General features: G+C 72.9%; 41 protein-coding genes and 1 pseudogene. 19 read left to right on the plus strand and 23 right to left on the minus strand.

The window, feature by feature from the left end:
• Window positions 1–197: 197 nt before the first annotated feature.
• From AB0P17_RS33350 to AB0P17_RS33370, 5 genes and pseudogenes are all read right to left on the minus strand, one after another.
• Window positions 198–1,574 (minus strand): annotated as a pseudogene (locus AB0P17_RS33350) (sigma-70 family RNA polymerase sigma factor).
• Between the two features lie 243 nt (window positions 1,575–1,817).
• Window positions 1,818–3,722 carry a DNA primase gene (gene dnaG / locus AB0P17_RS33355; RefSeq protein ID WP_365816892.1) on the minus strand — a complete coding sequence of 635 codons (1,905 nt, stop codon included), beginning with the start codon at window positions 3,720–3,722 and terminating at the stop codon, window positions 1,818–1,820.
• Window positions 3,723–3,818: 96 nt separating this feature from the next.
• Window positions 3,819–5,096 carry an FAD-dependent oxidoreductase gene (locus tag AB0P17_RS33360; RefSeq protein ID WP_365816894.1) on the minus strand — a complete coding sequence of 426 codons (1,278 nt, stop codon included), beginning with the start codon at window positions 5,094–5,096 and terminating at the stop codon, window positions 3,819–3,821.
• A gap of 304 nt (window positions 5,097–5,400) precedes the next feature.
• The gene (locus tag AB0P17_RS33365; protein WP_365816896.1) at window positions 5,401–6,732 is read right to left on the minus strand and encodes a deoxyguanosinetriphosphate triphosphohydrolase; all 1,332 of its coding nucleotides are present in this window, start codon (window positions 6,730–6,732) and stop codon (window positions 5,401–5,403) included.
• A gap of 143 nt (window positions 6,733–6,875) precedes the next feature.
• A complete protein-coding gene (locus AB0P17_RS33370) occupies window positions 6,876–7,685 on the minus strand; it encodes a sirohydrochlorin chelatase (protein ID WP_365816898.1) in 810 nt (269 codons plus the stop codon).
• 152 nt (window positions 7,686–7,837) lie between these two features.
• Here AB0P17_RS33370 and AB0P17_RS33375 point away from each other — a divergent pair, with 152 nt between their 5' ends.
• The 6 genes from AB0P17_RS33375 to AB0P17_RS33400 all read left to right on the plus strand — a co-directional run bounded on the left by AB0P17_RS33375 (window position 7,838) and on the right by AB0P17_RS33400 (window position 21,800).
• The gene (locus AB0P17_RS33375) at window positions 7,838–8,803 is read left to right on the plus strand and encodes a DUF4132 domain-containing protein (RefSeq protein WP_365816900.1); all 966 of its coding nucleotides are present in this window, start codon (window positions 7,838–7,840) and stop codon (window positions 8,801–8,803) included.
• Window positions 8,800–13,860, plus strand: a complete 5,061-nt coding sequence (locus AB0P17_RS33380) for a hypothetical protein (RefSeq protein WP_365816902.1) — start codon at window positions 8,800–8,802, stop codon at window positions 13,858–13,860. Before AB0P17_RS33375 ends, AB0P17_RS33380 begins: the two co-directional genes overlap by 4 nt.
• A gap of 134 nt (window positions 13,861–13,994) precedes the next feature.
• On the plus strand, window positions 13,995–15,149 hold the full coding sequence (locus AB0P17_RS33385) for an AAA family ATPase (RefSeq protein WP_365816904.1): 1,155 nt from the start codon (window positions 13,995–13,997) through the stop codon (window positions 15,147–15,149).
• Window positions 15,136–18,930: a DUF5682 family protein gene (locus AB0P17_RS33390; RefSeq protein WP_365816906.1), complete on the plus strand. Its 3,795-nt coding sequence runs from the start codon at window positions 15,136–15,138 to the stop codon at window positions 18,928–18,930. Before AB0P17_RS33385 ends, AB0P17_RS33390 begins: the two co-directional genes overlap by 14 nt.
• Window positions 18,927–20,846 (plus strand): hypothetical protein, encoded by a 1,920-nt coding sequence (locus AB0P17_RS33395; protein WP_365816908.1) that lies wholly within the window; start codon window positions 18,927–18,929, stop codon window positions 20,844–20,846. The genes AB0P17_RS33390 and AB0P17_RS33395 overlap by 4 nt, the downstream gene beginning before the upstream one ends.
• A gap of 294 nt (window positions 20,847–21,140) precedes the next feature.
• Complete coding sequence (locus AB0P17_RS33400) at window positions 21,141–21,800, plus strand: ElyC/SanA/YdcF family protein (RefSeq protein ID WP_365816981.1); 660 nt, start codon at window positions 21,141–21,143, stop codon at window positions 21,798–21,800.
• On the opposite strand, the gene AB0P17_RS33405 is transcribed toward AB0P17_RS33400, so the two are convergent.
• From AB0P17_RS33405 to AB0P17_RS33415, 3 genes are all read right to left on the minus strand, one after another.
• Window positions 21,784–22,296: a gamma-glutamylcyclotransferase family protein gene (locus tag AB0P17_RS33405; protein WP_365816910.1), complete on the minus strand. Its 513-nt coding sequence runs from the start codon at window positions 22,294–22,296 to the stop codon at window positions 21,784–21,786. The two genes, AB0P17_RS33400 and AB0P17_RS33405, sit on opposite strands and share 17 nt — an antisense overlap.
• Window positions 22,293–22,649, minus strand: a complete 357-nt coding sequence (gene cutA / locus AB0P17_RS33410) for a divalent-cation tolerance protein CutA (protein ID WP_365816912.1) — start codon at window positions 22,647–22,649, stop codon at window positions 22,293–22,295. The genes AB0P17_RS33405 and cutA overlap by 4 nt, the downstream gene beginning before the upstream one ends.
• Before the next feature lie 87 nt (window positions 22,650–22,736).
• Complete coding sequence (locus AB0P17_RS33415) at window positions 22,737–23,429, minus strand: NAD(P)H-dependent oxidoreductase (protein ID WP_365816914.1); 693 nt, start codon at window positions 23,427–23,429, stop codon at window positions 22,737–22,739.
• Window positions 23,430–23,508: 79 nt separating this feature from the next.
• Here AB0P17_RS33415 and AB0P17_RS33420 point away from each other — a divergent pair, with 79 nt between their 5' ends.
• Complete coding sequence (locus AB0P17_RS33420) at window positions 23,509–24,297, plus strand: aminotransferase class IV (protein ID WP_365816916.1); 789 nt, start codon at window positions 23,509–23,511, stop codon at window positions 24,295–24,297.
• A 479-nt stretch (window positions 24,298–24,776) separates the two neighbouring features.
• Here AB0P17_RS33420 and AB0P17_RS33425 read toward each other — a convergent pair whose 3' ends face one another.
• Window positions 24,777–25,556: a TSUP family transporter gene (locus tag AB0P17_RS33425; RefSeq protein ID WP_365816918.1), complete on the minus strand. Its 780-nt coding sequence runs from the start codon at window positions 25,554–25,556 to the stop codon at window positions 24,777–24,779.
• A gap of 412 nt (window positions 25,557–25,968) precedes the next feature.
• Here AB0P17_RS33425 and nirB point away from each other — a divergent pair, with 412 nt between their 5' ends.
• The 3 genes from nirB to AB0P17_RS33440 all read left to right on the plus strand — a co-directional run bounded on the left by nirB (window position 25,969) and on the right by AB0P17_RS33440 (window position 30,211).
• Entirely contained in the window at window positions 25,969–28,518 is a 2,550-nt protein-coding gene (gene nirB / locus AB0P17_RS33430) for a nitrite reductase large subunit NirB (protein ID WP_365816920.1), read from the plus strand.
• A 26-nt stretch (window positions 28,519–28,544) separates the two neighbouring features.
• The gene (nirD, locus tag AB0P17_RS33435; protein WP_365816983.1) at window positions 28,545–28,919 is read left to right on the plus strand and encodes a nitrite reductase small subunit NirD; all 375 of its coding nucleotides are present in this window, start codon (window positions 28,545–28,547) and stop codon (window positions 28,917–28,919) included.
• 134 nt (window positions 28,920–29,053) lie between these two features.
• Window positions 29,054–30,211, plus strand: a complete 1,158-nt coding sequence (locus AB0P17_RS33440; protein ID WP_365816922.1) for an alkaline phosphatase PhoX — start codon at window positions 29,054–29,056, stop codon at window positions 30,209–30,211.
• Here AB0P17_RS33440 and AB0P17_RS33445 read toward each other — a convergent pair.
• The 5 genes from AB0P17_RS33445 to dusB form a co-directional block, all read right to left on the minus strand.
• Window positions 30,181–31,203, minus strand: coding sequence for a winged helix-turn-helix domain-containing protein (locus AB0P17_RS33445; RefSeq protein ID WP_365816925.1), 1,023 nt, complete (start codon window positions 31,201–31,203; stop codon window positions 30,181–30,183). The two genes, AB0P17_RS33440 and AB0P17_RS33445, sit on opposite strands and share 31 nt — an antisense overlap.
• A 396-nt stretch (window positions 31,204–31,599) precedes the next feature.
• Window positions 31,600–32,292 carry a hypothetical protein gene (locus tag AB0P17_RS33450; protein ID WP_365816927.1) on the minus strand — a complete coding sequence of 231 codons (693 nt, stop codon included), beginning with the start codon at window positions 32,290–32,292 and terminating at the stop codon, window positions 31,600–31,602.
• Between the two features lie 466 nt (window positions 32,293–32,758).
• Window positions 32,759–35,506, minus strand: a complete 2,748-nt coding sequence (gene ppdK / locus AB0P17_RS33455) for a pyruvate, phosphate dikinase (protein WP_365816929.1) — start codon at window positions 35,504–35,506, stop codon at window positions 32,759–32,761.
• A 439-nt stretch (window positions 35,507–35,945) separates the two neighbouring features.
• Window positions 35,946–39,302 carry a S8 family serine peptidase gene (locus tag AB0P17_RS33460; protein WP_365816931.1) on the minus strand — a complete coding sequence of 1,119 codons (3,357 nt, stop codon included), beginning with the start codon at window positions 39,300–39,302 and terminating at the stop codon, window positions 35,946–35,948.
• Window positions 39,303–39,469: 167 nt separating this feature from the next.
• Window positions 39,470–40,600: a tRNA dihydrouridine synthase DusB gene (gene dusB / locus AB0P17_RS33465; protein ID WP_365816933.1), complete on the minus strand. Its 1,131-nt coding sequence runs from the start codon at window positions 40,598–40,600 to the stop codon at window positions 39,470–39,472.
• Between the two features lie 65 nt (window positions 40,601–40,665).
• Here dusB and AB0P17_RS33470 point away from each other — a divergent pair, with 65 nt between their 5' ends.
• A complete protein-coding gene (locus AB0P17_RS33470; protein ID WP_365816935.1) occupies window positions 40,666–42,195 on the plus strand; it encodes an MFS transporter in 1,530 nt (509 codons plus the stop codon).
• On the opposite strand, the gene AB0P17_RS33475 is transcribed toward AB0P17_RS33470, so the two are convergent.
• Entirely contained in the window at window positions 42,153–42,458 is a 306-nt protein-coding gene (locus AB0P17_RS33475) for a hypothetical protein (RefSeq protein WP_365816937.1), read from the minus strand. The genes AB0P17_RS33470 and AB0P17_RS33475 overlap by 43 nt on opposite strands.
• A gap of 111 nt (window positions 42,459–42,569) precedes the next feature.
• Window positions 42,570–42,821, minus strand: coding sequence for a DUF6243 family protein (locus tag AB0P17_RS33480; RefSeq protein ID WP_365816939.1), 252 nt, complete (start codon window positions 42,819–42,821; stop codon window positions 42,570–42,572).
• A gap of 343 nt (window positions 42,822–43,164) precedes the next feature.
• Here AB0P17_RS33480 and AB0P17_RS33485 point away from each other — a divergent pair, with 343 nt between their 5' ends.
• Both AB0P17_RS33485 and AB0P17_RS33490 read left to right on the plus strand, forming a co-directional pair.
• The gene (locus AB0P17_RS33485; protein ID WP_365816941.1) at window positions 43,165–44,184 is read left to right on the plus strand and encodes an aldo/keto reductase; all 1,020 of its coding nucleotides are present in this window, start codon (window positions 43,165–43,167) and stop codon (window positions 44,182–44,184) included.
• Window positions 44,185–44,355: 171 nt separating this feature from the next.
• Complete coding sequence (locus tag AB0P17_RS33490) at window positions 44,356–44,940, plus strand: TetR family transcriptional regulator (protein ID WP_365816943.1); 585 nt, start codon at window positions 44,356–44,358, stop codon at window positions 44,938–44,940.
• Between the two features lie 64 nt (window positions 44,941–45,004).
• On the opposite strand, the gene AB0P17_RS33495 is transcribed toward AB0P17_RS33490, so the two are convergent.
• Both AB0P17_RS33495 and AB0P17_RS33500 read right to left on the minus strand, forming a co-directional pair.
• Window positions 45,005–45,229: a hypothetical protein gene (locus AB0P17_RS33495; protein ID WP_365816945.1), complete on the minus strand. Its 225-nt coding sequence runs from the start codon at window positions 45,227–45,229 to the stop codon at window positions 45,005–45,007.
• Between the two features lie 142 nt (window positions 45,230–45,371).
• Window positions 45,372–46,751, minus strand: coding sequence for a glycine--tRNA ligase (locus tag AB0P17_RS33500; protein WP_365816947.1), 1,380 nt, complete (start codon window positions 46,749–46,751; stop codon window positions 45,372–45,374).
• A 155-nt stretch (window positions 46,752–46,906) separates the two neighbouring features.
• Between AB0P17_RS33500 and AB0P17_RS33505 the strand changes: the two genes are divergently transcribed.
• From AB0P17_RS33505 to AB0P17_RS33520, 4 genes are all read left to right on the plus strand, one after another.
• The gene (locus AB0P17_RS33505; RefSeq protein WP_365816949.1) at window positions 46,907–47,929 is read left to right on the plus strand and encodes a metal ABC transporter substrate-binding protein; all 1,023 of its coding nucleotides are present in this window, start codon (window positions 46,907–46,909) and stop codon (window positions 47,927–47,929) included.
• 81 nt (window positions 47,930–48,010) lie between these two features.
• Window positions 48,011–48,874: a metal ABC transporter ATP-binding protein gene (locus tag AB0P17_RS33510; protein WP_365816951.1), complete on the plus strand. Its 864-nt coding sequence runs from the start codon at window positions 48,011–48,013 to the stop codon at window positions 48,872–48,874.
• Window positions 48,875–48,876: 2 nt separating this feature from the next.
• A complete protein-coding gene (locus AB0P17_RS33515; protein ID WP_365816953.1) occupies window positions 48,877–49,806 on the plus strand; it encodes a metal ABC transporter permease in 930 nt (309 codons plus the stop codon).
• Window positions 49,807–49,893: 87 nt separating this feature from the next.
• Complete coding sequence (locus AB0P17_RS33520; protein WP_365816955.1) at window positions 49,894–50,334, plus strand: transcriptional repressor; 441 nt, start codon at window positions 49,894–49,896, stop codon at window positions 50,332–50,334.
• A 73-nt stretch (window positions 50,335–50,407) separates the two neighbouring features.
• Here the strand turns inward: AB0P17_RS33520 and AB0P17_RS33525 are convergent, their stop codons facing one another.
• The 4 genes from AB0P17_RS33525 to leuA form a co-directional block, all read right to left on the minus strand.
• Window positions 50,408–51,259, minus strand: coding sequence for an isoprenyl transferase (locus AB0P17_RS33525; RefSeq protein WP_365816957.1), 852 nt, complete (start codon window positions 51,257–51,259; stop codon window positions 50,408–50,410).
• Between the two features lie 77 nt (window positions 51,260–51,336).
• The gene (recO, locus tag AB0P17_RS33530) at window positions 51,337–52,086 is read right to left on the minus strand and encodes a DNA repair protein RecO (RefSeq protein ID WP_365816959.1); all 750 of its coding nucleotides are present in this window, start codon (window positions 52,084–52,086) and stop codon (window positions 51,337–51,339) included.
• Window positions 52,087–52,194: 108 nt separating this feature from the next.
• Window positions 52,195–52,890: a TerB family tellurite resistance protein gene (locus AB0P17_RS33535; RefSeq protein WP_365816961.1), complete on the minus strand. Its 696-nt coding sequence runs from the start codon at window positions 52,888–52,890 to the stop codon at window positions 52,195–52,197.
• Between the two features lie 257 nt (window positions 52,891–53,147).
• Window positions 53,148–54,908, minus strand: coding sequence for a 2-isopropylmalate synthase (gene leuA / locus AB0P17_RS33540; protein WP_365816963.1), 1,761 nt, complete (start codon window positions 54,906–54,908; stop codon window positions 53,148–53,150).
• Between the two features lie 293 nt (window positions 54,909–55,201).
• Here leuA and AB0P17_RS33545 point away from each other — a divergent pair, with 293 nt between their 5' ends.
• On the plus strand, window positions 55,202–56,260 hold the full coding sequence (locus tag AB0P17_RS33545; protein ID WP_365816965.1) for a M4 family metallopeptidase: 1,059 nt from the start codon (window positions 55,202–55,204) through the stop codon (window positions 56,258–56,260).
• A gap of 65 nt (window positions 56,261–56,325) precedes the next feature.
• Window positions 56,326–56,592 (plus strand): protealysin inhibitor emfourin, encoded by a 267-nt coding sequence (locus AB0P17_RS33550; protein ID WP_365816967.1) that lies wholly within the window; start codon window positions 56,326–56,328, stop codon window positions 56,590–56,592.
• Window positions 56,593–56,640: 48 nt separating this feature from the next.
• On the opposite strand, the gene era is transcribed toward AB0P17_RS33550, so the two are convergent.
• Window positions 56,641–57,612, minus strand: coding sequence for a GTPase Era (gene era, locus AB0P17_RS33555; RefSeq protein ID WP_365816969.1), 972 nt, complete (start codon window positions 57,610–57,612; stop codon window positions 56,641–56,643).
• Window positions 57,613–57,671: the final 59 nt, after the last annotated feature.

A 57,671-nucleotide genomic window follows, 5' to 3' on the forward strand; every position in this document is an offset into this window, starting at 1 on the left:
GGACCTATCGGCCGAAGCGAAGGAGCCGCCGCCCTAATCGCTCGATCGACGCTTTCAACAGACCTGACCCCTCACAACTTCGGATTCGGTGGCCGGTCTCTGCCGGTTCCCGGCGGTTCCTGCCGGTCTCACGCGCCGGCCGCGGCCGTGGTGGGTGGCGGGGGGCTGCCCGGGCCAGTACGTACCGGCCGTACGGATCAGTCCAGGTAGCCCCGGAGCTGGTCGGCGTAGGCGTGGTCGCGGAGTTTGCTGAGGGTCTTCGACTCGATCTGGCGGATGCGTTCGCGGGTCACGCCGAAGATCCGGCCGATCTCCTCCAGGGTGCGGGGCCGGCCGTCGTCCAGGCCGTAGCGCAACTGCACGACCTTGCGTTCGCGCTCGCCGAGCGTGGAGAGCACGGCCTCCAGATGCTCGCGCAGCAGCAGGAAGGCAGCCGACTCGACGGGGGACGCGGCGTCGCCGTCCTCTATCAGGTCCCCGAGCGCGACATCGTCCTCCTCCCCCACCGGGGCGTGCAGCGAGACGGGCTCCTGGGCGAGCCGCAGTACCTCCCTGACCCGGTCGGGGGTGAGTTCGAGATGGGCGGCGACCTCCTCGGGGGCCGGTTCGTAGCCGCGCTCCTGGAGCATCCTGCGCTGGACCCGTACGACCCGGTTGATCAGCTCGACCACATGGACGGGCACCCGGATGGTACGGGCCTGGTCGGCGAGGGCGCGGGACATCGCCTGGCGGATCCACCAGGTCGCGTACGTGGAGAACTTGTAGCCGCGCGCGTAGTCGAACTTCTCGACGGCCCTGATCAGGCCCAGGTTTCCCTCCTGGACGAGGTCGAGCATGGTCAGCCCGCGGCCGACGTAGCGCTTGGCGACGGAGACGACGAGGCGCAGATTGGCCTCAATGAGCCGGCGCTTGGCCATCCGGCCGAGGACGACCAGCCGGTCGAGGTCCAGGGCGAGTTCCGAGTCCAGCTCCGTGTCGAGGTCGCTGGCGGCACCCAGCTTCTCCTCGGCGAAGAGACCGGCCTCCACGCGGCGGGCCAGCTCGACCTCGTCGGCGGCCGTGAGCAGCGGGATACGGCCGATCTCCCGCAGGTACTGCCGGAAGAGGTCCGACGAGGGCCCGCCGGTGTCGGCGCGGCTGCCCCGCCGTGCCGCGGGCTCGGGCACGAGGGGGACCTCCACGGGATGTTCGGTGAGCGGCTCCGGGGAGTTCGGGGACGCCGGGCCGGCCTCGGGGGCCATGGGTTCACCGGTCGGGTCGACGGGGACCCCCTCGGAGTGGTGCGCCGCACGGCTCTGCGCCGGTACGGCGCCGGCGCGTCCGGCGGTGGGCGCGTCCGGCGACTCGGTCGGTGCCATGGGCGGCACCGCGGTCGTCGTCTCGGTCGGCGACTCGGTCAGGGTCTGGGTCTGCACGGGGGGCGACCTCCAGGGTGATCGCTGCCGGTTCGGGGGGCGTACGGCAGCGGGACGGGGACGGCCGGGCCGCCTTCCGTCCCGTACACGATGAGCGGATCCGCGGGGGTGGGATGCCCACCTGCCGGTGGACGGGCCGCGCTCCGAGGACTCAGGCACCGCACCCCAGTGTGGGGTAAGAGATATCGCCGCCACGAGGGGCGTGCGGCGACTTTCTGAGTCCGGTCCGTAACCGGGCCGTTACAACGAAGGCGGCGCGGCGTCCCCGTGCCGTCACCCGGCGCGGCGCTCCGGCGCCGGGGCGGGCACGTCGGGGCAGGCCCGGGAACCGCCGTCGGAGGGGTCAGGCGGGGCGGCGACGCTGGAGGGGGTCCGGCGGGGCGGCGGCGCCGGGAGAGGCCGTCAGAGCGCTTCCGCGCCGCGGGCGCGCAGCGCCTGGCCGTACTGCTGGAGCACCCACAGCTCCTTCTGGACGGCCTCGTAACGCTCCGGGTCGCCCTGGCTGCCGAGCCGGGTCAGCGTGCCCGTGACGTCCTGGATACGGCGGTCGACGGCACGCAGCCTGACATGGACGAGCTGCTGTCCCGCGTAGACCTCGTCGATGGTCTTGCCGCGGAAGACCTCCACCGCGAGCTCCGTGACCATGGCGCGCACCGCGTCGTTCGGCGCGGCCTCGCGGACCCGGGCCAGATACTCGGGGGCGGACTGGAGGCCCGACTCGGCGCCGCCCGCGTCCTCTATCGCGCGGCGTACGGCGGCGTACGGCGGGGCGGTGAACTCGTCCTCCCCGTAGGCGTCGAAGGCCGGGGAGACCAGCTCGGGCCGCTGGAGGGCGAGCTTGAGCAGCTCGCGCTCGGTGCGGTGGGCGGGGCTGCGGAGGGTGAGCGCGGGGCCGGAGGGGGCCTGGCGCGCCTCGGTCTCGTACGGCTGCCGCGCGCGCTGCTCGGGTCCGGCCGACGGGGCCCGGCCGCCGCGGTCGCGCGCCCAGCGGGCCATCTGCGCGACGCGCTTGACGACGAACTGGGTGTCGAGGATGCCGAGGATGCCGGCGAGCTGGACGGCGACCTCGTGCTGCGAGGAGCCGTTCTTGATCCGGGCGACGATCGGCGCGGCCTCGTCGAGCGCGGCGGCGCGGCCCGCCGGGGTCTCCAGGTCGTACCGGGAGACGATCTGGCGGATGGCGAACTCGAAGAGCGGGGTCCGCGGTTCGGCCAGGTCCTGGACGGCGGCGTCGCCCTTGGCGAGCCGCAGGTCGCACGGGTCCATGCCGTCGGGGGCGATGGCGATGTAGGTCTCGGCGGCGAATTTCTGGTCGTCCTCGAAGGCGCGCAGCGCGGCCTTCTGGCCGGCCGCGTCCCCGTCGAAGGTGAAGATCACCCGGGCGCTGCCGTTGTCCATGAGGAGGCGCCGGAGGATCTTGATGTGGTCGCCGCCGAAGGCCGTGCCACAGGTGGCGATGGCGGTGGTGACCCCGGCGAGATGGCAGGCCATCACGTCCGTGTACCCCTCGACGACGACGGCTCGGCTGGCCTTGGCGATGTCCTTCTTGGCCAGGTCGACGCCGTACAGGACCTGGGACTTCTTGTAGATCGCCGTCTCGGGGGTGTTGAGGTACTTCGGCCCGTTGTCGTCCTCGCGGAGCTTGCGCGCGCCGAAGCCGACGACATCGCCCGCGATGTCGCGGATCGGCCACATCAGCCGGCCGCGGAAGCGGTCGATGGGGCCGCGGCGGCCGTCCTGGGAGAGCCCGGAGAGCATCAGCTCCTTGTCGGTGAAGCCCTTGCCGCGCAGAAAGCGGGTGAGGTGGTCCCAGCCGACGGGGCTGTAGCCGACGCCGAAGTGCTCTGCCGCCGCCTGGTCGAAGCCGCGCTCGGCGAGGAACGTCCGGCCGATGGCGGCCTCGTCCCCGGAGAGCTGGTCGGCGTAGAAGCGCGCGGCGATCCGGTGCGCCTCCACCAGGCGCGTCCGTTCGCCGCGCTGGCTCGCGGGGTTGTACCCGCCCTCCTCGTACCGCAGCGTGATGCCCGCCTGGGCGGCGAGCCGCTCGACCGTCTCCGAGAAGGAGAGATGGTCGATCTTCATCACGAAGGCGATGGTGTCCCCGCCCTCCTGGCAGCCGAAGCAGTGGAAGAGACCCTTGCTCGGACTGACCTGGAAGGAGGGGGACTTCTCGTCGTGGAAGGGGCAGAGCCCTTTCAGATTGCCGCCGCCCGCGCTGCGCAGTTGAAGGTACTCGGACACGACGGCGTCGATCGGGACCGCGTCCCGGACCGCCTTCACGTCGTCATCGTTGATCCTGCCTGCCACGCGTGAATCCTACGGGGACCGGCCGACAGCCGCGGACACCCGTCGGCCCGGTGATCCCTCCGGCGGCCGGGTTCCGGCACGCGGGGAGGCCTGCTGTCAGGTGGCCAGGGAGGCGAGCGGGGCGTTGGGATCGGCGAGGGCGTCCAGGTCCTGGCGGGCGCCCGAGCGGATCAGGCGCTGGATGTCCTCGGTGACGTCCCACACGTTGACGTTCATCCCGGCGAGCACCTTGCGGTCCTTCAGCCAGAAGGCGACGAACTCCCGCTTCCCCACGTCGCCGCGTACCACCACCTGGTCGTACGAGCCGGGCGGCGCCCAGCCCGAGTACTCCAGGCCGAGGTCGTACTGGTCGGAGAAGAAGTACGGAACCCGGTCGTAGACGACGTCCAGGCCGAGCATCGCGCGTGCGGCCGCCGGGCCGCCGTTGAGGGCGTTCGCCCAGTGTTCGACGCGCACCCGGTCGACGGCGAGCGAGGCTCCCCAGCCCGGCAGCGGTACGGCCGCCACGTCCCCGGCCGCGAAGATGTCGGGGTCGGAGGTGCGCAGCGCGGAGTCCACGGCGATGCCACCGCCCGTGGACCGGTCGGCGAGCGCGAGCCCGGCGGCCTCGGCGAGGGCTGTGCGCGGGGCCGCGCCGATCGCGGCGAGCACGTCGTGCGCCGGGTGCTCCTCACCGTCGTCCGTGCGGGCCGCCAGGACCATGCCGTCCTGGCCGGTGATCTCGGTGAGCCGGGCGCCGAAGTGGAACCGTACGCCGTGCTCCTGGTGCAGTTCGGTGAAGAGCTGGCCCAGCTCGGGGCCGATGACGCGGTGGAGCGGGGTCGCCTCGGGCTCGACGACGGTGACCTCGGCGCCATAGCCGCGGGCCGCCGCGGCGACCTCCAGGCCGATCCAGCCCGCGCCCGCGATCACGAGATGGCCGTTGTCGCGGCCGAGTGCGGTCAGGACCTGGCGCAGCCGGTCCGCGTGGGCGAGCCGGCGCAGATGGTGGACGCCCGCCAGATCCGTGCCGGGGATGTCCAGCCTGCGGGGCTCGGCGCCGGTCGCCAGGAGCAGTTTGTCGTACCGCAGGGAGGTGCCGTCGCCGAGATGCACGCACCGGGCGTCGCGGTCCACTGCGGTGACGCTCTGGCCGAGGTGCAGCTCGACCTGGGCCTGCGCGTACCAGGCGGGTTCCTGGACGAAGACGCTGTCGCGCTCCTCCTTGCCGGCCAGATACCCCTTGGAGAGGGGCGGGCGTTCGTAGGGGTGGTCGCGCTCGTCACCGATGAGGATCACCCGGCCGGTGAACCCCTCCTTCCGGAGGGATTCCGCGGCCTTCGCCCCGGCCAGCCCTCCACCGACGATGACAAATGTCCGATGTGCGTCGACCACTTGATGCCTCCTCTTCGCGCTGCCGCCATCTGTGAGCGTCCCGCACGGAGCGTGATGACGAAAGAGGGAGCGCTCCACGGGCCTGACTCTCGGCCGGATCCGACGGGATCCGACATGATCCGGTTACTTTCGTACACGCCCGCGTCGAAAGTGAGCGCTATGTGCGTGCCATGAGGGGCGCGGGTCGCTCATTCGCCTCAGGTGCGGTCGATGGGTTCTTCTTGGTTCGCCCGGTCGGTTCCGCGTGGCCGGTCAGCTCCGTGTGAAGGGGTGGCCGGTCAGCTCCGTGTGGAGGAGTGGCCGGTCAGCTCCGCGTGGAGGAGTGGCCGGTCAGCTCCGCGTGGAGGGAGCGGGCCGAGGCGTCCGTGAGCGAGGCGATCTGGTCGATGACGACGCGTTTGCGCGCCTGGTCGTCGGCGGCGGCCGTGAACAGCGCGCGGAACTGCGGGTCGAGCCCGTGCGGGGCGCGGGCCGTCAGCGCCTGGGCGAGTTCCGCCAGGACGACGCGCTGGTCGGCGCGGAGGGCCTCCTGCTCGGCGCGCTGCATGACGTAGCGGTCGGCGACGGCCTTGAGGACGGCGCACTCGTGGCGGGCGCCGCGCGGGACGACGAGTTCGGCGGCGTACCGGGTGAGCGGGCCCGTGCCGTACGTCCGCCGGGTCGCGCTCTCGGCGGCCTCGCAGAAGCGGCCGATGAGCTGGCTGGTGGCGTCCTTGAGGCGGGACTGGGCGAGGGCGGAGCCGTCGTAGCCGTGCGGCCACCACTCCTGGGCCATGAGGCGGTCGAGGGCCGCGGCCAGCTCGCCCGGGTCGGTGTCCGCCGGTACGTAGCGGCCGACCGCGACCTCCCAGATCCCGCCGCGCTCGGCCGCGGAGGCGAGGGCGGCGGGGTCGACATGACCGGCGTGCAGGGCGTCCTCGAAGTCATGGACCGAGTAGGCCACGTCGTCGGACCAGTCCATGACCTGTGCCTCGAAGCAGACGCGGCCCGCCGGGGCGCCCGCGCGGGCCCAGCGGAAAACCGGCAGGTCGTCCTCGTACACCCCGAACTTGACCGATTCGGGCCGGGTGGGGTGGGCGCCGCGCGGCCACGGGTATTTGGTGGCGGCGTCGAGCGCGGCGCGGGTGAGGTTGAGACCGACGCTGACGAGTTCGCCGCTCTCCGGGGACCGGACGAAACGTTTGGGCTCGATCCGGGTCAGCAGTCTGAGCGACTGGGCGTTGCCCTCGAAGCCGCCGCAGTCCGCGGCGAATTGGTTGAGGGCCTGCTCGCCGTTGTGGCCGAACGGCGGATGGCCCATGTCATGGGCGAGACAGGCGGTCTCGACCAGATCGGGATCGCAGCCGAGGGCCGCGCCCAGCTCGCGGCCCACCTGGGCGCACTCCAGGGAGTGGGTCAGCCGGGTGCGGGGACTGGCGTCCCACTCCTGGCTGCGGGAGCCGGGGGTGACCACCTGGGTCTTTCCGGCCAGCCGGCGCAGGGCGGCGGAGTGCAGCACGCGGGCGCGGTCGCGCTGGAACGCGGTGCGGCCGGGGCGTTTGTCGGGTTCGGCGTCCCAGCGTTCGGTGGCCTGGTCGTCGTACGCGCCCGCCGGTGCGGAGGGGGGCGGTGGGGTGGTTCCGGTGGTGCCTGCCATGCGCCGACCGTAACCGGCGGGCCCCGCGAACGGCTCGGCGGCGGGGCGTTGGGGCGGTGGGCCGGTGGGAGGCTCGGCGAGAACGCGGGGCGTGCGCGGCCCGTGGGCGTGGGGCCCGGCCCGTGGAGCGTGGGCCGGGCGGGTCATACGGAGGCGAGGAGGCGGTGGCCCGCCGCGTCGCTCGGCGCCGCGAGGGCCTCGTCGTAACGGTGCAGGAGCAGCCGGGCCATCGCGGGGTGCGCGCCGAGCGGGGCGGCGGCGATCCAGGGCGCGGCGGCGGTGCTGCGGCTCGCGAAGTATCCGGGCGCGGTGAAGTACGAGGCGATCGCGATCCGGTGCCGGCCGCGGGCGGCGAGGGCGCGCACCGCGTCGGGGACCGTGGGTGCGGCCGCGGAGGCGTACGCGGGCAGGACCGGGACGCCGCCGAGGCGCTCACCGAGGAGTCCGGCGGTACGGCGGGTGTCGGCGGCGGACTCCGGGTCGCGGGACCCGGCGGCGGCCAGCACGACGCCGGCTCCGCGGTGCCCGGTCTCCGCGGGCCAGCCCGCTTCGAGGAGTCGGTCGTACAGGGTCTCGACCAGGAGCGGGTGCGGGCCGAGCGGGGCGGCGACGCGGATCTCCAGCCGGGGCGCGGCCGCGGCGGCGAAGGCCGGCAGGTCGCGCTTGATGTGGGTACCGCGGCTCAGCAGCAGCGGTACGAGCACGGCCCCGGCGGGCGGGCCGGTCCGGACGGGCCGGACGGGCCGGTTCGCCCGGCCGTCGGTGAGGGAGGCCAGGGTGTCGGAGAGAAGGGGTTTCTCGATCTCGATGTGGCCGAGGCGTACGTCCACGCCGGGGCGCAGTTCGCGCACCCGGTCCAGGAGCGCGGTGACGGTGCGCAGGGCGCGCGGGTCGCGGCTGCCGTGGGCCACGACGACCAGGGTGTGGGGGTGTGTGCTCGCCGGCTCCGTCATGAGCCCGATACTGCCCGGCCAGGATTGCCGGGCCGTTGCGCGGCCGTGACGGAGGTTTTCCACAGCCTCACACACACCGCCGGGGCGTTGTCAGACCCGTCACCTAGTGTCATGGCAGCTCGGAAACCAGAGGTCGGGGAGGGGGTCCTGCCATGGGCTGGATCGAAACGACGGGTGGGTACGCCGTCGCGCTGGACGGCGCGAAGGTGCTGTGCCGCAACGCCGCGGGGCGGACGCTGAAACAGGTGCCGCCCAAGCTCAAGGACGACGCCGAGGTGGTGCGGCTGCGGCAGCTCGCCGAGTGGCTGGAGCGGCACGAGCGGGAGTGCCGGGAGCAGGTGGACGGCTGGCTGGTCCGGTCGCTGCCGGTCCCGGTGGCCCTGCTGGCGCGGGTATGGCCGGATCCGGCGTGGCAGGCGGTGCTGCGCGATCTGGTGGTGGCGCCGGTCGCCCCGGACGGCTCCGCCGACACCACGCGCGCCGGATTCCTGCGGGACGCGGATCCGGTGCGGGGGCTGGGGATCGTCGATCTGGACGGGGACTCGGTGCGGCTTGATCCGGCGGCGGTGGAGACGGTGCTGCTCCCCCATCCGGTGCTCCTCGAAGACCTGTCGGAGCTGCGGGAGTTCGCCGCGGAGCTGGGGGTCGAACAGGGGGCGGAGCAGCTCTTCCGCGAGGTGTGGCGGCGGCCGGACCTCTCGGGGAGCGGTGATGCGGCCGCCGGGACCGCCGGTGCGGGCGGGACTGACGAGGTGGCCAGGGCGGCCGGGACGGTGGACGCGGCCGGGCCGGGGGTGTGGCGGGCGTACGCCGACGGGAAGTTCGCGCAGCTCCGGCACGCCACGGCGCGCGCGGTCTCGCTCGGCTACCGGGTGCGCGGCGGCCAGGCGGTCTGTCCGCTGGTGGAGGACGGCCGGGCGCTGGAGGCGGCGTACTGGCTGGGGGACGACTACCCCGAAGGGGAGACGCTGACGGGCGCGCTGGAGTGGCGCGACACGGCGGGGCGGCGGCTGCCGCTCGCCGAGGTGGGGCCGGTCGCCTGGTCCGAGGGCGAGCGGATGGCCGCGCTGGTGTACGCGGGCCGCGTGGTCGAGAGTGACGAGGAGAAGGCGCTGTGAGCGACGTACGACCGTTGGGGAACGAGACTCCGGGCGAGCGGGCCGGGTCGGCGCGTACGGCCGCGGGGCCGGACAGGGTTCTGCTGGACGCCGGAGGGGTCCTGCCGTACGGGAGCGGCGCGGAGGGAGATGTGCTCACGGCGCGGGCGTACGGACACCCGGCGCTGGACGGGCGCGCCGTGGTCCGGCTGGTGCCCGAGGCGATCGGGGCGGCCGAGGACCTGTCCCTGGAGTACCTGGGGTTCGGCACGCCGCGGGCGGAGCCGGTCGGCCGGGTCAGGCGGCAGTCGCTGGGCTTCCCCGCCTGGGCGCTGGTCAACGACCCGGGCAACGGGCATCACGCGCTGGCCGTGGTGAAGGAGATGGAGCGGCTGACCCGGCTCGTCACCACCAAACCGGGGCTGGCGAAGGAGGGGTTCGACGAGATCGGCGAGCGCCTGGACCGGTCCGTACCGCACTTCCTGCCCACTTTCTACGAGCAGGTGGCGCGGCTCTTCCTGGGGATCGAGTCCCGGCAGCACGCCTCGGTGTTCTTCGGCAAGGCGCGGGCGGCGGAGCAGCGGCATGCCCTGGCGGTGGACGAGGCGCGGCTGCGTGAGGTGTTCCTGGAGTTCGCGGGGGCGGGCGCGCTGAGCGGCAAGGCGCTGCGCGAGCACGCGAAGGCGCTGACGGCCCGGCTGTCGGCGGCGGAGGCGTACGGACAGTTCCGCGCGGTCTCGCTGGAACGGTGCGCGGCCGGACTCGCCCCGTACGCGGGCATGCTGGAGGACCTGCGGCGTCTCGCGAAGGGCGCGGGGCTGGACGCGGCGGAGGAGGAGCGGTCGCTGCTCGGGGAGATCATCCACACGGGTCCGATGAACCGGGCGGCGGGGAGCTTCTGGAAGTCGGCGCTGCCCGCGCTGGCCTCCGTCGCGGCCGGGGACCGCTCGGTGCGGGAGCGGCTGCTGACGCTGCTGCCGACCACGGGCGGGGACCGGCCGGAGGAGTTCGACGCCTCCTGGCTGGAGTTGCTGGACCGGTGCGGCGCGGTCGAGCTGCTGGTGGACGGGACGGTGCCGGCCGCCGAGTGGCTCTCCGGGTGGGCCGGTCACCGGCGGCGCGGCTGGCGGAACTCCCGGCGTCTCCCCGCCGAACTGGCCCTGGTCGAACGGCTGGTGGACCGGCTGATGACGGACGGCACGCCGGTACGGCTGCTGGGGAACCGCGGCCGGCACGTGACCGCGGACCTGGATCTGCTCGACGCGTGTCTGGCGTGGGGTGTGCCGGTGGCCGGTCCCGCGCCGGGCGACAGTTGTCTCCGCCTCGACGAGTGGCTGACCGACACGACCGCGGGGGCCAGGGACCTGGCGGCGCTCGCGGCCGATCCGCGGTTCACCGCGCTGCTGCGCGCCGGCGTGGAGGAGGCCGCGGACACCGGGGACGCCACGGAGCGGCTGGACAGGATCGTCGCCCACCCCGCGCTGCGCACGGCTCTCGTGGGCTGGCTCGGAGACCGGGCCGACGACCTGTCGCGGCCCTTCGGACTGCCGGAGCTGGACGAGCAGTTGAGGCGGCTGAGCCGCTTCTCGGCCGGCCCGGTGCTGGCCACCGCGCCGCAGGCGGTCGCCCGGATCACGGCGGTCTCGCCCGCCCCTGCCCTGGCGAGGACCTTGCGCGCGGGCATCCTGGACGAGCTGGGCTGGCCCGCGCTGGAGGAGGCCCTGCCGGGGCTCGGCGAGGTCGCCCCGCCCGGCTCGAACCACTGGCACGGCCACGGGGTGGACCGCTTCTACCAGGTGGGGGACGCCTGGCCGGCCCTCCTGGTGCACCTCAACTCGGAGGCCGCGGCGGTGGGGCCCGCCGAGGTCCTCGACCGGCGGACCCTCCCCCTTCCGACGGGGTCCGGCCAGGACCGGCACCGGGTGGCGGTCCGCTACGTGGGCGGCCAGTGGCTGGTCGCCCATGGGTACGGCGACGACCGGCGGGCCGTGTGGTCCGGGCGGCCCGCCGAGGTGTTCACACCCGTGGGCGACCTGTCCGACCACTGGTCGTACAGCCGGTCGGCGTCGTTCGAGCTGCCCGACGGCGGACGCTGCTACGGCGGCCGGCCGGTGTACGCGGGCGACACCTCGTTCGCGGCGGAGCGCCGCCCGGTCGCCTCGGACGGCATCTCCGTCTGGGTACTGCACGAGAACGAGTGGTGGGAGTACGACCCGGAGTCCGCCCGCAGGGGCCGGATCTCGGTGCCGGGCTTCTTCGACTCGGCGCTCACGGGCGGCGGCGTACAGCTGGTGGCACACGCGTGCCGGCTGCTTCCCGTACAGCCGGGGCAGGAGTCCTCGCCGTTCGGCACGGCGGACGGGCTGCTGGGGTGGTGGGTGACGCACGACCCTAAGGCGCGGACGCTGACGGCCTGTTCGGTGGACGGCAGCCGCAGCCCGGCCGTGCCGCTGCCCGCGGACTCGTTCCCCGGGCACCACCACACCGGCCTTCCCCTGCCGCCGCTGCGGCTGCCCGGCGGGGCCGTACTGCACCTCAGGGAGACGACCGGATACCGCTCCCACATCGATGTGTACGACGCCGAGGGCATCCGTCTCGCCCAGGTGGAGGAGAACGACCGCGGCGGGGCGTACGCCGCCGGTACCCCCCTCGTGGCACCGCTGGCCCACTGGCACGCGCTGCGCCCTCGGGACGAGCGGGGCTCGGCCGTGCTGCGCTCGGTGACCGACGAGGACGCGGCGGCGCTGCTGGCCGCCGTCGGCGAGGGGACGCACGCGGAGACGGTGGCGAAGGCCGAGGGCGTGGTGCGTGAGCTGCTGCCCGGGGTCACCCACCCGGCGCTGGTGGCGGGCGTCGCCGGAGTGCTGGTGGAGGCGGCGCGGCACGCCGGGCGCGTGCGCACCCTCGCCGCGCGGGCCGCGCGGGACGGCTCGGACGGGCAGCACGCGCCGGGGGCGCGGCATGCCTTCGACGGGGTGCTGAGCGAGACGTTCCGCGGCTTCGCACGCTCGCCGTACGCCCACTACTACCCGTCCCGGGCGCAGGGCGGCACGGCGGTCCTCGACCAGATCCGGCGGGTGCGCGAGGTGCTGGCGCCGGGCGCGGTCCCGGGCCGTACGGATCTGAAGAGCGTGAGCGTGGGGTGGGCGACGCTGTGCGGTGCGGGCATGGCCGCGCTCGCGGTGCGGGCCGCCTCGCCCGCCACGGAGGAGAAGCAGCGGGCCGGGCTCCTGGAGTTCCTGGACACCGCGCTGTCCGCGGTGACCGACGGGGCCGGTGAGGCCGGAGCCGGGGCGGGGACCGGGACGGGTGGTGACGCCCTGCTGATCGATCCGCGCGGCCGGTTGCGCACGGTGGAACTGCGGACCCCGGAGAGCGGGGAGGGCCGGGCGTCCGACGGAGAGGTGCGGCACGCGGGGGCGCGGCGGCTGCTGATCCTCGGCCGTGTGCGCAACGACGGGAAGGACACGTACTGGCACGCCGTCGAGTACGACCCGGCCGGGGCCTTCGGCGGCTGGGACGGCGGCACGGTCGTCGCGTCGGAGGTGCTGGGCGCGGCGGACGACCCGCTGCGGGCGCCCGCGGTGCGCCGCCTGGTGGAGCTGGTGCGGGAGCGCGGGCCGCTGGCGTACCGCCCGGAGTGGGCCGTGGACTTCGCGGAACGGGTCGGGACGACGGCTGTCGCGGCCGCCCTGCTCCAGCTGGGCTCCCCCGGGCTGAACGGCTACCGGGGGCAGGACGTGCTGAGCGCCGGGTATCTGGAGCCGCTGGGCGCGAAGAGCGCCGAGGCCCAGGTGGGGCGCGCCGCGCTGAGCGTGCTGAGCGCGGCGGAGCTGACCACGTACACCGCGCTGCTGCTGCCCGGTGATCCGGCGCGGGTGGCGGAGCTGTGGACGGACGGCTTCGCGGTGGAGCCGGTGGCGGGCGCGTGGATCGCCGCGCGCGGCCGTCGGCGGGTCACCCCGGCATGGCTGGTCCGGCGGATGGTGGCCGAGGGGTACGGCGGCACGGTGGTGAACGACGCGCTCAACCCGGAGCTGCTGGAGTCGCTGACGGGCCGTACGGAACAGCGCCTGGTCGACGGCACGCTGGAGGCGGCCGAACCGCACCGGCTGCTGACGGGGTCCGAGCTGGCCGGGCTGGTGGACGCGGTGCGCTGGCTGGCGTACCGGCTGCCGTACGGCGACCCGCTGCGCGCCGTCCTGCCGACGACGGTGCGCGGGGTGCGCGAGCGGCTGGCCGACCCGGGGCTGCTGCTGCACCTGGGCGTCGACCGGGACTCGGCCTGGGACCCGGTGTCGCCACGGCTGCGTGAGGCGCACGGGGTGGCGCCGACGCGCACGGCGGGCGAGAAGGAGCTGTTCGAGCTGTCCCCGGCGCTGGTGCTGGCGCCGGACCGGTACGGCCAGGGCGCGGACTCGGTCTGGCTGCGTCCGGCGGCCGTCCTGCCGCGCGAGGCCGCGGGCTGGCCCGGACACGCGGGGGCGGGCGGGCCCGACCATCCTGATCTGAAGCTGCTGGCGGCGATGGCGGGCCACGCGCCCGCGCTGGCTGCCCTGCGGACGGTGTTGAGCGACGAGTTCATGGAGCTGGTCTCGGCCGACGGCGCGCCGGGGGCGCAGCAGAACCCGTACCACAGCGCCCCGGAGCTGGTGGCGGAGGCAGCGGGGCGGTCGGGGCTCTCCGAGGACGCGGCGGCGCTCTATCTGATGCTGCTCGCGCTGCCGGATCCGACCGACCGGAACCAGGCCGCGTGGACCGGCTGGAAGCCCGCCCGGATGAAGAAGGCGCGGGCCGAACTGGCCGCCACCGACCTGGTGGTGGAGGCCAAGCGGGCGAGGGCGGGCCGGTCGCTCTTCCTGCCCGGCGGCTGGCTGGAGGCGTCCGCGCCGCGACTGCCCTCGGAGAGCTGGAAGACGGCACTCCTGGCGATGGACATACCGGGGTTCGTGGTCGGTCACCGGCCGGTGGAGCAGCTGTTCGAGGCCGCCTGGCGGCGGGTCGCCGAGGGGGACGCGCCGGGTTACGAGGAGTTCCAGGGGCGCGGCGGGCGCGGGCGCCGGGGAGGCCGGCGATGACGGACGCGGGGAGGACCGGCGTGGGGTCGGCGGGCGTGGCAGCAGGTGCGGGACCGGCGGGCAGGGGAGCAGGCGTGGGACCGGCGGGCAGGCCGTCGGGCGGCGACACAGGCACGGAGAAGGATGGCGCGGGGATGGGTACGGAGACGGATTCCGGGGCAGGGCCGGGGCGGCAGTTGGAGCTCCCGGAGGACCGGTACGCGGCGGAGCTGGCCTTCCTGACGGCGTACGACACCGGACCACGGCCACCGAGCTGGCGGCTGACGCCGCGCGCGGTGGTGCTGTTCATCTGCGGTTCGGGCGACGAGCCACTGCGTGCCCCGGACGGCGAACAGCTCGTCGTCACAAGGAAGTTCGTGGGCGACCGGTCGCTGGTGGAGCGCTGTGTGGTGACACTGGCGGGCGAGCGCGGGCTGCTCCTCGTCGGTGAGCCGGGCACGGCGAAGTCGATGCTCTCCGAGCTGCTGGCCGCCGCCGTCTGCGGCGCGAGCACGCTCACCGTGCAGGGCACCGCGGGCACCACGGAGGACCAGCTCCGCTACGGCTGGAACTACGCGATGCTCCTCGCCAAGGGCCCGAGCAGGGAAGCCCTGGTGCCTTCCCCGGTTCTCACGGCCATGACGCGCGGCGCCGTGGCCCGGGTCGAAGAGGTCACCCGCATGCTGCCGGAGGTGCAGGACTCGCTGGTCTCGCTGCTCTCCGAGCGCCGGATGTCGGTGCCCGAACTGGCGGGCGGGGACGGCGGGGAGGGGACGGTGCACGCGGTCCCCGGCTTCACGCTGATCGCCACGGCCAATCTCCGCGACAAGGGGGTCTCCGAGATGTCCGCCGCGCTGAAGCGTCGGTTCAACTTCGAGACGGTCGGCCCGATCGACGATCTGGAGGCCGAGACGGCGCTGGTCCGTGCCCAGGCGACGGCGGCGCTGGCGCGCGGCGGCACGGAACTCCTGGTGGACGACACGGTGCTCGAAGCGCTGGTGACGGCGTTCCGGGAGCTGCGCACCGGGCGGAGCGCGGAGGGCTGGGAGATCGAACGCCCCTCGACGGTGATGTCGACGGCGGAGGCGGTCCACGTCGCCACGTCGATGGGGCTGGGCGCGGCCTATCTCGGCGAGGGCCGGGATGTCGTACGGACACTGCCGGGCCATCTGCTCGGCACCGTACGCAAGGACGACCCGGCCGACCACGCGCGGCTGCTGGGTTACTGGGACGGCCCGGTCCGGCGCCGCGCGGAGGCGGGGGCGCCGCTGTGGCGGACGCTGTGGGAGCTGCGCCATGAGCTGGGGTGAGGCGGGGGCCATCCAGACGCCGGTCGGGCGGGCTCGGGCCGGGCAGGCTCGGATCGATCGGGCCGGGGCCGGTGGGGCGGGCGGCGACGCGGCCGGGGTTCCGGAGGCGCTGGACGCGCTCGCCGGATGCCGGGAGCCGTATCTGATCGGGGTACGGCACCACTCCCCGGCGCTGGCCGCGGCCGTACCGGCGATGCTGGCGGAGGCGGCGCCGGAGGTGGTGTTCGTCGAGCTGCCGGAGGAGTTCGGGGCCTGGCTGCCGTATCTCGCCGACCCGGAGACGGTGCCGCCGGTCGCGCTGGCGGGCACCACGGCGGGCTCGGACGGCCCGGGGGACGGGGCGGGGAGCGGGCTGGTGTTCCTGCCGTTCGCGGAGTTCTCGCCGGAGCTGGCCGCCATCCGCTGGGCAAGGGCGGCGGGGGTGGAGGTCGTCGCCTTCGACCTGCCCCTGGCGGCGCGGGCGACGGCGCGCCGCCGGGAGGAGACCGGGGCGGGCGCGCCGGAGCCGCGGGGCGGATCGGGCGTCGTCCCCGGCGCGCTCGCCGCCGCGCTGCGCGCCCGGGCCGGCGGGCGGCCCGGCGACGACCTGTGGGACCGGCTGGTCGAGGCCGTCGCCCCCGGGTCGGACGCGGAGGCGCTGCGCCGGGCAGCGCTGCTGGTCGGCTGGGCGCTGCGGGCGGACGCGGGCGCGGTGGACCCGTACGACCTGCGGCGTGAGGCGAACATGCGGCGGCGGCTGGCGGAGCACCGGGACCGCCGTACGGCCGCCGTGATCGGGGCCTTTCACGCGCCCGCGCTGCTGCCCGGCGGGGCGGAGGCGGGCCAGGCGGAGGCGGACGGTGCGGAGGCGTGCCGGTCGGGGACAGGCCGTTCGGGGACGGATGTCTCCGCGACCGGGGTGGCGGGAGGCGGCGGCGCAAGGGACGGCGCCGGGGAGGTCGTCACCTCGCTCGTGCCCTACGCGTACGCGCTGCTGGACGAGCGGTCCGGGTACCCGGCGGGGATCCGGGACCCGGAGTGGCAGCGCGGGGTGTATCTCGCCGGTGGTGATCGCGCGCTGCTGGACGAGCTGCTGACGGCGACCGCGGTGCGGATCTGCGCGTCCGTACGGGACGCCGGGCACCCGAGCGGACCGGTGGACGCCCGTGAGGTCGTCCGGGTCGCCCGGGACCTCGCGGCGCTGCGCGGGCTGCCCGCCGCCGGGCGCGGGGAGTTGGTGGAGGCGGTGCAGACGGTCCTCGCGCAGGGGCGGGTGCTCGGGCGGGGCCGGGTCGTGGCCGCCGCCATGGAGAAGGTCCTGGTCGGCTCGCGGCAGGGACGGCCGGCCCCCGGCACCCCGCGGTCAGGGCTGGGACCTGCCGTGGAGGCGCTGCTCGGCGAGTTGTCGCTGCCCACTCCGGCCGATCCGGGCCGCCGTGAACTGCGCCTCGACGCTCACCGCGGGGAGCGGGACCGGCGCCGCGAGCTGTGTCTGCGCCGGCTGGCCGCCTGCCGGATCCCGTACGGCGAGGAGGGCGAGGTGGCGGCCGTGGGCGAGGCGGCGCCGCTGACCACGCGCTGGGCGGTGACCTGGACCCCGTCGACGGCGGCCATGCTCGACCTGGCGGGCGTGCACGGGGTGACGCTCGACCAGGCGGCGGCCGGGATGCTGCGCAGACGGCGCGCGGCGGAGCGGAACGCGGGCGGCCCGACGGCGGCCGAGGTGCTGGCCGGTCTCCTGGAGGCGGCGCGCTGCGGGCTGCCCGTACTGGCCGCGGAGCGGCTGACGGAGACGGCCGCGCTGCTGCCGGACTCCGGCACCCTGCCCGAACTGCTCTCGGGGCTCGCTCTGTTGGACCGGATCCGGTCGGGGCATCTGCCGGGGCTGCCGGCGGGGTGGGAGCGGGTCGCGCTCGACGCGGCGTACGAGGAGCTGGCCACAGCGGGAATCCGCGCCCTCGACGGGCTGGCGGGCTCCACGGATCCGGCGGACGCGCGGGCCCTGGTGTCGCTGGCGGACCGGGCCACCGCGGCACCGGGGCGCCCGGCGGACGGAGCCCCGGCCCCGAAGGCCGGGGGCGGTGGGCTGCGGCTGGACGCGGCGCTGCGGCGGCTCGACACCGAGGGGACACCGCTGATCCGGGGTGCGGCGGGGGCGGCCCGGGTCCTGCTGGGACAGCGGGAGGCGCGGGAGTTCGGCGTCCGGGTGGCGTCCCGCCTGGACGGAGCGACCACGCCCGGACTCCGTACCGATCTGGCGGGCTTCCTGCGCGGGACGCTGCTGGCGGCGGGCCCGCTGCTGGAGACGGGCGGGGCGCTGGACCCGCTGCTGGAACGGGTCGAGTCGCTGTCCGACCGGGGGTTCCTCGACCGGCTTCCCGCGCTGCGGGCGGGGTTCGACATCCTCTCCCCCGCGGCCAGATCACGTCTGCTGGCCGCGGTGCAGGACCGCACGGGCCTCGCCGCGGGCACCCTGCCGCCCGCGTTCTCCGACCCGGCGGCCCTGGCACTCCTCGCCTCGGCCGACCTGGCGGGCCGGGAGGCCCTGGCGGCATGGGGGCTGGCCGGCGCGGCGGAGGAGGAACCGGCGGCGGGCAAGGGGGAGCCCGCTGTGTCCGCCCCGCTCCGCCGGGGCGGCGCCGCGGCGGCCGCCCGCCCCGTACCGGAGGGCGCGGAGCCGGTTCTCGGCGCCGGGGAGCGGTGGCGGTTGCTGCTCGGCAAGGGGCGGGGACTGGGTGGCCGGGCGGCGCGGATCGCGGGGGCGCTCGACGAGTTGTACGGGTACGGGCACGGCGAGGGCGCCCGGAGCGAGGAGCGGACCGGAAGCGGGGGCGGCGGCGGGGACGGGGCCCCGTATCCCGATGTGCGCTCCTGGTCGGCGGAGCTGGCCGCGCTCTTCGGGCCCGGTGTGCGCGAGGAGGTGCTCGCCGCCGCCGCCGAGGCCGGCCGGCTCGACGCCGCGCTGGAACTCGACCCGGCCGCGGCCCGGCCCTCCGTGGAGTTGCTGCGTACGGTCCTGTCGTACGCGGGCGGTCTCCCCGAGCAGCAGCTCGCCCGGCTACGGCCTCTGGTGGCGCGGCTGGTCGCCGAGTTGACGGAGGCACTCGCCAACCGGATGCGTCCCGCGCTCACCGGGCTCGCGCATCCGCGCCCGACGCGTCGGCCCGGTGGCCCGCTGGATCTCTCCCGTACGCTGCGCGCGAATCTGGCGGCGGCCCGCCGGGACCCGGAGACCGGCGCGGTGACGGTCCTGCCGGAGCGGCCCGTCTTCCGCACCCGGGCCCGTAAGTCGGCGGACTGGCGGCTGATCCTGGTCGTGGACGTCTCGGGTTCCATGGAGGCGTCCACGATCTGGGCCGCGCTCACCGCCTCCGTGCTGGCCGGGGTCCCGACGGTCAGCACGCACTTCGTCGCGTTCTCCACCGAAGTGGTCGACCTGACGGACCGGGTGGAGGACCCGCTGAGCCTGCTGCTGGAGGTCCGGGTCGGCGGCGGTACGAACATCGCGCGCGGGCTGCGGCACGCCCGCGAGCTGATGACCGTACCGTCGCGCACGCTGACCGTGCTGATCAGCGACTTCGAGGAGGGCGGCCCGGTCTCCCCGCTGCTCGCCGAGGTACGGGCGCTGGTCGACTCGGGCTGTCAGGTCCTGGGCTGCGCCTCGCTGGACGACGAGGGACGGCCTCGCTATTCGGTGGGCGTGGCGGGCCAGTTGGTGGGGGCGGGCATGCCGGTCGCGGCGCTCAGCCCAATGGAGCTGGCCCGCTGGGTCGGCGAACGCGTAGGAGGAGCAGCCCGATGACCGGTTCCGCCCATTCCCATGGGCCTTCCGCGGGAACCGCCGTCGCGGCCTCGCCCGCCACGGCCGTACTGCCGCCCGTGTCCGCCGAGGTCGCGGCCGGAGCGCTCGATCTGCTGCCGGCCCGGCTGCGCAAGCGGGTGGACGGCGCGGTCGCGAAGGCGGCCGGCTGGCCGGTGGAGGCCACCAGTGAGGGCATCCTCGTGCGCGTCGCGGAGGACACGACGGTCACGCTGCGGGTGACGGGCGGGATCGTCGCCGACGCCGGGAGCGCGGTGTGCGACTGCCTGCTCGCCCCGGCCTGTCTGCACCGCGCGGCCGTGCTGTCCAGCGCCCCGCTCGCCCTGGGCGACGGAGAACCGGGTGGCGAGGAGGCCACCGGCGGAAGCGAGGGCGCCGGTTCTGGCCGGGGCGGAGGCGAGGGCACCGGCGGCGGGGGCGGCAACGGCGGCCCGGGCGAGGACGGGGACAGCGGCCCGGGCGAGGGCGCCGGCGGGGGTGTTGACGAAGGCGTGGGCGGCCTGTTCCCGCTCACCGCCGCGCAGTCCGGTGCGCTGCGTTCCCTCGGCGATGCCGCGACCGCCGTGCTTGTCTCGGGAGTCGCCGGGTCCGGCGCCGTGCACCGCGCCGAGTTGCTGCACGCCGCGCACTCCGCGCGGCTGGCGGGGCTGCCCCGGCCGGCCGCCACCGCCGTCAGAATCGCGCGGCGGCTCGGCGAGGCCCGCTCGGACGACCCCGCGTTCCGGCTCTCCGAGCTCTCCGGCGAACTCGCCGAACTCCTCGCTCTGGTGCGCCGCCCGGCCGACGCGGCGGCGCCCGCCCGACGGGATTACCGGCCCGAGGGGCCGCTCCGGCTGTACGGGCTGTTCACCGAGCCCGTGGTGACGGCGTCCGGCTACGCGGGCGCGACCGTGTACGCGCTCGCCCCGGACGGCTCCCTCCGTACCCGCTCCGACGTGGCTCCCGGTGGCCCCGACCGGGCCCTTCAGGCGTCGGGGACGCCACTGCCCGGCGGCTGCGCGCTCGCCCTCCGGGAGCTGGGCGACGGTGGCGGGGTGATCCTCACCTCGCCGACGGTCTCGCCGGACGGGCGGATCGGCGGGGGCGGACCGGTGCGTTCCGTACGGGCGCCGGGTGCGGGATGGCGGGACGCGCCGCTCGCCGCGCTCTGGGAGCGGCCACCGGCGGCGCAACTGGCCTCGGCTCTGCGGTGGTCGGCCGAGCCCGTCGAAGCCAGGGGCGCGGGTGGCGATCTGCTCTTCCTCGACGGCGTCCTCACCGGCCCGGAGCCGGGCGGCGGGGGGACGGGGTTCGCCGTGTCCGGTGGGCCCGTGCTGCGGCTGGCGGCGCCCGACGAGCGGCCGGAGCTGCCCTACGCGGAGAACCTGGCGCTGTTCGCCACCCGCCCCGGGTCGGCCCTGCGGCTGGTCGCCCGGGTCGTACCGGACCGCCCCGACCTCGTGCACGCGCTGGCCGCCTCCTGGACGGGCCACGACGGCGAGCCCGTCCGGGTGGACCTGGGACTGCGCCGGCTCAACCGCTCGCACCTCCCCGCCGTGGGGGGCGACCGGCCCGTGGCCCCCGTGCCGGGTGCGCGGCCGGCGCTCCCCGTCGAGCTGGATCTGCTGCGCCGGGCCGTGGACCGCGCGGTGGCGGGCGGGCGCGCGGTGTCCGCCGCGGCGGTGGCGGACGAACTCCCCCGCCGGTTGCGGGCCGTGGGCCTCACCACCGGCGCGCGGCGGGCCCTCGCGCTGGCCGAGGCGGCGGCGGACCGCCGCCACGACGTGCTGGGCCGACTGCTCCCCGCCGATCCCGAGGGCTTCGCCCTCGCCTGGCTCGCGGCGTCGGTCTATACGGCGGCGGCGACCGAATCACTGCTGCTGGCGGCCTGGGCACCGCCGGAGATATCCGTCGGCTGACCGCACGGGCCGGGCGGGCAGACACTCCGGGCAGGCCGCGCAGGACGACCGGTGCGCCACGAACTAATAGGCGCCGTCGATCGTCATACAAGGGGCGGGCCGCTCGGGCCCACACCCGAGCCCACCGGGACCATCTCAGGGGGCGGAACCACCTCAGGGGAGAACATGCCGCTGCCCAGACCCGCGCAGGCGCTGAAGTCGGTGACGGCGTGGTGGCCGACGAGAGCGCCGGCGGGGGTCAAGGCACTGCTCGGTGAGGGCCGCGTGCGACGGCGGCGTGCCGTGCAGGCCGTCATGCTGGGCAGCGTGTTGGCCCTGGCGCCGGCGGCCTGGGTGCACGCGGTCGCGGACAGCCGGGTCCGTACGGTGGAGGACGCGCCTGCCAGGGATGTCGCCATGGTCTTCGGCGCCGGGCTGCGGGAGGGCCGGCCGGGGCCGTATCTCGCCCACCGGCTGGACGCCGCCGCCGAGTTGTACCGCGCGGGCACGGTGAAGGTCGTGCTGGTCACCGGGGACAACAGCCGGGCGGAGTACGACGAGCCCGACGCCATGCGCAGCTACCTCGTGGAGCGCGGGGTGCCCGACGGGCGGATCGTCAGCGACTACGCAGGTTTCGACTCCTGGGACTCGTGCGTTCGGGCCAGGAAGATCTTCGGGGTCGAGCGGGCGCTGCTGGTGACGCAGGGCTTCCATGTCCGGCGCGCGGTGGCGCTCTGCGAGGCCGCGGGGGTCGACGCGTACGGGGTCGGGGTCGCCGGACCACGCAACGCGACGTGGTACTACGGCGCGGTGCGGGAGATCTTCGCCGCCGGGAAGGCCGCGGCCGACGCCGTCACGGACCGGCAGCCCATGTTCCTCGGGCCGCGGGAACCGGGCGTGGCGGAGGCGCTGGCCGACGCCCGCGGCCAGGCCGACGCCCACGGCCGCCGCGGCGGCGCTACGGGGGCGGAGTGACGTACGCGATCCAGTCGCCGCCCGCGATCAGCCGTCCCCCGCGCCGCAGCCGCCGCGCCACCCGGGGCGCGGCGAAGTACACCCAGGCCCGGGTCGTGGTGCCGTCGGCGCGCAGGACGTCGCGGACGGCCCGCTCGTACAGGTTGCGCGGGTCCCCGGGCGCCGCGTACTCCTCCAACTCGTCGAGGACGGAGAGCAGTTCGCCGTACGCCTCAGGCGCGGCCGTCACCAGCTCCCCCACGACGACCGGCCCGTTCCCACTCCCACTCCCGGCTTCGGTGCCGGGGATCTCGACCGCGTACGGGTAGCCGGGGCCGTCGTACAGCCACGCCCCCGCGAGGCGGGCCGGCTCCTCGCGCACCGTACGGCCGCGCAGGAACAGGTCGTGGTTGTGCTCGCCGGGCCGCAGCGTGCCGTAGACGAAGAACGGCAGCGGCCCCCCGGACCGGCCGCCGTACGGGCGGCCCTCGGACGGGTCCGGCGCGACCGCCGTCATGCGCCGGTGGTCTCCTCCGTGAGCCACGCCAGGTACTCCGCGCTTCCCCTCACCACCGGCAGGGCGATGATCTCGGGTGTGTCGTAGTCGTGGGCGGCCTTCAGGTGTGCTTCCAGGGCGTCATAGCGCTCCGCGACCGTCTTGAACAGGATCTGCCACTCCTCGGCGGTCTCGATCACGCTCTGCCAGCGGTAGACGGAGGTGACCGGCGCGGAGATCTGCGCGCAGGCGGCGAGCCGCGCCTCGATCACGCCCCGGGCCAGTGCCTCCGCCTTGTCGGCGCTGTCGGTCGTGGTCAGCACGGTCAGATATGCGGAGGAAGACGAGGAAGACGGTGACGGGGGCGCGGACACGGCAGGGCTCCTTCGGGACGTCGCACGGGTGGTCGTACCACACCACAGACCCCGCCCGCATGTCCTCCCTCTCCCTCCCTCTCCCCGTCAGCCGCCGTACGGGCGGACGGCCTTCGCCTCCCGCAGCGCCAGGCCCCACCAGGCGAGCTGGTCGAGCATCGCGGTGGCCGCCGCGTCGCAGCCGGCGGAATCCCTGGGCCGGCCCGCCTCGTCGAAGTGGCCGCCCGCGTTGTGGAAGGAGACGGTGTCCCGGACGGTGACGGCGTGCAGCTCGGCGAAGACCTGCCGGAGCTGCTCGACGGCGCGCAGGCCGCCGGAGATCCCGCCGTACGAGACGAAGCCGACGGGCTTGGCCTGCCACTCGGCGTAGTGCCAGTCGATGAGCGACTTCACGGTGGCGGGGAAGGAGTGGTTGTACTCGGGCGTGAGGACGACGAACGCGTCCGCGCCCGCCAACGGCGCCGAGACCTTGGTGAGTTCGGCCTGGACGGCGGGTTCCGGCCGGAAGGAGAGGGCGGTCGGCAGCTCCACGCCCGCGAGATCGATGAGTTCGGTGGTGAAGTCGGCGCGCCGGGCGACGCGGGAGAGGAACCAGTCGGAGACGACGGGGCCGAAGCGCCCTTCACGGTTGCTGCCGAGGATGACCGCGAGCTTCAGCGGCGCGGGCGCGGAGCCATCCACCGGGCCGGTGACGGCTACTGGGGCGGGCTCGCCCGCCGGGGGTGCGGTGGACTCGGTGACGGTCGCCGCGCCGGCCTGGCCGGACATGTTCGTAGGCATGAGAAGAGCGTGCTACCTCAACCAAGGTCGAGGTCAAGCCGCCGATAGCCCACCCGGCGACCGGCATACGGTGGGAGGTATGACGACCACTTCACCGCTCCTCGTGACCGAGGTCGACGGGCGGCCCGCCACCGCCGACGATCTGCGCCTGCGCGCGCTGGACTCGTACGGACACTTCACGGCGCTCCAGGTCAGGGACGGCAGGACGCGCGGCCTCGCGCACCACCTCGCCCGGCTGGACGCCGCGACCCGTGAACTGTTCGGCACGGGGCTGGACGGCGAGCACGTACGGGGGCTGCTGCGGCACGCGCTCGGCGACGTACGGGACGCCTCGGCGCGGGTGTACGTCCACCGGCCCGACGAGGCGCCCGGGCCGACGCTGATGGTGACCGTAGGGCCGCCCGTGACCCTGGCGGAGCGGGCGCAGGGCCTGATGTCCGTCCCGTACCAGCGCCCCGTACCGCACCTCAAGCACCTCGGTGGCTTCGCCCAGGTGCACTACGGGCGGCTGGCGCGGCGCGCCGGGTTCGACGACGCGCTGCTGGTCGGACCGGGCGGAGTGGTGTCGGAGAGCGCGATCGCCAATGTCGCCTTCTGGGACGGCGCCTCGGTGGTCTGGCCGGACGCGCCGGCCCTGACCGGCATCACCATGGCGCTCGTGGAGCCGCTGCTCCCGGCCGCCGGGCTGCCCTCCGTACGCCGTGAGGTCACCCTCGCGGGGCTCTCCTCGTACCGGGCCGCCTTCCTCACCAACTCGCACGGGATCGCGCCGGTCACGCGGATCGACGGAACGGTCCTGCCGGGCGACGACGCGCTGTTCAAGACGGTGCGCGAGGTGTACGAGACGGTGGCGTGGGACCGGATCTGAGGCGCGGACGCATACGGGCACCGGCCGGCCGAACCGATCCCGAAACCAACCCCGAAACCCACCTCGACGAATTGATTCCGAGCCAACTCCGAGCCAACTCCGAGCCAACTCCGAACCGACTCCGAACCGACTCCGAACCGGCTCCGAACCGGCTCCGAACCGGCTCTCCGTCACCCGTTCGGAACGGGCCGGAAGGCGCGCGCCGCTCCGGGCGCCTTATCTCGGAAGGGACGGCGAGGAGACGGCCTCCGTGCTTCGGTGATTCCGTGTCCGCGTCCGTCGGCACCATCCGGGTCGCGGCGGAGGTGGGCCTTCCGGCCGCCCCCGCCGTCGGCGGGAGCCGGCCCCTGCGCCGCCGGGCGAGCGGCGCGCAGGGAGGCCGGCCGGCGGGCCCTCCTCCCCGCCACGTCCCGCCCGGCGCCGTGCGGCGCCGTTCGCCCCGTCCCCGTCCGGCCGGCAGCCGACGGGGGCGGGGCCCTTCACGCCGTCCACTGGTCGAACGCAAGCTTCGCGACCAGCGAGAACACCACCACCAGCAGCACCCCGCGGACGAACTCGCTGCCCTTGCTGAGCGCCATCCGCGCGCCGAGCGTCCCGCCCGCCAGGTTGAAGACCGCCATCAGCCCGGCGAGCTGCCACAGCACCGTGCCCTGGTACGCGAACATGGCGAGCGCCCCGGCGTTCGTGCAGACGTTCACGATCTTCGCGGTGGCGGACGCCGTCACCAGATCCAGGTGGAGCACCGCCGTGAGCCCCAGCACCAGAAACGTTCCTGTCCCCGGCCCGAAGAGCCCGTCGTAGAAGCCGATCCCGCCGCCCACCAGCACGATCGCGAGGACCGTACGGCGCCGCCCCACCGGGCCGCCCGCCCGCTCCCGGCCGAACGCCGGACGCAGCAGCACGAAGGCGGCCACCCCCAGCAGCACCACCATGATCACCGGACGGAGTGTCGCGCTGCTGATCCCCGCCGCGAAGAACGCGCCCGTCATCGACCCGGCGAGGGCCATGACCCCGATCCGGGCGCCCGTCCCCACGTCCACCGGCGCCCGGCGCGCGTAGGTGACCGCCGCGCCCGTGGTGCCCACGATGGCCACGGCCTTGTTGGTGCCGAGGATGTGCGCGGCGGAGACCTGCGGCAGCCCGAGCAGCATCGCGGGCAGGAGCAGCAGCCCTCCCCCGCCGACCACGGCGTCGATCCAGCCCGCCACGGCGGCGGCGAGGCAGAGCAGGACAAGCACGGTCAGCGATATCTCGGGCACGGTCGCGACCTTATGAAGCGGATACATGCCCTGTCCAACGACATGGGCGAACGACCTGGGCGCCCATCGCCCGCCGCCCGCCACTCGCCGCCCGCCACGCCAGGAAGAGCTCTCCCCTCCCGCCGCCCCCTCACACCCGAGCGCCGGGCGCGCTGAGCGCAGCGTTCCGTACGGGAAACGGGGGCGATGCGGCCGGGTAACAGCCACCGCGCAGGCTTCCGGTGCCGTGACCGGCAATGTTTGCCCCGAAGGAGCGTCGTCCGGTGCGTGCGATCGCAAGGCGGCCGGAAGTCCTTGTAGCGGAGCTACCAGGACTTTTGGCCAACGCCGCGAGCGTGCGTGCTGGGCGGCGCGACGGGGCAAAGCTTGCCGGGAGGGGCACCAGCCAGACCTACCCGATGGAGGCCCCGAGATGTCCACCCCCACGATCGTGGTCGTCGGCCACGGAATGGTCGGTCAGCGGTTCCTGGAGGCCCTGGCCGAGCGCGGCGTGACCGAGCGGTCCCGGGTCGTGGTCCTCTGCGAGGAGCCGCGCCCCGCCTATGACCGGGTGCGGCTGACCTCGTACTTCGACGGCCGGACGCCCGAGGACCTCAGCCTCGTGGAGCCGGACTTCATGGCGCGGCACTCCATCGAGCTGTATCTCGACGACCCGGCAGAGACCGTCGACCGCGCCGCCCGCACGGTCACCTCGCGGGCCGGGCGCGTCTTCCCGTACGACACGCTCGTGCTGGCCACCGGCTCGTACCCCTTCGTGCCGCCCGTGCCGGGCAAGGACGCCACCGGCTGTTTCGTCTACCGCACCATCGAGGATCTGCTCGCGATCGAGGAGTACGCGATGACGGCCCGCACCGGCGCCGTCGTCGGCGGCGGGCTGCTCGGACTGGAGGCGGCGGGCGCGCTCAAGGGGCTCGGGCTCGACACGCACATCGTGGAGTTCGCGCCCCGGCTGATGCCGGTGCAGGTCGACGAGGGCGGCGGCGCGGCCCTGCTGCGCACGATCGAGTCGATGGGGCTGACCGTCCACACGGGTGTGGGGACGCGGGAGGTGACGACGGACGCCGCCGGGACCGTCACCGGTATGGCGCTGTCGGACGGCTCCGCGCTCGACACCGATCTCGTCGTCTTCTCGGCGGGGGTGCGCCCGCGCGACCAGCTCGCCCGCGACGCGGGGCTGACGGTCGGGGAGCGCGGCGGCATCGCGGTGGACGCGCAGTGCCGTACGTCCGACCCCGCCGTCTTCGCGATCGGCGAGTGCGCGCTGGCCTCGGACGGCCGGGTGTACGGGCTGGTGGCGCCCGGGTACGAGATGGCCACGACGGTCGCGGACCTCCTCGCGGCGGACGGGGCCCGGCCGGACGGGTCCGGCTTCACCGGTGCCGATCTGTCGACCAAGCTGAAGCTGCTGGGCGTGGACGTGGCGTCGTTCGGGGACGCGCACGGCGCCGCGCCGGGCTGTCTGGACGTCGTCTACTCCGACGCGCAGGCCGGTGTCTACAAGAAGCTGGTCGTGGACGGGGAAGGCACGCTGCTCGGGGGTGTGCTCGTCGGGGACGCCGACGCGTACGGCATGCTGCGCCCGCTCACCGGGAGTGTCCCGCCGGTCTCCGCGGCCCGGTTGGTGCTGCCGGCCGGGCTCGGCGCACCGGCGGCGATGGGTCCGGAGTCCCTGCCGGACGACGCGGTGATCTGCAGCTGCCACAACGTCACCAAGGGCGCCATCTGCGCCTGCTCGTCGCTGCCCGAGGTGAAGAAGTGCACCAAGGCCGGTACGGGGTGCGGCAGTTGCGTCAAGGTGATCGGCCAGTTGCTGGCGGCGAGCGGCAACGGCCCGGCGGACAAGGGGCTGTGCGGCTGTTTCCCGTACACCCGCAGCGAGCTGTACGAGATCGTCCGCACCCTGCGCCTCACCTCGTACGCCGAACTGCTCGACGGGCACGGCCGGGACGGGGCGCGCGGCGGTGACGGCTGCGAGATCTGCAAGCCGGCCGTCGGCTCGATCATCGCCTCGCTCGCCCCCGTGCTGGGCATGAGCGGATACGTACTGGACGGCGAACAGGCCGCGCTCCAGGACACCAACGACCACTTCCTCGCCAACATCCAGCGCAACGGATCGTATTCGATCGTGCCGCGGATCCCCGGTGGCGAGATCACTCCGGAGAAGCTGATCGTGATCGGCGAGGTGGCCCGGGACTTCGGCCTCTACACGAAGATCACGGGCGGCCAGCGGATCGACCTGTTCGGCGCCCGGGTGGACCAGCTGCCACTGATCTGGACCCGGCTGGTGGACGCGGGCTTCGAGTCGGGGCACGCCTACGGGAAGTCGCTCCGTACGGTCAAGTCCTGTGTGGGGCAGACCTGGTGCCGCTACGGCGTGCAGGACTCGGTGAAGATGGCGATCGACCTGGAGCTGCGCTACCGGGGGCTGCGCTCGCCGCACAAGCTGAAGTCGGCGGTGTCGGGGTGCGCGCGCGAGTGCGCGGAGGCGCGCGGCAAGGACTTCGGGATCATCGCCACGGCCAACGGCTGGAACCTGTACGTCGGCGGCAACGGCGGCGCCGACCCGCGCCACGCGGATCTGCTGGCCCAGGATCTCGGCGACGCCGAACTGGTGCGGCTGATCGACCGGTTCCTCATGTTCTACATCCGCACCGCCGACCGGCTGGAGCGCACCTCCGCGTGGCTGGAGCGGATCGAGGGCGGTCTCGACCATGTGCGGGACGTGGTGGTCCACGACTCGCTGGGGCTCTGCGCGGAGCTGGAGGGCCTGATGGCCGCGCATGTCGCCGGATACCGGGACGAGTGGGCGGAGACGATCAACGACCCCGAGCGGCTGCGGCGGTTCGTGTCGTTCGTCAACGCGCCCGACGCGCCGGACCCGTCGGTGAAGTTCGTACCGGAACGCGATCAGGTCAAGCCGGACCTGGTCTTCCTCACCCTGGAAGGGGCGAACGCCCGATGACCGCATCAGAGATGACCGCACCGGAGATGACCGCGTCGGAAATGACCGCGTCAGACACGCTGGAAGTGCTGCTCGGGGACGACGAGTGGTTCCCCGTCTGCGAGCTGCCCGCGCTCATCCCGGGCCGGGGGGTGGCCGCGCTGCTCCCGGACGGCCGTCAGGTGGCGGTGTTCCTGGACCGGTCGGGCCGGCCGTACGCCGTCTCCAACCGGGATCCGTTCTCCGGGGCATACGTCCTGTCCCGGGGCCTGACCGGTACCCACGAGGGGCGGTTCTTCGTGGCGTCGCCCCTGCTCAAGCAGCGCTTCGAGCTGGCGACCGGCCGCTGCCTGGACGACGAGGACGTCGCCGTCGAGGTGTACGGGATTCGGGTACGGGCGCGGGTGCCCACCACGGCCTGACGCCCCAGGTGGGCCGGCAGAGTCCGCCAGGTGTTCAGCCACCGGCCACGCACAGCCGCTACGCTCCTGCGCCGTGCGACCCCGTGGCGCCGGCCGGCGTCGCGGGGCGGTCACCACACCCCCTGGAGCGACCCGTGGAACGTCGCAACTTCTTGCGCGGAGCGGTCATCGGCACCTCGGCCGCGGCCTTCGGCGGCACCCTCTGGCGCGGCGCGGCCCTCGCCGCGCCCGCGCAGCCCGGCACCGGCCCCTACGGGGCGCTCGGCTCGGCGGACGCGAACGGCGTCCGACTGCCCGCCGGATTCACCAGCCGGGTCGTCGCCCGGTCGGGCCGGCAGGTCACCGGCACGTCGTACACCTGGCACAACGCGCCCGACGGCGGGGCCTGTTACGCGGACGGCACCGGCTGGATCTATGTCTCCAACTCGGAGATCAACCCGTCGGGCGGGGCGGGCGCCGTGCGGTTCACCGCGGCGGGCGCGATCACCGGCGCGTACCGGATCCTCTCCGGCACCCGGCAGAACTGCGCGGGCGGCAGCACCCCGTGGCGGACCTGGCTCTCCTGCGAGGAGGTCGACCGCGGCTATGTGTACGAGACCGACCCGTGGGGCGTGGCCGCGGCGGTACGGCGCGACGCGATGGGCCGCTTCAAGCACGAGGCGGCGGCGGCCGACCCCGTGCGCCGCACCGTCTACCTCACCGAGGACACCACCGACGGCTGCTTCTACCGCTTCACGCCCACCACATGGGGCGATCTGTCGGCGGGCCGGCTGGAGGTCCTCGTCGCCGGGTCGGCCACCAGCGGGCCGGTGAGCTGGGCGGCGGTCCCCGACCCGAGCGGGGCTTCGACCGCCACCCGTAACCAGGTCTCCGGCGCCAAGCGCTTCAACGGCGGCGAGGGGTGCTACTACGCGGACGACACCTGCTGGTTCACCACCAAGGGCGACAACCGCGTCTGGCAGTACAACGCGGCGGCGGGCACGATCGAGCTGGCGTACGACGACTCCCTCGTGTCCGGTACGGCGCCGCTCACCGGGGTCGACAACGTCACCGGGGCCGCGTCCGGCGACCTCTTCGTCGCGGAGGACGGCGGGAACATGGAGATCTGTGTGATCACTCCCGACGACGTCGTGGCGCCGTTCCTGCGGATCGACGGCCAGTCCGGCTCGGAGATCACCGGACCGGCCTTCTCGCCCGACGGCACGCGTCTCTACTTCTCCAGTCAGCGCGGCACCAGCGGACTCTCCTCCGGCGGGATCACCTACGAGGTGACGGGGCCGTTCCGGGCATAGAGCCCGTCCGCCGTGGCACGGCCCTCCAGCAGGGCCGTGCCCAACGGGGTCAGCGTGTGCAGAACGGCGTTGCCGTGGCGCAGTGTGACGACGAGCCCCGACTCGCGCAGCACACAGGCGTGCTGGCTGGCCGAGGCGAGCGACACCCCGGTCCTGCGGGCGAGTTCGCTGGTGGTCGCGCCCTGCTCGATGGCCTGGAGGACCGCCGAGCGGGTGTGGCCGAGGAGCCGGCCGAGCGTGGGTCCGCCGCGCTCCGCGACGGCGGGCGCGTCGGAGTGGGTGACGGGGTAGACCAGGACGGGCGGCAGCGTCGGGTCGCGGTGGACCACGGCGGTGGAGCGGCAGAAGAACGACGGCTGGAGCAGCAGCCCGCGTCCGTCCAGGCGCATGTCACGCCGGACGGGATAGTCGGCTTCCAGGACGGAGCCGTTCCAGCGCAGCATCGGCGGGAGCGTGGCGAGCAGCCGCCCCGCGCCGCCGTCGAGCAGGGCCCGGCCGCGCAGCGCGCGGTCGCCGTCGACCCTGGCCCGTATCTGCGGCCAGTACGGCTCGACGGCGACGCGGTGGTACGTACGCACCGCCTCCACGAGCCGGGCGAGACAGCCCGGTCCGCCGTCGGCGAGCAGGGCGAGGCGCCCGCCGGGGTCCTTGCGCGCCGGGCGGGCTCCGCCGACGGCGAGCAGGGCCAGCTCGGCGCGGACCCGCTCCTGCGGGGTGGCGCGCAGCGCTTCGAGTCCCGCCTCCATGCCGAGGCGCCCTTGCGCGGGGGTGAGGAAATCCGGGAAATAGCCGCGCTGCGGAACGAGCGCCGAGAGAAGTCTTGTTTCACCTTTCAGCCTGGTACGCGTTTCCCCGCGCCATTCTCCGTAGACAAGCGGTCCGCGCCGATCCCGTATTCGATGAAAGCTGAGAATCGTCTCCCATAACGGATCGGGCCCGGCGGCCATCCTGACCCCGCCCAGGTCTTTTCCGGTGAAATGAATACGCAGCATTTACCAACCCCACCTGTTGCGTCCACCATGGCTCCCCGCCACTGAGTATGCACGCCATCACCGGCTGTTACCACGGTGTTTCAGCCACAGTTGAAAAGCGTCGCGGGGGTCCCGTGTCCAGCGAAATCCTGTACCTCGTCGGGCATGAAACCCGGACGACCGAAAAGGCGTGACGGAGGCCGTGGGGGGCTTTGGGCGCCTGGCGGCGGTCGGTCGGGTTGCGGCTCCATGCCCGGCTCGCGTAATGGGCACGGCCGGTGGGTGGGGATCCTCCGGCCGTGCCCCTGTCGCGTGCCCCTGCCGAACTCTCGTGTGCCCCGTGCGAACTCTCCCGCGCCCGCCGGGACTCACACCGCGCCCTCTTGTTGATTCTTATTCAACAAGCAGCGGGCGCGTTCAGCCGCCGTGTGTGGAACTGCTGCGGTATTCCGTGTACGTGTACGGGTTGTCGAGGCGCCGCGCTGGGCCTGGAACGCGACATGGCCGTACGGGTTGAGCAGCGGGAAGGACACCGGCGAGCGGCGCGCGCAGCGCCCAGGTGGGCGGGTACCCCTGGCCGGCGCTCTGCTCGCTCTCCGTGGAGACCGAGACGGATCCGCCGGTGGCGGCTATCCGGTGGTACGAGTCGGCGGAGAGCGAGGCGGCGTGCACGTACACCGTCCCGGGGGTCATGAAGCCGTGGTCGTGCATCAGCTTGATGCCGTCGTCGCCGGTGGCGCCCCAGACGCCGGCGTGGGTGGTGACGGCGGGCCCGAGTTCCCTGGCGGCTTCGAACGCGGGCCGCTCCGGGAAGGCGGGGTCGCCGGTGACGTCGAACGCGAGCTGGAGGCCGAGCATGTCGTCGTCGGTGCCGCAGCGGCGTACGAAGTCCCGGAACTCCGGGGCCGTGCTCCACTCGGCGGGCGGCTGCTGGATGTTGCCGTACGCGAGCACGAAGCGGCCGGGCACCGACCGGCGCGCGTCGACGGCGGCGTCGGCGTCGGCGTCGTCCACCGTCTGCAGGCCGTGCGACCGGTCGACGACGGTGGTGACGCCCGCGTCGATCGCCTCGATCGCCTCGATCGCCGCGAGCAGGTTCCCGGCGTGCACGTCCTCCGGCCGGAAGAGCTTGCCCGACTCCAGGTAGTACCAGACGAAGTACTGGGTCAGCGTCCAGTCGGCGCCCTACCCCCGCATGACGGTCTGCCACATGTGGCGGTGGGTGTCGATCATGCCGGGCATGACGATCCCGTCCGTCGCGTCGATCACGGCGGCGCCCTCCGGTACGGAGAGCTCCCGGCCGACGGCGGTACGCCACCGGTATCCCGTGTACCTGGCAGCAGTTCCAACCCCGACATCAGCACGTGACGGGGGCGGGCGCGCCGCACAGCGCGCCCGCCCCTCCTGTACCCCGGGACCTTCCCCGCCGGCCCGGCGAGGGTGAGGGATGAGCCGCGGGAACGGCCCCGGTGTCCTGTACGGGCCTTCATGTGACCCGGTGTCCTGTACGGGACCCACACGCGGCCCCGGTGTCCTGTACGGGCTCCTAGCCGCCCCGTACTCAACGTCCGCGCCGCTACCGCGAGTCGCTGCCGCCCGACTCCGCCGCCGCGCGCCCCGCCTCCAGCCGCGCCACCGGGATCCGGAACGGCGAGCAGGAGACGTAGTCGAGGCCGACCTCGTGGAAGAAGTGCACCGACTCCGGGTCGCCACCGTGCTCCCCGCAGACGCCCAGCTTGAGCCCGGGGCGGGTGGCCCGGCCCGCCTCGGCGGCGCTCCGTACCAGCGCGCCCACGCCGTCGCGGTCGATGGTCTCGAACGGCGAGACCCCGAAGATGCCCTTCTCCAGGTACGCGGTGAAGAAGCTGGCCTCCACGTCGTCGCGGGAGAAGCCCCAGACGGTCTGGGTGAGGTCGTTCGTACCGAACGAGAAGAACTCGGCGGCCTCCGCGATCTGCCCGGCGGTCAGCGCCGCGCGCGGCAGTTCGATCATCGTGCCGAGCGCCAGCTTGAGTTCGCAGCCGGTCGCGCGCTCGACCTCGCAGATGACCTGCTCGGCCTCGTCCCGGACGATCTCCAGCTCCTGGACCGTGCCGACGAGCGGGATCATGATCTCGGGGCGCGGGTCGCCCTTGGCGTTCTTCCGCTCAGCGGCGGCCTCCGCGATGGCCCGTACCTGCATGGCGAAGAGCCCGGGGATGACCAGGCCGAGCCGTACCCCGCGCAGCCCGAGCATGGGGTTCTGCTCGTGGAGTTTGTGCACGGCCTGGAGGAGGCGCAGATCGTTCTCGTTGTGGTCCTTGCGGGCCTCGGCGAGGGCGACCCGTACCGACAGCTCGGTGATGTCGGGCAGGAACTCGTGCAGCGGCGGGTCGAGGAGCCGGACCGTCACCGGCAGGCCGTCCATCGCCTCGAACAGCTCGATGAAGTCCTTCTTCTGGAGCGGTAGCAGGGCACCCAGTGCCGTCTCCCGCTCGTCCTCGGTGTCGGCCAGGATCAACTTCTCGACCATCTCGCGCCGCTCGCCGAGGAACATGTGCTCCGTACGGCAGAGCCCGATGCCCTGGGCGCCGAAGCGGCGGGCGCGCAGCGCGTCCTCGGCGTTGTCGGCGTTGGCGCGTACGCGCAGCCGGCGGCGGCGGTCCGCGTACGCCATGATCCGGTGGACGGCCTCGACCAGTTCGTCGGCGTCGTCGGCGCCCGCGTGCATCCGGCCCTCGAAGTACTCCACGACGGGCGAGGGCACGACGGGGACCTCGCCGAGGTAGACCTTGCCGGTCGAGCCGTCGATGGAGACGACGTCGCCCTCCTCGATGACGGTGGAGCCCGCGGTGAGCCGGCGGGCCTTCGTGTCGACCTCCAGCTCCTCGGCGCCGCAGACACAGGTCTTGCCCATGCCCCGGGCGACGACGGCGGCGTGCGAGGTCTTGCCGCCGCGCGAGGTGAGGATCCCCTCGGCGGCGATCATGCCTTCGAGGTCGTCGGGGTTGGTCTCGCGGCGGATGAGGATGACCTTCTCGCCGGAGCGCGACCACTTGATGGCGGTGTACGAGTCGAAGACGGCCTTGCCGACGGCGGCGCCCGGCGAGGCGGCGATGCCGCGCCCCAGCAGCTCGCGCTTGGCGGCCTCGTCGAAGCGCGGGAACATGAGCTGCGCGAGCTGGGCGCCGTTGACGCGCTGGAGGGCCTCGGCCTCGTCGATCAGCCCCTGGTCCACGAGCTGGGTGGCGATGCGGAAGGCGGCCCCGGCGGTGCGCTTGCCGACGCGGGTCTGGAGCATCCACAACTGGCCGCGCTCGATGGTGAACTCGATGTCGCACAGGTCCCGGTAGTGGGTCTCCAGGATCTCCATGATGGCCAGGAGCCGCTCGTACGACGCCTGGTCGATGGTGGCGAGTTCGGCGAGGGGGACGGTGTTGCGGATGCCCGCGACGACGTCCTCGCCCTGCGCGTTCTGGAGGTAGTCGCCGTAGACGCCCTGGTGGCCGCTGGCCGGGTCGCGGGTGAAGGCGACGCCGGTGCCCGAGTCGGGGCCGAGGTTGCCGAAGACCATGGAGCAGATGGTGACGGCCGTGCCGAGGTCGCCGGGGATGCGTTCCTGGCGGCGGTAGAGCTTGGCGCGGTCGGTGTTCCAGGACTCGAAGACCGAGCGGATCGCGAGATCCATCTGCTCGCGCGGGTCCTGCGGGAAGTCGCGGCCCGCCTCGCGCGTGACGATCTTCTTGAAGTGCTCGACCAGTTTCCGCAGGTCGGCCACCGGCAGATCGACGTCGGTGGCGGCCTGCCTGGCCTGCTTGGCCTCGTCGAGCGCGTCCTCGAAGAGCGCGCCGTCGACGCCGAGCACGGTCTTGCCGAACATCTGGATCAGCCTGCGGTACGAGTCCCAGGCGAAGCGCTCGTCGCCCGCCTGCGCGGCGAGCCCGGCGACCGAGGCGTCGGAGAGGCCGACGTTGAGGACGGTGTCCATCATGCCGGGCATGGAGAACTTGGCGCCGGAGCGCACGGAGACGAGCAGCGGGTCGTCGGACTGGCCGAGCTTCTTGCCCATCCGGGCTTCGAGGGCGTCGAGATGGGCGCTGACCTCGTCGCGCAGGGCAGCCGGTTCCGTACCGCTGTCGAGGTAGATGTTGCAGGCTTCCGTGGTGATGGTGAAGCCGGGCGGGACGGGCAGCCCGAGGTTGGTCATCTCGGCGAGGTTGGCGCCCTTGCCGCCGAGGAGATGCTTCAGGTCTTTGTTGCCCTCGGTGAAGTCGTAGACGTACTTGTCGGAGTGTTCGGCTGTCCGCTCCGAGGCGGCTACGTGGGAATCACTGTTTTCCGGCACGGTCTCGACTCCTCGACGACGCGGTGGCTGACCTGGCTGGCGAGGAACATACCCAGATCGAAGGTGCCTGGGTACGGCCACTTAACTGTCATACGGCCTTAACCGCTCGTCCGCCACCGGATCGAAAGCGCCCCGGCGGCGACGGGGCGCGCGCCGCTTCTTCACGCCTCGAAGCGGGCATGACCCGGACATGACCTCTTGCGCTCAGATGAGCACTGACATCGACGTCTGAGTTCACTTCTTGAAGGCAGAAAGGGTGGCACGGCGTGCCACCCTTTCCAGAGGTACAGCCATCACGCCACCGCTCAAGATCCGCTCATCTGAGCCTTTCCATCATCAAACGTGGCGAGAATCACGCCCTCGACACGCCTCCCGGGTGGGACAGGTGTGCCCCCGGAGCCGAGGGGCTCCGGGGGCACGGGGTGGTACGGAGGAGGTGTCAGGAGGCCTGCGGGGTCAGCAGGTAGGCGTCCATGACCGTCACCTCGTAACCGTTGCCCTCGGTGTCCTTCAGCGCGCCCCTGAGCGAGACCGAGGTGGCGGACGCGGGGTGGTCCAGCGTGATGCCGCGCTCACCGTTCTCGGTGGTGACAGGCGCCTTCTGCCAGGTGGCACCGCCGTCGTAGGACGCCTCGACCGTCAGGGAGCCGATGCCCTTCCGGGCCGCGTGGCCCTGGACGGCGAGCGGGACCCGCAGCGCCGTGCCCGCCTCGGCGGTGCTGGCCGAGGTCAGTTTCGGGGCGAAGCCGAGGGTGGACAGCGGCAGTGCGACCACCGTGTTCCCTGGCGAGGCGGAGGTGAACGTCCACTCGGCGCTGACGCGGGTGGAGACCCGGGAGACCTCGGGCTTGCGCGACGCCTCGATGCGCACCGTGTACGCGGACGACTTGGCCGGCAGCCCGGACATCTGGACGCAGGGGTCGTTGCCCTCCTGGAACATCTTCCCGTCCACTGTCACCGTCGCCTTCACCCCGGCCAGCCCGGAGTGCCCCGGGCGGCCCGAGGTGTCCGTGAACGCCGGCTGGCAGACGACCGCGAAGTCCTGGACACGGAGCAGGTCCCCGGCCCGGGCGTCCGGGGAGAAGACACCGACGTTGAGGGTGAGGCCGTAGTTCTCGCCCGCCTCGTACCTCCGGCCCTGGTCCCGGTCGTAGAGGACCTCGTACACGCCGTCGAAGGGCTCGTCGGCGGGCGCCTGCCCCACGCCGAAGGACCAGCGGTAGCCGGGCGGCGTGGTGACGTACTGCTTCGAGGTGTACGGGAGGGGGACATGGTTGCCCGCTCCGCCGATCCCCATGAAGTCGTTCCACCACATGGGGTGGACCGATCCCACCTTGCCGGGCGCCGGGGCGCCCACCAGCGCCTCGATCTCGGCGAGTTCGCTCCGGTCGGCCTGGTGCGTGAAGCCGTCGTACATGCTGCCGTCACGCGTGTAGAGCAGGCTGTACGTGTCCCCGCCGTCCGCCAGCATGGTGCCGACCTGGGCCTGGAACTCCTTGCCCGACACGCTCCCGCCGACCGAGCCGGTGGTGTAGCCGTCCAGCGAGTTCAGGAGGAACAGGCCGTAGGCGCCGCCGTCGCCGATGTCGAGGTTCCAGGACACCGACGCCTGCACGGGCTCGGTGGCCACCGGGGCCGTGATGGAGAGCGGCTTGGCGTCGCGCCCGTCGAAGACGATGCTCATGTCCTCGGTGACGCTCAGCTTCTGCTGGATCAACTGCGCGACGTCGCTGTCCCGGTCGCCCTTGGGGGTGATGATCGGCGCGTCCACGAGATAGTCGCCCTTGGGCACGCGGAGGGTGACCTTGCCGTCACCGGTCCACGCTCCGGCCTGCTCGGCGGTGTCGCGGTTGACGAACGCGACGGACGCCTCGGCCGGATCGCCGTTCCCGTTCAGCAGGTTCACCGTGACGTCGTACGACTCGGCCTCACGCGTGACGCCGAAGGCCGTGCGCAGGCTCTGGCCGGTGGCCTTCGCCGCCCCGGCCTCCTTCGCCACCAGCGCGCCGGAGAAGGCGCCGTACTGGTCGCTGACGCGGGTGTCCAGGGTCAGCGCGGCCTTCGCCGTGCCGCCGGCGGGCACGGTGACCTGCCGCGTCCCGGCCGTGGCCAGACCCTCGGGTGCGGGACTGCCGTCGGGGCCGACGGCCTCCGCCGCCAGATCGAGGGTGACGTCCTCGGTCCCCTCGTTGCGGTACGTGACCTCCTTGGTGACCGGATCCGCGCCCTCCGCCGACCAGCGCTGGGTGCCGAACCCGATCGAGGTCTCCTCGGTGACGACGGTCTGGGTGATCGCCTTCGCCACGTCGGTGCGGCCCGTGCCCTGCTGGAACGCCGTCAGCCCCTGGGTGGCGACGGCCGAGGCGGTGAGGGCCCGCTTGAGCCGCTCGCCGCTCCAGTCGGGGTGGCGCTGCGCGAGGATCGCCGCTGCGCCCGCGACATGCGGGGCCGCCATCGACGTACCGCTCATGGCGACGTAGCCGTCGCCCGCCGGGGAGCCGAGGGTTCCCTCGGCCGCCTTCGCCGCGACGATGTCCACGCCGGGCGCGGTGATGTCCGGCTTCAGCGATCCGTCGGCGGACGGTCCCACGGAGGAGAAGTCGGCGATGGCGTCCTCGCGGTCCACCGCCCCGACGGTGAGGGCCGCCGCCGCACTGCCGGGCGATCCGATGGTGCCCGTGCCGGGGCCCGCGTTGCCCGCCGAGACGACGAAGAGGATGCCGCTGCTCTCGGAGAGCGAGTCGACGGCCTCCTCCAGCGGGTCGATCTCCGCGCCGTCGTAGCCGCCGAGGCTCATGTTCGCGACCTTGGCGCCCTGGTCGGCCGCCCACTGCATCGCGCCGAGGATGGCCGAGTCTGAGCCGTACCCGTCGTCGTCGAAGACCTTGGCGTCCAGGATCCGCGCCTTGGGGGCGACGCCCTTGTACGTTCCACCGGCCTTGGCGCCGCTGCCGGCGATGGTCGAGGCGACGTGGGTGCCGTGCCCGGCCCGGTCCACGGCGTCGGCCGAGCCGGAGAAGTTCTTCTCCTCGACCTCCACGCCCGCGAGGTCCGGGTGGGTCTGGTCCACGCCGGTGTCGATGACGGCGACCTTCACCCCGTCGCCCTCGTACCCGGCCTCCCACGCGGTGGGCGCGCCGATCTGCGGGACGCTCTTGTCCAGGTCGACCTTGCGCTTGCCGTCGAGCCACACACGGCTGATGCCGGAGGCCGCGATCCGCGCCTCGGCCTGGCCCGCGTCGGCGGTCAGCGCCTGCCACACGCCGTCGGTGCCGTCCTTGACCGCCGCGAGGGCCTGGCCGTCGACGGCGGGGAGGTTGCGCCCGGCCTTCGCGCCCGCCGCGGCGACGCGCGACTTCGCCGTACCGGCGCCCGCGTTCTTGTACGAGACGATCAGCGGGAGGGTGTCGCGGTGGGCGTCGTCGTACTCCGCCTCGACGAGGCCGGTCACGTCGAACAGCCGCCGGTCCACCGTGCCCTGCCCGACGAGCCGCTGGGCGTCGGTCGGGATCACGTACGTACGGCCGCCGTCCCGGCGCACCGACATCGGTATGTTCTCGCGGCCCTCGGCGGGACGCACCTGGGCCACATTGCCGCGGCGGTCCACGTCGACCCGGTCGCCGGTGATCAGCGTGACCGTGGCCCCGGAGGAAGCGGAATCCAGGTTTAAGCCCTGGCCACCGCCCGGTGCCCCCGGTGTTACGGCGCCGGCCGTGATCGCCGGCCCGGCGGCGAGCGCCACCGCGACGGCGACGGCGCCTGCCCTGTATCCAGCGGATCTGCTGGGTCTGCGCATCGAAGCTGCCCCATCCTTCTCGTCGGAGAGTCAGAGAAAGACGAACGCTGCTGCGACAGTGTGATGATCAGTGGACCGGAATATAACGTTTCGATAACACGCCCTGGAGGGGCGCCCCAGGGGCAACCACCCCGCTCATGGGGCGCGCCCGCCTCCATGAGCGATATTCAGCCGCCGGACGTGTCCAGCTCCGCATCCGCGCCGAGGCCCGCACAGTCGTACGGATCCTTCAGCCAGCCGTCCGGAAGGACGACCCGGTTGTTCCCCGACGTACGCCCGCGCGGCCCGTCCGCGCCCTCCGGCCACGGCTGGTCCAGGTCGAGCCCGGCCATCAGCTCGTCCAGCTCCGCGAGCGACGAGGTGATCGCGAGCTGCTTGCGCAGCTGCGACCCGACCGAGAAGCCCTTCAGGTACCAGGCCACGTGCTTGCGGAAGTCGATCACCCCGCGGGCCTCGTCCCCGATCCACTCCCCCAGAAGCTGGGCGTGGCGCCGCATAACGGCCCCGACCTCGCGCAGCGTCGGCGCCGCGACCGTCCCCGTCCCCTCGAACGCGGCCACCAGATCACCGAAGAGCCACGGCCGCCCCAGGCAGCCCCGGCCCACGACCACGCCGTCGCAGCCGGTCTCGCGCACCATGCGCAGCGCCTCCCCGGCTGACCAGATGTCGCCGTTGCCGAGCACCGGGATCTCCGGTACGTGCTCCTTGAGCCGGGCGATCGCCTCCCAGTCGGCGGTCCCGCCGTAGTGCTGCGCGGCGGTCCTGCCGTGCAGCGCGATCGCCGTCACACCCTCCTGGACCGCGATCCGCCCGGCGTCCAGGTAGGTGAGGTGGTCGTCGTCGATGCCCTTGCGCATCTTCATCGTGACCGGCAGATCGCCCGCGTTCGAAACGGCCTCGTGCAGGATCGCCCGCAGCAGGGGCCGCTTGTAGGGCAGGGCGGAGCCGCCGCCCCTGCGGGTCACCTTGGGTACCGGGCAGCCGAAGTTGAGGTCGATGTGGTCGGCGAGATCCTCGTCCACGATCATGCGGACGGCCTTGCCGACGGTGACCGGATCCACCCCGTACAGCTGGATCGAGCGCGGTGTCTCGGACGCGTCGAAGTGGATGAGCTGCATCGTCTTCTCGTTGCGCTCGACCAGGGCCCGGGTCGTGATCATCTCGCTGACGAACAACCCCTTCCCCTTGCTGAACTCCCTGCACAGGGTACGGAAGGGGGCGTTGGTGATCCCGGCCATCGGGGCGAGCACGACGGGCGGGGTCACGGGGTACGGGCCGATGGTGAGTGGAGCGGTCATCCGGCCATTGTCGCGCACGAGGGCGTTCATTAGTTAGCCGTACTAGTCAGTCGTACCATCGAGGCATGCCAGAATTGAGCCACCGGCGGAAAATGCTGGTTCTGGCGGTCTGTTGCACAAGTCTTCTGATCGTCAGTCTCGACAACACCGTCCTCAATGTCGCCCTGCCCTCCATCCAACGGGACCTGGGTGCGTCGGTCTCCGGGATGCAGTGGACGATCGACGCCTACACCCTCGTCCTCGCCTCGCTGCTGATGCTGGCGGGCTCGACCGCCGACCGGATCGGCCGCCGCCGGGTGTTCATGACCGGTCTCGCCCTCTTCGCGCTCGGCTCGGTGCTCTGCTCCCTCGCGCCGGACCTCACCTCGCTCGTCGCGTTCCGCATGGTGCAGGCCGTCGGCGGCTCCATGCTCAATCCCGTCGCGATGTCGATCATCACCAACACCTTCACAGGACCGCGCGAGCGCGCCCGCGCCATCGGCGTCTGGGGGGCCGTCGTGGGCATCTCGATGGCGGCGGGGCCGCTGGTCGGCGGGTTGCTGGTGGACTCGGTCGGCTGGCGGTCGATCTTCTGGATCAACCTCCCGATCGGGCTGGCCGCGCTGCTGCTGACCTGGCGGTACGTCCCCGAGTCCCGTGCCCCGAAGCCGCGCAGGCCCGACCCGGTGGGACAGCTCCTGGTGATCGGCGTGCTCGGGGCGCTGACGTACGCGATCATCGAGGCGCCCTCGGAGGGGTGGGGCTCGCCGCTGATCGTGTCGTTCGCCGGCTTCTCCGCGCTCTGTCTGCTGGGGCTGGTGCTGTACGAGCCCCGGCGCACCGAACCCCTGATCGACCTGCGATTCTTCCGCAGCGCGCCGTTCAGCGGGGCGACGGTGATCGCCGTGTGCGCCTTCGCGGCGCTGGGCGGCTTCCTCTTCCTGAACACGCTCTATCTCCAGAACGTGCGCGGCCTCGGCGCGCTCCACGCCGGCCTCTACATGCTGCCCATGGCGGCCCTGACCTTCCTCTGCGCTCCGCTGTCGGGCCGACTGGTCGGCAACCGCGGCCCGCGTCTGTCGCTGCTGATCGCCGGCGCGGCGATGACGGCGAGCGGGCTGCTCTTCGCCACGCTGGGCACCGGGGCGACGACCGGGCTGATGTTCACCGGGTACGTGCTCTTCGGGCTCGGCTTCGGCATGGTGAACGCCCCCATCACCAACACCGCCGTCTCCGGGATGCCCCGCGCCCAGGCGGGCGTGGCGGCGGCCGTCGCCTCCACGAGCCGCCAGATCGGCCAGACGCTGGGGGTCGCGGTGATCGGGGCGGTGCTGGCGGGCGGGGTGGCCGCGGGCACGGCCGGCGGGGTCGGATCGGCCGCGTACCGTACGGCGTTCGACGGCGCGAGCGGCACCGCGTGGTGGATCATCACGGCGTGCGGGCTCGGTGTCCTGCTCGTGGGCCTGCTGACCAGCGGTGCGTGGGCGCGGGGGACGGCGCGGCGCACGGCGGACCGCCTGGAGGCCGAACCTTCCGAGCCCTTCGAGCCCTCTTCGGCGGGCGCGCCCAGGGATCAGCCCCGCGCGGACACCGCGGACACCAGAGCCGGCGCCTGAGCCTCCTGAGCCTTCGGGATCCGTGCCAGCTTCTCCAGCCGGAGCCGGGACTCCTCGTCCACGGGTACGTACGTGACCAGCCGGGGCCCCGAGGCCGGCCCGAGCCAGAGGTTGGTGTGCTCCAGGTTGAGCTGGGCGACCTCCTCGCCGCGCAGCCCCGGTGTACGGCGCCGAGGCCCCCGGTCGAGCCCGACCTGCTCGGGCGTGATGCGCTCCCGGCGACTGCGCAGGAACCCCGCGCGCGATCGGCTGAGGCGGGACAACAGCGGTGTGGCCCCGGATCACGAGGTGATCCGGGGCCACACCCGCGCTGTTCGTACGGGGTTCGTACGGAATCATGCGGTTTCGTACCTGTTCACACAGGCCGGTCGGTGTCAGTCCTGCGCCGAGCCTTCACCGTTCGCCGGGGTCGCGTCGTCCTGCCGGGCGCCCTGAACGGCCTTTCCCTGACCGGTCTTTCCCTGGCCGGCCGCGCGCTCACGCATCTTGCGCAGCAGCTCCTGCTTCTGATCGGCGGCGGCCTTGCGGTTGGCGTCGCGGGCGGTGCCGGTGGACTGCGGGTCCGTGCGGCTCAGCTTCGTGCGCTGTCCGCCCACGCCGAGAAGGTTGTTGCGGCTCTTTGCCACGGGGTTCTCCCGAAGTGATGAGAAGTGATCTGCGGATTCGTCGGTGGGGGGCGGTGCGGGGACCGCCGCGCTCTCACTCGTAGATCTGGAAGAACATGCCCGTGACGCTACCACCGGGCGCGACCGGGACGTAACGCATTTTCTGTCGGCCGGTCCGGCGGGGGCGGCCCCGCCAGGGGCGGCCCCCGCCAGGGGCGGCCCCGCGGGGGGGCGGACGACAACCCGGACAAACGCAGGGGTGACAGATATTGAAATCTGTCACCCGTCATGTCATCGTCGGAGGTGTCAGGCTTCCGGGCCCCGGCCACCGGCCCCCGGACTCACCCCACGAAGGAAGACCGCCATGACCACCCACGCCCTCCCCACCCGTCCCCTCGGCGCCACGGGCCCCCGGGTCTCCGCCCTCGGCCTCGGCTGCATGGGCATGTCCGGGCTGTACGGAGAGGTGGACCGCGCCGGGTCCATCGCCACCCTGCACGCCGCGCTCGACGCGGGCGTCACCCTCCTCGACACGGGCGACTTCTACGCGATGGGACACAACGAGCTGCTGATCGCGGAGGCCCTGCGGACCGCGCCCGCCGGCGCCCGCGAACGGGCGCTCACCAGCGTCAAGTTCGGCGCCCTGCGCGACCCGGACGACGGCTGGCTCGGACACGACGGACGTCCGGCCGCCGTCAAGAACTTCGCGGCGTACTCCCTCCAGCGCCTCGGCACCGACCACATCGACATCTACCGGATCGCCCGCGTCGACCCCGATGTCCCGATCGAGGAGACGGTCGGCGCCATCGCCGAGCTGGTCCAGGCCGGCCATGTGCGCCACATCGGCCTCTCCGAGGCGGGCAGCGACACCATCAGGAGGGCCGCGTCCGTCGCGCCGATCGCCGACCTCCAGATCGAGTACTCCCTGATCTCGCGCTCCATCGAGGACGGCATCCTGTCCACCGTCCGTGAGCTGGGCATCGGAGTCACGGCGTACGGGGTGCTCTCGCGCGGGCTGATCAGCGGCCACTTCACCCGTGACCAGGAGCTGGGCCCGGGGGACTTCCGGGCGATGAGCCCGCGCTTCCAGGGCGGGAACCTCGATCACAACCTGGCGCTGGTCGACTCTCTGCGCGAGATCGCCGAGCGGAAGGGCGCCACGATCGCCCAGATCGCCATCGCCTGGGTCCTCGCCCAGGGCGAGGACATCGTCCCGCTCATCGGCGCCCGCCGCCCCGACCGGCTGGCCGAGGCGCTGGGCTCCCTGGACGTCACACTCGACGCCGCCGATCTCAAGGCCCTCGACCAGGCCTTTCCGGCGGGTGTCGCGGCGGGCGACCGCTATCCGGCCACGCAGATGTCGTCCCTGGACAGCGAGCGGTGACCGGGGCGCGGCAGGACCGCGCGGACCCGGCGGACAGCGCGGACGGCTCACCCGTCGGGTTGTCGGACCTGACAGGTAATGTCATCTGTCACGCGGTGCGCGTACCGCTGTCACGTCGCGCCGCGCGAGCCGCACGAGCCGCACGAGTCATGAAAGGCCGGGCAGACACCCATGACCCCCGAGACCCTGACCGCCGAGCGCATCCTGGAAGCCACCGAGGAGGTGCTGCGCCGTTACGGTCCGGCGAAGGCGACGGTGGTGGACGTGGCGCGACTGCTCGGGGTCAGCCACGGCAGCGTGTACCGGCACTTCCGGACGAAGGCGGCGCTGCGCGAGGCGGTCACGGCACGCTGGCTGAGCCGGACGGAGGCGGCGCTCCAGGAGATCGTCGACGGGGCGGACGGGGCGGGCCCGGAGAAGCTGCGCGGCTGGCTGTGGACCCTGTTCGAGGCCAAGCGCCACAAGGCGGGGGACGACCCCGAGCTGTTCGCCACGTACACCGTGCTCGCCGGGGAGCACAGCGGCGCGGTCGACGCGCATCTGACGAAGCTCACCGGACAGCTCACCCGGATCGTCGAAGAGGGCGTACGGGCGGGCGAGTTCGCGGCACCCGACCCGGCGGGCGCGGCCGGGGCGCTCTTCGTCGCGACGGCGCGCTTCCACGACCCGTGCTACGCCCCGCAGTGGCAGAAGCCCACGATCGACGCCGAGTTCACCGCCGTCGCCGATCTGCTGCTGCGCGGTCTCCAGCCCTGACCGGGGCGGGAGACGGAGCCCGCCCGCCTCCCCCGCCCGACCGGCGCCTCCCGCCCGACCGGCGTCAGCCCGTTGCCGGGTTCGCGGGGTTCGCCGGGTCCACCGTGGCCTGGTGGGCCTCGGTGAGGTGTTCCTCGGCCTTGAGCCAGGGAAGGAACTGCGCCCCCTTCCGCCAGCCGCAGGTGTCACACGTCAACGACCGCTGCACACCCGCCTTCTGGACACGGACGACGTGTTCCCGTCCGTGCTGGTCCCATCGGCTGACCTTGCTGGTGGTGGAGGACGGCATGATCCGTTCCTCTCTTGTCGGGGAGCGCCCAGTGTGCCGCACGGTCGGCGGCAACAGCTCCGTCCCCGCGCCGCGTTGGCGGCGCGCAGGAGCAGGCCCCCGGTTCCGTGACGGAACCGGGGGCCTGTCCGTACCTCCGGGGTCAGCAGCCGAGCAGGTGCTCGCCCAGGTAGCTCTGGATCCGGTCCAGCGAGACGCGCTCCTGCTTCATCGTGTCGCGCTCGCGCACCGTCACCGCGTTGTCGTCCAGGGTGTCGAAGTCGACGGTCACGCAGAACGGCGTGCCGATCTCGTCCTGGCGGCGGTAGCGGCGGCCGATGGCGCCCGCGTCGTCGAACTCGATGTTCCAGTTGCGCCGCAGGTCCGTCGCGAGGCCCTTGGCCTTCGGCGAGAGCTGCGGGTTGCGGGAGAGCGGCAGCACGGCGACCTTGACCGGCGCGAGGCGCGGGTCGAGCCGCATCACGGTGCGCTTCTCCAGCACGCCCTTCGCGTTGGGCGCCTCGTCCTCGTTGTACGCGTCGAGGAGGAAGGCCAGCATCGCGCGGCCGACACCGGCGGCGGGCTCGATGACGTACGGGGTCCAGCGCTCGCCGGCCTCCTGGTCGAAGTACGACAGGTCGTGGCCCGACGCCTTGGAGTGCGCGGTGAGGTCGTAGTCCGTACGGTTGGCGACGCCCTCCAGCTCGCCCCACTCGCTGCCGCCGAACTGGAAGCGGTACTCGATGTCGGCGGTGCGCTTGGAGTAGTGCGAGAGCTTCTCGGCCGGGTGCTCGTACCAGCGCATGTTCTCCTCACGGAGACCCAGGTCGCGGTACCAGTTCCAGCGCTGCTCCATCCAGTATTCCTGCCACTGCTCGTCCTCGCCCGGCTTGACGAAGAACTCCATCTCCATCTGCTCGAACTCGCGCGTGCGGAAGATGAAGTTGCCCGGAGTGATCTCGTTCCGGAAGGACTTGCCCATCTGCGCGATGCCGAACGGCGGCTTCTTGCGCGAGGTCTGCTGCACCTGCGCGAAGTTGGTGAAGATGCCCTGCGCGGTCTCGGGGCGCAGGTAGGCGACCGAGCCGGAGTCCTGCGTCGGGCCGAGGTGGGTGGAGAGCAGGCCGGAGAACTGCTTGGGCTCGGTGAAGGTGCCCTTGTTGCCGCAGTTGGGGCAGTTCAGCTCGGAGAGGCTCGCGGGGGCCTTGCCGTGCTTCGCCTCGTACGCCTCCTCCAGGTGGTCGGCGCGGAAGCGCTTGTGGCAGGAGGTGCACTCGGTGAGCGGGTCGGTGAAGGTCGCGACGTGGCCGGACGCCTCCCAGACCTCCGTGGCGAGGATCACCGAGGAGTCGAGTCCGACAACGTCCTCGCGCGAGGTGACCATGTAGCGCCACCACTGACGCTTGAGGTTTTCCTTCAGCTCGACTCCGAGCGGCCCGTAGTCCCAGGCGGCCCGCTGACCACCGTAGATCTCACTGCACGGGTAGACGAAGCCACGGCGCTTGCTCAGGTTGACGATGCTGTCGATCTTGTCGGCGGCCACGGGTCTCTCTTCATTACGACGACGACGAACGGCGAATGCTTCAGATTAGCGGCGCGCGCACCCCTTCGATCAAATCGGTGCGCGGCAACGTGCATTCCGGGCCGCCGACCGCCTCTTGTTGACAATCGTTTCCAGTTTTGTTGAAAATGACTGTCATGAACGCACGACGACGCCTCATACCCACCGCCACTCTCGCCGGAGCGGTCACGCTCGGCATGGTCGCGCTGTCCGCCTGCTCCCCCTCCGGCGCGGCGGAGAAGAAGGACGGCAAGCTCGCGGTGACCGCGTCGTTCTACCCCATGGAGTACCTGGCCGTGGCGATCGGCGGCGACCACGTCTCCGTCACCACCCTCACCAAGCCCGGCGTCGAGCCGCACGACCTGGAGCTGAAGCCCCGGCAGGCCGCCCAGCTCGGCGAGTCCGACGTCATCCTCTACCTCAAGGGCGTCCAGCCCGCCGTGGACAAGGCCATCGGCCAGTCCGGGGTGAAGACGGTGGTCGACGCGACGACCCTCACCACCCTGGAGGACCACGGCACGGCGGCCGGCGCGCACGACCACGGCGACGACGAGCAGGACGGACACGACGACGGCCACTCCGGTGAGGCCGCCCCGGACGGGGCGGAGCACGAGGAGGCGGGCACGGACGGCAAGGACCCGCACATCTGGCTCGACCCGGTGCGGTTCGCCGAGGTCGCCCGGGGCGTCGGCGCCTCCTTCGAGAAGGCCGACCCGGCCCACGCCACCGCGTACAAGGAGAACACCGACAAGGTGGTCACCAAATTGAACGGCTTGAACACGTCGTTCAAGAAGGGCCTCGCCGACACGGCCACCAAGACCTTCATCACCACCCACGCCGCCTTCGGCTACCTCGCCGAGCGCTACGGCCTGGAGCAGGAGGCCATCGCCGGGATCGATCCCGAGTCGGAGCCGAGCCCCGCCCGGGTGAAGGAACTGGAGACCATCGCGAAGCGGGACAAGGTCACCACCGTATTCTTCGAGACGCTGGCCAGCGACAAGACCGCGAAGACGCTGGCCGGGGACTCCGGGCTGAAGACGGACGTCCTCGACCCCCTGGAGGGAATCACGGACAAGTCCAGGGGCCGCGACTACATCGGGGTCATGCGGTCCAACCTCGGCGCGCTGCGCGCCGCGCTCGGCGCGAAGGACCTGACGTGACCCGGCACAAAAGAAACGATTCGCCCGACAACGGCGGAAACGGCCGCGACCGCGGCGACAGCAGCGACGGAGGCGCCTGACATGGCGACGGTGGAGAGCGACCACGCCGCGGCGGCGGAACCCGCCGCCGCGCACCCCGGCACGGGCGGCGGGCAGCCGGCCGCGCCGCCCGTCCTCACCGTCCGCGGCGCCACCGCCACGCTCGGCTCGCGCCCCGTGCTGCGCGGCATCGACCTCACCGTGCGCCGCGGCGAGGTCGTCGCCCTGCTCGGCGCCAACGGCTCCGGCAAGTCCACCGCCGTACGCTCCGTGATCGGCCAGGTCCCGCTGAGCGACGGCGAGATCTCGCTCTTCTCGACCCCGCTGCGCCGCTTCCGCGACTGGCGGCGGGTGGGCTACGTGCCGCAGCGCACCACCGCCGCGAGCGGCGTGCCCGCGACCGTCCGCGAGGTGGTCTCCTCCGGCCGGCTCTCCCGTACGAGCCGGGCGCGGCTGGGATGGCCCACCAAGGCCGATCGGGCGGCCGTTCAGCGAGCCATCGACCTGGTGGACCTCGGGGAGCGCGCCAGGGACTCCGTGGGCGCCCTGTCGGGCGGCCAGCACCAGCGCGTACTGATCGCCCGGGCGCTCGCCGCCGAACCCGAACTGCTGATCATGGACGAGCCGATGGCCGGCGTCGACCTGGCCAGCCAGCGGATCCTGGCGGCGACCCTGCGCGAGCAGGTGGCGGCCGGCGCGACCGTCCTGCTCGTCCTCCACGAACTGGGCCCCCTGGAGCCGCTGATCGACCGCGCGGTGGTGCTGCGCGACGGCCGCGTGGTGCACGACGGGCCGCCGCCCAGGGCGGCCGACGGGCACGCCCCGCCCGGCTCCGGCCTTCCGACCGATCCGAGCTGTCACCCCCACGCGGCCGGCGAGCCGCTCCGTACAGGACTGCTGACCTGACCATGGAAATCCTTGAGACCGCCCTCATGCAGCGGGCGCTGATCGCCGCCGTCCTGGTCGGCGTCACCGCGCCCGCCGTCGGCATCTATCTCGTCCAGCGCCGCCAGGCCCTGATGGGCGACGGAATCGGCCATGTGGCGATGACCGGCGTCGGTCTGGGCTTCCTGCTCTCCACCAGCCCCATCTGGATGGCCACCCTCGTCGCGGTCGCCGGCGCCGTCACGATGGAGCTGATCAGGGCGTACGGCCGCACCCGCGGCGACATCGCGCTGGCGATGCTCTTCTACGGCGGTATGGCGGGCGGGGTGCTGCTGATCAACCTCGCGCCGAACGGCTCCAACGCCAACCTCAGTTCGTACCTCTTCGGTTCGCTCTCGACGGTCTCGCCGTCCGACGTCACCGCGATCTCGCTGCTCGCCGGTTTTGTGGTGCTGGTCACGGTGGGGCTGCGGCGGCAGCTCTTCGCCGTCAGCCAGGACGAGGAGTTCGCCCGGGTCACCGGGCTGCCCGTGCGCGCCCTGAACCTGCTGATCGCGGTGACGGCCGCCGTGACGGTCACGGTCGCCATGCGGGTGGTGGGGCTGCTGCTGGTCAGCGCGCTGATGGTGGTGCCGGTGGCGGCGGCGCAGCAGGTCACGCGCTCGTTCGTGGTCACCTTCGTGCTGGCCGTCGTGATCGGTACGGCGGTGACGGTGGCCGGCACGGTCACCTCGTACTACCAGGACGTACCGCCCGGCGCGACGATCGTGCTGATCGCGATCGGCGTCTTCGTGCTCCTGACCGCGCTCGCGACGCCGCTGGCGCGACGCCGGGCCCGCGCGCTGCGGAACGCGGAAGCGGGCCTCGTACAGGCGGCCGGAACCGGGCCGGACCCGGCGGGCGCCCCGGACGTTCCCGGTGCCCGGCGACCCACGGAGGACGCCCCGGCATGACCGCGAGCCGGTCCCGGACTGGCAGAATGGGCCCGTAGAACAAGCGGGCAACGCCCGAGGGACACGGGCAGAGGCAAGGAGGCACCTGTGACGACTGCGCCCAGCGGCGGACCGAGCGCGGCCCCCGTGCGCGGCCGATCGACCCGCCAGCGCGCCGCGGTGGCGGCGGCGCTCGACGAGGTGGACGAGTTCCGCAGCGCTCAGGATCTCCACGACATGCTCAAACACCGGGGCGACTCGGTCGGTCTGACCACGGTCTACCGCACGCTCCAGTCGCTCGCCGACGCCGGCGAGGTCGACGTCCTGCGCACGAACGACGGCGAATCGGTCTACCGGCGCTGCTCGACCGGCGACCACCACCACCATCTCGTCTGCCGGATCTGCGGCAAGGCGGTCGAGGTCGAGGGCCCCGCCGTCGAGCAGTGGGCGGAGACGGTCGCCGCGCAGCACGGCTATGTGAGCGTGGCACACACGGTGGAGATCTTCGGCACCTGCGCGGAGTGCGCGGCTGCGGCCACCAAGAACTGAACAGGAGTCGAGGGTGGTGGGGCCCGGCCGTCGCGCCGGGCCCCACCACCCTCTTTCCGGCCCGCTACGCCCGCTACGCCTGCTCGGCCTGTTCGGCCTGTTCCGGAACGTCCATGTCGCCCATCTCGTTGGGCAGCGCCCCGCCGAAGCGGCGGTCCCTGGACGCGTACTCCAGGCAGGCCCGCCACAGGTCCCGCCGGTCGAAGTCCGGCCACAGCACGTCCTGGAAGACCATCTCCGCGTAACTGCTCTGCCAGATCAGGTAGTTGGACGTACGCTGCTCACCGCTCGGCCGCAGGAAGAGATCCACGTCCGGCATGTCCGGGTAGTACATGTACTTGGCGAAGGTCTTCTCGTTGACCTTGCCCGGGTCGAGCTTGCCCGACGCGACATCGGCCGCGAGTGCCCGCGCCGCGTCGGCGATCTCCGCGCGACCGCCGTAGTTGACGCAGAAGTAGAGCGTCATGGCGTCGTTGTCCTTGGTCTGCTCCTGGGCGACCTGGAGCTCCTGGACGACCGACTTCCACATCTTGGGCATCCGGCCGACCCAGCGGATCCGGATCCCCAGCTCGTCCATCTCGTCACGGCGACGGCGGATGACATCGCGGTTGAAGTTCATCAGGAAGCGCACCTCGTCGGGCGTGCGCTTCCAGTTCTCGGTCGAGAAGGCGAACAGGGAGAGGTTCTTGACGCCCATCTCCAGGCAGCCCTTGAGCACGTCCAGGACGACGCCCTCGCCCACCTTGTGGCCCTCGGTGCGCGGCAGCCCGCGCTCCTTGGCCCAGCGGCCGTTCCCGTCCATGACGCAGGCCACGTGCTTCGGCACCAGCTCGCCGGGGATCTTCGGCGGCACCGCGCCCGACGGGTGCGGCTCCGGTGTCTTGTACTCGCGGCGGGAGCGTCCCAGGATTCCGCGTCGTGCCATGCGCTTCTCGTCTCCTCGTGATTCTGCGTTCTGCTCTGACGGCTGGTTCTTCCCGGGCCGGCTTCTCCCTGACCGGGCTAGCTCTTCTCCACGTATCTGAGGGAGCGCAGGCCGCGCTCCAGATGCCAGTGCAGATAGGCGGACACCAGCCCGCTGCCCTCCCTGACATGGCGCGCCTCGCACGCGTCGGCCGTCGCCCAGTCCCCGGTCAGCAGCGCGCTGAGCAGCCCGACGGCCTCAGCAGAGGGTACGACGCTGCCGGGCGCCCGGCAGTCGCCGCAGACGATCCCGCCCGAGGCGACGGAGAAGAACCGGTTGGGGCCGTGCAGTCCGCACCGCGCGCAGTCGTCGAAGCTCGGCGCGTAGCCGTTGACGGCGAGGGAGCGCAGCAGGAAGGCGTCCAGGATCAGATGGGGCGCGTGCTCCCCCCGGGAGAGGGTGCGCAGCCCGCCGACGAGCAGCAGGTACTGCTGGACGGCCGGCTCGCCCTCGTGGTCGGTGAACCGCTCTGCGGTCTCCAGCATCGCGGTGCCGGCGGTGTAGCGGGCGTAGTCGGAGACGATCCCGCCACCGTACGGGGCGATGGTCTCGCTCTGCGTGCACAGCGGCAGGCCGCGCCCGATCAGCTCGCTGCCGCGGGCGAAGAACTGCACGTCGACGTGGGAGAACGGCTCCAGCCGCGCCCCGAACTTGGACTTGGTCCGCCGTACCCCCCGGGCGACGGCGCGGACGCGGCCGTGGCCGCGGGTCAGAAGCGTGATGATGCGGTCGGCCTCACCGAGCTTCTGGGTGCGCAGCACGACGCCGTCGTCCCGGAACAGACTCATGACGCCATTCTCCCGCATGCGCGGACGCCTGTTCCCCTCGTGTGCGTGCGGTCGCGGCCACGGACCGTACGCGCCGCGCCGGAGCCCTCGGGCCGCCCTCGGGAACCCTCAGGAAGGCGTTCCCGACGCGGCCAGCAGCAGGCGGGCCGTGTCGTCCGCGCGGAGCTGGAGCGCGCCGCCGACGATGCTCAGCACCTCGCGCTCGGCCGGGCTGTAGACCCCGTCCGCCAGGGCGATCCTGGCGCCCTGGAGCAGGATCGACTCCCGTCCCGCCGGGGCGAGATGGGGCGCGAGCGGCTCCAGCGCCTCGTGCAGCTCGATGGCGAGCGCGGCGCCGAAGGGGCCCGCGTCGATGACGAAGCGGCCGGTGTCGGCGGCCAGCGCCTCGACCAGGTCCGTCAGCCGGTCCTCGGTGCACTCCTCGAACCCGGCCGCGCGCACCGTGAGAACGGCGGTCTCCCGGACCGTACGGGACGAGGTGCCGCCGGCCGCGAGGACCGCGAGCGCGACCGTGTGGACGCCGTCGCGCAGCATCGCGGAGAAGCGGAGGGTGGTGGGGTGGTCCAGCGCGTCCGTACCGAAGTGGGCGTGGCAGGCGGCGCACTCGACCACGGGTCCGGCGCTGCCGCGCGAGAGCAGCGGGATGCCGAGCACGGTGAAGCGGCGACGGCCGGTACGGCGGCGGTAGTTGCGGTCGCCACCGCAGTCGGGGCAGAAGAACTCGCCGTCACCGACCGTGGTCCACGACGTGCGAATGCCGCAGAGGCGCGGTTTTCGGCCGCGTGGTCCTTGAGCTGGCAGCACGTCGCGCACCTCCGTAACGCCTCGGCAGCGCTTCGTTGCACTGCACTCCGCTTCGTCTCCGCGCCCTTTCAGGAAATCAGGACGTGGATCCGCCGCGCTGACGTGATGTTAGCCACATCTCCGCGACGGCGTCAGTACCGTGGCGTGAGATCGCCATGACATGGCCGAACCCCGCCCCTTGCGTACGGGGGCGGGGTCCGGGAAAGGCTCAGGTCAGCGCGGGACTCCGGGCGGGGTCGCGCGGGTGTCCCGGTGGGTCAGCGGGTCGCGCGGTTCACCGCGGAGATGACCGCCTTGAGTGACGCGCGGGTGGTGTTGGCGTCGATGCCGATGCCCCACAGCACCTTTCCGTCGATCGCGCACTCGATGTACGAGGCGGCCTGCGCGCTCGCGCCCTCGCTCATGGTGTGCTCCTGGTAGTCCAGCAGCCGGGCGTCCACCCCGACCGCCGCCAGGGCCTCGAAGAAGGCCGAGATCGGACCGTTTCCGGTGCCGGTCAGGACCGTCTCCGTACCGTCCACGACAGCCTGGACGGTCAGGGTGTCCTTGCCGTCCGTGTCGGTCGTGCTCTGCCCCGAGCGGAGCTGGATCCGGCCCCAGGCGTTCTCCGCGTTGGGCAGGTACTCGTCCCGGAAGACCGACCAGATCTGGGCAGGGGTGACCTCGCCGCCCTCGGCGTCGGTCTTGGCCTGAATGATGCGGGAGAACTCGATCTGCATCCGGCGCGGCAGGTCCAGCTTGTGGTCGTTCTTCAGGACGTACGCGACACCGCCCTTGCCGGACTGCGAGTTGACGCGGATGACCGCCTCGTAGGACCGGCCCACGTCCTTCGGGTCGATCGGCAGGTACGGCACGGCCCACTCGATCTCGTCGACGGACTTGCCGCGCGCCGCGGCGTCGGCCTCGCGGGCGTCGAAGCCCTTCTTGATGGCGTCCTGGTGGGAGCCGGAGAAGGACGTGTAGACCAGGTCGCCCACGTAGGGGTGGCGCGGGTGGACCTCCATCTGGTTGCAGTACTCGCTGGTACGGCGGACCTCGTCGATCCGCGAGAAGTCGATCTGCGGGTCGACGCCCTGGGAGAAGAGGTTCATGCCCAGCGTCACCAGGTCCACGTTGCCGGTGCGCTCGCCCTGGCCGAACAGGCACCCCTCGATCCGGTCGGCGCCGGCCATCAGCGCCAGTTCGGCGGCGGCGACGGCCGTGCCGCGGTCGTTGTGCGGGTGCACGGACAGACAGACGTGCTCGCGGCGGGAGAGGTTGCGGGACATCCACTCGAAGCGGTCCGCGTGGGTGGAGGGCGTCGAGCGTTCGACGGTGGCGGGCAGGTTGAGGATGATCTCGCGGCCGGCCTCGGGCTGCCAGACGTCCATGACCGCCTCGCAGACCTCCAGGGCGAAGTCCAGCTCGGTGTCGGTGAAGATCTCCGGGCTGTACTGGTAGCCGAAGGTGGTCTCGGGGCCGAGGATCTTCTCCGCGTACTCCATGACCAGCCGGGTGCCGTCCACGGCGATCTGCTTGACCTGCTCCTTCGTGCCGCGGAAGACGACCCGGCGGAAGGTGGGGGCGGTGGCGTTGTAGAGGTGGACGGTGGCGCGGTGCGCGCCGCGCAGCGCCTCGACGGTGCGCTCGATCAGCTCTTCGCGCGCCTGGGTCAGGACGGAGATCGTCACGTCCTCGGGGATCGCGCCCTCTTCGATGATCGACCGTACGAACGCGAAGTCGGTCTCACCGGAGGCCGGGAAGCCGACCTCGATCTCCTTGTAGCCCATGCGGACCAGCAGGTCGAACATCTCGCGCTTGCGCGCCGGCGACATGGGGTCGATCAGCGCCTGGTTGCCGTCGCGCAGATCGGTGGAGAGCCAGCGGGGGGCGGCGGTGATCCGGTTGTCCGGCCAGGTGCGGTCGGGAATGTCCACGGCCTCGTAGCGGCCGTACTTGTGGATCGGCATCCCGGACGGGCGCTGGGTGCGGGTCGCGTTGGTGAGGGGCGTGGGGCGACCGACAGAAGGTGCAGACATTGCGTGGGGCTCCTCGTGTGTCCACTGGGACGGCCGACGGGGGCGCGATCACCGCAACGCCAGAACTCCGCGGGGAGGGGGTCGGCCTACGACTACAGGCCCTCGCCGCGGCAGCTAAGGAGAAGCAGCCCGAAACGCATGATGTGCAGCAACGTAACAGACGGCGCGGTACGGGCGCCGCCTCGTATCAGCATGCGGAATCATATGACGACCACACCGACCCGGATCACTCTATTTCAGCAAAGACTGTCGCAATGGGTGACAAGGCTGTGACGGGCTGCCACATTGCTGTCATGGACGCCATCACACCGGTCTTCTGCACCATCGTGCCGCCGCACGTACTCGACAAGCTCGCGCAGGCCGACGACCCCGCGGTCTCCGGGCCCGCCCGCCGCACCCTGGAGGCGGACTCCGCGCAGCGCACCCGGCGCCGGCTGACCGCCGTGGCCGCGCGCCCGGCCACCGCGCCGGAGGGCGCCGCGACGGGCGCCCCCGACCGCACCATCTACGACTGCCGGAACGGCACGGCGCTGCCGGGCACGGAGGTCCGCGAGGAGGGCGCGGAACCGGGCCAGGACGCCACCGTCAACCGCGCGTACGGCGGGCTCGGCTCCACGTTCGAGCTGCTGCTCTCGGCGTACGGCCGCGACTCGCTGGACGGCGCGGGGCTGCCACTCGTCGCCAGCGTGCACTACGACCGCGACTACGGGAACGCCTTCTGGGACGGCGAGCAGATGGTCTTCGGGGACGGCGACGGGGAGATCTTCCTCGACTTCACCCTCCCGGTGGATGTGATCGGCCACGAGCTGACGCATGGCCTCACCCAGTACACGGCCAACCTCGCCTACTACGGCCAGTCGGGCGCGCTCAACGAGTCCGTGTCGGACGTCTTCGGCACGCTGGTCAAGCAGTACACCCTGGACCAGACCGCGGACCAGGCGGACTGGCTCATCGGCGAGGGCCTGCTCGCACCGCGCGTCCAGGGCGTCGCGCTGCGCTCCATGAAGGCCCCGGGCACGGCGTACGACGACGACGTCCTCGGCAAGGACCCGCAGCCGGCCACCATGGACGACTACGTACGGACCAGCCGGGACAACGGCGGGGTACACATCAACTCCGGTATCCCGAACCACGCGTTCTACCTGCTGGCCACCCAGCTCGGCGGCAAGGCCTGGGAGCGGGCGGGCCAGATCTGGTTCGACGTGCTCACCGGCGGCGAGCTGGAGATCGACGCGGACTTCGCGGACTTCGCCAGGCTGACGGTCGCGGCGGCGCAAGCCCGCTACGGGGCGGCGGCGGAGCATGAGGCCGTGGTCAAGGCGTGGTCCCAGGTCGGGGTCCCCACGAGCTGATCTCTCCGTCACCGGTGCGCGGGCGGCGGCTACCGCTGCCGCCCGTCAGGTACTAGACAGGACCCATGCGTATCCAAGTACGGCGTACGGGCGGCTTCGCCGGCATCGAGCGAACGGCCGAGATCGACACCGCGCCCCTGCCCGACGCGACCTACTGGCAGGCCCTGGCCCACCGGGCCCTCGCGGGCGGCGGCCCCGCCCCGCACCCCGGCGTCCCGGACGGCTTCGCCTACACGATCACGGTCGACGGCCGCACGGTCCACTGCGCGGACCCGCACCTGACGGACGCCCAGCGCGAACTGATCTCCCGCGTCCTGAAGGAAGGCGCCTGAGCCACCGGACGACCGCTCCCCGGCCTCCGGCCGTCGTCCTCGGACCGCTCAGAACCCGAGCTTGCGCAGCTGCTTGGGATCCCGCTGCCAGTCCTTGGCGACCTTCACGTGCAGGTCGAGGAAGACCGGCGTACCGAGCAGCGCCTCGATGTGCTTGCGGGACTTCGTCCCGACCTCCTTGAGCCGCTTGCCCTTGGGGCCGATGATGATCCCCTTCTGGCTCGGGCGCTCGATGTACACGTTCGCGTGGATGTCGAGCAGCGGCTTGTCCGCCGGGCGGTCCTCGCGGGGCAGCATCTCCTCGACGACCACCGCGATCGAGTGCGGCAGCTCGTCCCGTACGCCCTCCAGCGCGGCCTCGCGGATCAGCTCGGCCACCATGACCTGCTCGGGCTCGTCCGTGAGGTCGCCCTCCGGGTAGAGCGGCGGGCTCTCCGGGAGCAGCGGGACCAGGAGGTCGGCGAGGAGGCCGACCTGCTGGTCGCCCACCGCCGAGACCGGGACGATCTCCGCCCACTCCAGGCCGAGTTCCGCGCCGAGCCGGTCGATCGCGATGAGCTGCTCGGCGAGCGTCTTGGAGTCGACGAGATCGGTCTTGGTGACGACGGCGACCTTCGGGGTCTTCTTGATCCCGGCCAGTTCCTTGGCGATGAACCGGTCACCGGGGCCCAGCTTCTCGTTGGCGGGCAGGCAGAAGCCGATCACGTCGACCTCGGCCCAGGTCGTCCGCACGACGTCGTTGAGACGCTCGCCGAGCAGGGTGCGCGGCTTGTGGAGCCCGGGGGTGTCCACCAGGATGAGCTGCGCCTCGGGGCGGTGCACGATGCCGCGCACCGTGTGCCGGGTGGTCTGCGGCCGGTTCGAGGTGATGGCCACCTTCTGGCCGACCAGAGCGTTCGTGAGGGTGGACTTGCCCGCGTTGGGGCGACCGACGAAGCAGGCGAAGCCGGCCCGGTGCGGTGCTTCGGCCGACTCGGGAGAAGTCTCGGGAGAGGAGGTACGAGCGCTCATGGCGCCCATTCTCCCCGATCCTTCACCCTCCGCCGACCAGCCGACCCCGCGAACACACCGCCGGCTTG

This window comes from Streptomyces sp. NPDC088124, assembly GCF_040685895.1.
Classification (GTDB): domain Bacteria; phylum Actinomycetota; class Actinomycetes; order Streptomycetales; family Streptomycetaceae; genus Streptomyces.

What these genes read in the sequence shown, in the direction of transcription:
- AB0P17_RS33365 (WP_365816896.1), bottom strand. Translation starts at nt 6,732, where the DNA reads ATGGCAGGCACCACCGGAACCACCCCACCGCCCCCCTCCGCACCGGCG.
- AB0P17_RS33370 (WP_365816898.1), bottom strand. Translation starts at nt 7,685, where the DNA reads ATGACGGAGCCGGCGAGCACACACCCCCACACCCTGGTCGTCGTGGCC.
- AB0P17_RS33375 (WP_365816900.1), top strand. Translation starts at nt 7,838, where the DNA reads ATGGGCTGGATCGAAACGACGGGTGGGTACGCCGTCGCGCTGGACGGC.
- AB0P17_RS33385 (WP_365816904.1), top strand. Translation starts at nt 13,995, where the DNA reads ATGGGTACGGAGACGGATTCCGGGGCAGGGCCGGGGCGGCAGTTGGAG.
- AB0P17_RS33390 (WP_365816906.1), top strand. Translation starts at nt 15,136, where the DNA reads ATGAGCTGGGGTGAGGCGGGGGCCATCCAGACGCCGGTCGGGCGGGCT.
- AB0P17_RS33395 (WP_365816908.1), top strand. Translation starts at nt 18,927, where the DNA reads ATGACCGGTTCCGCCCATTCCCATGGGCCTTCCGCGGGAACCGCCGTC.
- AB0P17_RS33400 (WP_365816981.1), top strand. Translation starts at nt 21,141, where the DNA reads ATGCTGGGCAGCGTGTTGGCCCTGGCGCCGGCGGCCTGGGTGCACGCG.
- AB0P17_RS33405 (WP_365816910.1), bottom strand. Translation starts at nt 22,296, where the DNA reads ATGACGGCGGTCGCGCCGGACCCGTCCGAGGGCCGCCCGTACGGCGGC.
- AB0P17_RS33415 (WP_365816914.1), bottom strand. Translation starts at nt 23,429, where the DNA reads ATGCCTACGAACATGTCCGGCCAGGCCGGCGCGGCGACCGTCACCGAG.
- AB0P17_RS33420 (WP_365816916.1), top strand. Translation starts at nt 23,509, where the DNA reads ATGACGACCACTTCACCGCTCCTCGTGACCGAGGTCGACGGGCGGCCC.
- nirB (WP_365816920.1), top strand. Translation starts at nt 25,969, where the DNA reads ATGTCCACCCCCACGATCGTGGTCGTCGGCCACGGAATGGTCGGTCAG.
- nirD (WP_365816983.1), top strand. Translation starts at nt 28,545, where the DNA reads ATGACCGCGTCGGAAATGACCGCGTCAGACACGCTGGAAGTGCTGCTC.
- AB0P17_RS33445 (WP_365816925.1), bottom strand. Translation starts at nt 31,203, where the DNA reads ATGCTGCGTATTCATTTCACCGGAAAAGACCTGGGCGGGGTCAGGATG.
- AB0P17_RS33460 (WP_365816931.1), bottom strand. Translation starts at nt 39,302, where the DNA reads ATGCGCAGACCCAGCAGATCCGCTGGATACAGGGCAGGCGCCGTCGCC.
- dusB (WP_365816933.1), bottom strand. Translation starts at nt 40,600, where the DNA reads ATGACCGCTCCACTCACCATCGGCCCGTACCCCGTGACCCCGCCCGTC.
- AB0P17_RS33470 (WP_365816935.1), top strand. Translation starts at nt 40,666, where the DNA reads ATGCCAGAATTGAGCCACCGGCGGAAAATGCTGGTTCTGGCGGTCTGT.
- AB0P17_RS33485 (WP_365816941.1), top strand. Translation starts at nt 43,165, where the DNA reads ATGACCACCCACGCCCTCCCCACCCGTCCCCTCGGCGCCACGGGCCCC.
- AB0P17_RS33490 (WP_365816943.1), top strand. Translation starts at nt 44,356, where the DNA reads ATGACCCCCGAGACCCTGACCGCCGAGCGCATCCTGGAAGCCACCGAG.
- AB0P17_RS33495 (WP_365816945.1), bottom strand. Translation starts at nt 45,229, where the DNA reads ATGCCGTCCTCCACCACCAGCAAGGTCAGCCGATGGGACCAGCACGGA.
- AB0P17_RS33505 (WP_365816949.1), top strand. Translation starts at nt 46,907, where the DNA reads ATGAACGCACGACGACGCCTCATACCCACCGCCACTCTCGCCGGAGCG.
- AB0P17_RS33510 (WP_365816951.1), top strand. Translation starts at nt 48,011, where the DNA reads ATGGCGACGGTGGAGAGCGACCACGCCGCGGCGGCGGAACCCGCCGCC.
- AB0P17_RS33515 (WP_365816953.1), top strand. Translation starts at nt 48,877, where the DNA reads ATGGAAATCCTTGAGACCGCCCTCATGCAGCGGGCGCTGATCGCCGCC.
- AB0P17_RS33525 (WP_365816957.1), bottom strand. Translation starts at nt 51,259, where the DNA reads ATGGCACGACGCGGAATCCTGGGACGCTCCCGCCGCGAGTACAAGACA.
- recO (WP_365816959.1), bottom strand. Translation starts at nt 52,086, where the DNA reads ATGAGTCTGTTCCGGGACGACGGCGTCGTGCTGCGCACCCAGAAGCTC.
- leuA (WP_365816963.1), bottom strand. Translation starts at nt 54,908, where the DNA reads ATGTCTGCACCTTCTGTCGGTCGCCCCACGCCCCTCACCAACGCGACC.
- AB0P17_RS33545 (WP_365816965.1), top strand. Translation starts at nt 55,202, where the DNA reads ATGGACGCCATCACACCGGTCTTCTGCACCATCGTGCCGCCGCACGTA.
- AB0P17_RS33550 (WP_365816967.1), top strand. Translation starts at nt 56,326, where the DNA reads ATGCGTATCCAAGTACGGCGTACGGGCGGCTTCGCCGGCATCGAGCGA.
- era (WP_365816969.1), bottom strand. Translation starts at nt 57,612, where the DNA reads ATGGGCGCCATGAGCGCTCGTACCTCCTCTCCCGAGACTTCTCCCGAG.